Origin of the sequence: Actinomadura harenae, from assembly GCF_003696215.1 — a bacterium.
Lineage (GTDB): Bacteria > Actinomycetota > Actinomycetes > Streptosporangiales > Streptosporangiaceae > Spirillospora > Spirillospora harenae.
Genome location: NZ_RFFG01000015.1, coordinates 1 through 55,190 on the forward strand (window position 1 = coordinate 1; position 55,190 = coordinate 55,190).

Sequence of the window (55,190 nt, forward strand, 5' to 3'; positions counted from 1 at the left end):
GGTGGCGGTGGCCGTGGCGGCCGCGGCGGCCGTGGCGGCCAGGGCGGCGGCGGCGACCGCGCGCCCCGTCAGCAGCAGAACACCGAGCAGCAGGCCCCCGCCTCCGAGGCTGCTCCGACTGGTGAGGGGAGCTGAACTCGATGCTGATCCCTCGTAAGGTCAAGCACCGCAAGCAGCACCACCCGAAGCGCCGGGGAATGGCCAAGGGCGGTACGAAGGTTACGTTCGGTGAGTACGGCATCCAGGCCGTCGAGCCCGCGTACGTGACCAACCGGCAGATCGAGGCCGCGCGTATCGCCATGACCCGCCACATCAAGCGTGGTGGCAAGGTCTGGATCAACATCTTCCCGGACCGCCCGCTGACCAAGAAGCCCGCCGAGACCCGCATGGGTTCCGGTAAGGGCTCGGTCGAGTGGTGGGTGGCCAACGTGAAGCCGGGCCGCGTGATGTTCGAGCTCTCCTACCCGAACGAGCAGGTCGCTCGGGAGGCGCTCACCCGCGCGATCCACAAGCTGCCCATGAAGTGCAAGATCGTGAAGCGAGAGGTGGGTGAGTCCTGATGGCCAAGGGTCTTACCGCCGATGACCTGCGGACCGAGCCTGAGGACGTGCTGGTCACCAAGCTCAAGGAAGCCAAGGAGGAGCTTTTCAACCTCCGCTTCCAGGCCGCCACCGGGCAGCTTGAGAGCCACGGGCGGCTGCGCACGGTGAAGCGCGAGATCGCCCGCATTTACACCGTTATGCGCGAGCGTGAGCTCGGCATCGTCACGGTTGCCGACGACGCCGCGGAGGGCGAGAAGTAATGGCTGAGCAGACCGAAGAGCGCGGCATCACCCGCAAGGTGCTCGAGGGCCTGGTGGTCTCCGACAAGATGGACAAGACCGTCGTCGTGTCCGTCGAGGACCGCGTCAAGCACCCGAAGTACCACAAGGTCATCCGCCGCACGAAGAACTACAAGGCGCACGACGAGGCCAACGAGTGTGGCATCGGCGACCGCGTCCGCCTGATGGAGACCCGCCCGCTGTCGGCGACCAAGCGCTGGCGCGTGGTGGAGATTCTCGAGAAGGCCAAGTAACCAGGGAGCTCCGCCCCGTCCGGGGCGCCTCCCGACAGACTTCCCGTGGGCGGGCCCTCCTTGAGAGGGCCCGCGTTCGGGAGGAGACCAGTGAAGGTTCCGCCAGGCTCCACGGACGAGGCTCCGTGGAGAACCGGTGTGACGAAATGGAGTTGACGTGATCCAGCAGGAGTCGCGACTCAAGGTCGCCGACAACACGGGTGCGAAGGAGATCCTTTGCATCCGCGTTCTCGGTGGCTCGGGTCGGCGCTACGCGGGAGTCGGCGACATCATTGTCGCGACGGTGAAGGACGCCCTTCCCGGCGCGGGCGTGAAGAAGGGTGACGTCGTCAAGGCGGTCGTCGTGCGTACCCGCAAGGAGCGCCGGCGCCCGGACGGCTCCTACATCCGCTTCGACGAGAACGCGGCCGTCCTGATCAAGGACGGCGGCGACCCGCGTGGCACCCGCATCTTCGGCCCGGTCGGCCGTGAACTGCGCGAGAAGAAGTTCATGCGCATCATCTCGCTCGCGCCGGAGGTGCTGTGATGAAGATCAAGAAGGGTGACGAAATCGTCGTCATCGCCGGCAAGGACAAGGGTGCGACCGGCAAGGTCATCCGTGTCATTCCGGGTGAGGAGCGCGTCGTCGTCGAGGGCGTCAACCTCATCACGAAGAACATCAAGGCCGACGCGCAGCGAGCCGGCAAGGAGAGCGGCCGCGTGACCGTCGAGGCGCCGCTCCACGTGAGCAACGTGGCCCTGGCCGAGGACGGCAAGCCCGTCCGGGTCGGCTACCGCGTCAACGAGGACGGCACCAAGGTCCGGATCTCGCGCCGTAGCGGCAAGGAGATCTGAGATGACCGAGACCGTTACCGAGCGTCCCGTGCCGCAGCCGCGCCTGAAGCTCCGCTACCGCGACGAGATCGTCAAGGGCATGCAGGAGCAGTTCGGCTACAGCAACATCATGCTGGTGCCGGGCCTGACGAAGATCGTCGTCAACATGGGTGTCGGCGACGCCGCCAAGGACGCCAAGCTGATCGAGGGCGCCGTCCGCGATCTGGCCGCGATCACCGGCCAGAAGCCGGCCGTGAACCGGGCCAAGAAGTCCATCGCGCAGTTCAAGCTGCGTGAGGGCATGCCGATCGGCGCGCACGTCACGATGCGCGGCGACCGCATGTGGGAGTTCCTGGACCGGCTGCTCGCCACCGCGCTGCCCCGTATCCGTGACTTCCGTGGCCTGTCGCCGAAGCAGTTCGACGGCAACGGGAACTACACCTTCGGTCTGACCGAGCAGGTCATGTTCCACGAGGTTGACCCGGACAAGATCGACCGTGTCCGTGGCATGGACATCACCGTGGTGACCACCGCTAAGACCGATGACGAGGGCCGGGCGCTGCTGAAGCTCCTGGGCTTCCCGTTCAAGGAGAACTGAGCATGGCGAAGAAGAGCCTGATCGCCAAGGCGGCTCGGAAGCCCAAGTTCGGCGTGCGCGCGTACACCCGCTGCTCGCGCTGCGGCCGTCCGCGCTCCGTGTACCGCAAGTTCGGCCTGTGCCGCGTCTGCTTCCGCGAGATGGCGCACCGGGGCGAGCTGCCGGGCATCACGAAGTCGAGCTGGTAAACAGCCCGGCCTGTAATAACCACCGGGCACCTGACGAAGGTGCCCATGACCGCGCCAAAGGTCCATCCGTCCCGCCCGCCCGGCGGGCCGGGCGGATGGAAACCGTGGCGAGGGAGGGCCAGTAGGCCATGACGATGACCGACCCGATCGCAGACATGCTGACGCGTCTGCGGAACGCTAACTCGGCGTACCACGACTCGGTGTCGATGCCGTACTCGAAGATCAAGGCGCACATCGCCGAGATCCTCCAGCAGGAGGGCTACATCTCGGGCTGGAGCGTCGAGGACGCCGAGGTGGGCAAGAAGCTCGTGATCGAGCTGAAGTTCGGCCCCACCCGCGAGCGTTCGATCGCCGGCATCAAGCGCGTTTCCAAGCCCGGTCTCCGGGTTTACGCGAAGAAGGACAACCTGCCCAAGGTCCTGGGCGGCCTGGGCGTCGCGATCATCTCGACGTCCTCCGGCCTCATGACCGACCGGCAGGCGGGCAAGCGCGGCGTGGGCGGCGAAGTCCTCGCCTACGTCTGGTAGAGGGGAGGATTCGAAGAATGTCTCGCATTGGACGTCTCCCCATCACCGTGCCCGGCGGGGTCGAGGTGAAGGTCGACGGTCGTGACGTCTCGGTCAAGGGCCCGAAGGGCTCCCTGACCCTGGCGGTCGCCGAGCCGATCGAGGTCGCGCTGGAGGACGGTCAGCTGACCGTGACCCGGCCGAACGACATCAACACGGTTCGCGCGCTGCACGGCCTGACGCGGTCGCTGATCAACAACATGGTGGTCGGCGTCACCGAGGGGTACAAGAAGACCCTGGTCATCCAGGGCGTCGGTTACCGCGTGGTGGCCAAGGGCAAGAACCTCGAGTTCTCGCTCGGTTACAGCCACCCGATCACGGTCGAGCCGCCGGAGGGCATCACCTTCACGGTCGAGAAGCCGACCCAGCTGGTCGTCGAGGGCATCGACAAGCAGAAGGTCGGCGAGGTCGCCGCCAACATTCGTAAGCTGCGGAAGCCCGACCCGTACAAGGGCAAGGGCGTGCGTTACGAGGGCGAGCAGATCCGCCGCAAGGTCGGAAAGGCTGGTAAGTAGTCATGGCAGGCACGAAGCACCTGGCCGGCAAGGCCACGTCGAAGCGTGCGCTGGCCCGCAAGCGGCGGCACCTGCGGGTCCGCAAGAAGGTCGTCGGCACCGCCGAGCGTCCTCGCCTTGTCGTGACGCGCTCCAACCAGCACATGTTCGCCCAGGTCATCGACGACGCCAAGGGCCACACCGTGGCGTGGGCGTCGACGATGGAGGCCGACCTGCGCGCTTCCGACGGCGACAAGACGGCGAAGTCCCGCAAGGTCGGCGAGCTCCTCGCCGAGCGCGCGCAGGCCGCCGGGGTCACCGCTGTGGTCTTCGACCGTGGCGGCAACAAGTACCACGGTCGCGTCGCCGCCGTCGCGGACGGCGCTCGTGAGGGGGGCCTGAAGCTCTGATGGCTCTCATGACCAACGAGAAGAGGAACCACTGATGGCAGCGCAGAGGCGTGGTGGCGGTCAGGGTGGCGACCGTCGCGACGGCCGCCGCGATGACCGTCGCGGTGGCGCCGACAAGGGCCAGTCGTACATCGAGAAGGTCGTGGCGATCAACCGTGTCGCCAAGGTCGTCAAGGGTGGACGGCGCTTCAGCTTCACCGCCCTGGTGATCGTCGGTGACGGCAACGGCACCGTCGGCGTCGGCTACGGCAAGGCCAAGGAGGTGCCCGCGGCGATCGCCAAGGGTGTCGAAGAGGCCAAGAAGCACTTCTTCAAGGTGCCGCGGATCCAGGGCACCATCCCTCACACCGTCCAGGGTGAGGCCGCCGCGGGCGTCGTCCTGCTGCGTCCGGCGTCCCCCGGTACCGGTGTGATCGCGGGTGGCCCGGTGCGCGCCGTCCTGGAGTGCGCCGGAATCCACGACGTGCTGAGCAAGTCGCTCGGCACCGACAACGCGATCAACATCGTCCACGCCACCGTGGACGGTCTGAAGCAGCTCAAGCGTCCCGAGGAGATCGCCGCCAAGCGTGGCCTTCCGATCGAGGACGTCGCGCCGGCCGCCATGCTGCGGGCGCGGGCCGCGGGATCCGAAGCCCGGTCGGAGGCCACCGCCTCATGAGCCAGGTGAAGATCACGCAGACCAAGTCTGTGATCAGCGAGAAGCAGAACCAGCGTGACACGCTGCGGACGCTGGGCCTCAAGAAGATCGGCCAGTCGGTCGTCCGTGAGGACACCCAGCAGGTCCGCGGCATGATCCGGACGGTGGCCCACCTGGTCGCCGTCGAGGAGGTCGACTGACATGGCCGACGCCACCGAGGGCACCCCGCTCAAGGTGCACGACCTGCGTCCGGCCCCTGGCGCCAACCGCCCCAAGACCCGCAAGGGTCGCGGCGAGGCGTCCAAGGGCAAGACCGCCGGCCGCGGCACCAAGGGCACCAAGGCCCGTAACACCGTTCCGGTCGGGTTCGAGGGCGGTCAGATGCCCCTGATCCGCCGGATTCCGAAGCTCAAGGGCTTCAAGAACCCGAACCGGGTCGAGTTCCAGGTCGTGAACCTGGACAAGCTCTCCGCCCTCTACCCCGAGGGTGGCGAAGTGACCGCCGAGGACCTGGCGGCCAAGGGCGCGGTGCGCTCCGGCCGTCCGGTGAAGATCCTCGGCACCGGTGAGATCTCCGTCGCCGTCCAGGTGAAGGTGCACGCCTTCTCCGGCGCGGCGAAGGAGAAGATCACGGCCGCCGGCGGAACCGCCGAGCAGCTCTGAGATCGACACCCGTGAGACCGGGGCCAGTGTCCACCACGTGTCCGGGCCGGTGGGCCCGCCGCGGGGGGACCGGCCCCGGTCTCATCTGCTGTTAGAGTCTCCCCGGCGGCGGTGGTCGGCGTTTTTGCGCCTGACCCCCCGCCGTCGTTGCCCATGGGCTGATATTCCGCAATTCCCGCAGGAGGAATGGTGCTGACCGCGTTCGCTCGGGCCTTCAGAACGCCCGATCTGCGTAAAAAGCTGCTGTTCACGCTCTTCATGATCGTGGTGTTCCGGATCGGTCAGAACCTGCCGACCCCGAACGTGAACGTGGAGGTGCTCAAGCAGACGGCTGACGCGGCCAAGAAGTCCAACCAGCTGTACGGCTTGGTGGATCTGTTCTCCGGCGGCGCGTTGCTGAAGCTGTCGGTGTTCGCGCTGGGCATCATGCCCTACATCACCGCGTCGATCATTCTGCAGTTGCTGACGGTGGTGATTCCCCGGTTGGAGGCCCTGAAGAAGGAGGGCCAGGCCGGGACGACGAAGATCACGCAGTACACGCGGTACCTGACGGTGGGTCTGGCGATCCTGCAGGGCACCGGTGTGGTGGCGATGGCCGCGACGGGGAGCCTGTTCCAGGGGACCGGCGGCAACGACGACATCCTGTACAAGACGGGGATCTTCCCGGTCATCACGATGGTGATCTGCATGGTGGCCGGCACGTCGGTGATCATGTGGCTGGGTGAGCTGGTGACCGACCGCGGTGTCGGCAACGGCATGTCGATCCTGATCTTCACGCAGGTCGTGGCGGTGTTCCCGTCGCAGTTCTGGTCGATCTACAAGGCCAAGGGCGGGTTCGTCTTCACGCTGGTGATCGTGGTGGGTCTGGCGATCATGGCCGGTGTGGTGTTCGTGGAGCAGGCGCAGCGGCGGATCCCGGTGCAGTACGCCAAGCGGATGGTCGGGCGCCGGATGTACGGCGGGACCTCGACCTACATCCCGCTGAAGGTCAACCAGGCCGGCATCATCCCGGTCATCTTCGCCTCGTCGCTGCTGTACCTGCCGGCACTGGCCAGCCAGCTGTGGCCGAACGCCAAGTGGCTGCAGAAGATCCAGCCCTACCTGCACCAGGACAACCCCTGGCACATGGGCATCTTCTTCGTGTTCATCATCTTCTTCACGTACTTCTACGTCGCGATCACCTTCAACCCCACTGAGGTCGCCGACAACATGAAGAAGTATGGTGGGTTCATCCCAGGTATCCGTCCAGGCCGGCCGACCGCCGAGTATCTGGACTACGTGCTGACCCGGATCACCACTCCGGGCGCGCTCTACCTGGGGCTCGTCGCGCTGATTCCCATGGTGGCGTTCGCTCTGCTGAACGCCACGCAGAACTTCCCCTTCGGCGGGACGAGCATCCTGATCGTCGTCGGCGTCGGACTGGATACCGTGAAGCAGATCGAATCTCAGCTCCAGCAGCGCAACTACGAAGGCTTCCTGCGGTAGATGCGTATCGTTCTTGTGGGCCCCCCGGGAGCGGGCAAGGGGACTCAGGCCCAGTTCATCGCGTCGCACCTGTCGATCCCGAAAATCTCGACGGGTGACATCTTCCGAGCCAACATCACCGAGCGCACCGAGCTCGGCACGCTGGCCAAGCAGTACATGGACCGGGGCGACCTGGTACCCGACGAGGTCACCATCAGCATGGTGCGCGACCGGCTCCAGCACGAGGACGCCGTCGACGGCTTCCTGCTGGACGGGTTCCCCCGCAACGTGCCGCAGGCCGAGACCCTGAAGAAGATGCTCGCCGAGTGGGACACCCGGCTGGACGTCGTCCTCGAACTGGTCGTCGACGAGGACGAGGTCGTCCGGCGGCTGTCCGGCCGGCGCCAGTGCCCGCAGTGCGAGCGCATCTGGCACGTCGACTTCGACGACAAGCGGGACGGCATCTGCGACGACTGCGGCGGGACGCTGTACCAGCGCGACGACGACCGCGAGGAGGTCGTCCGGCACCGGCTGGAGGTCTACGCGGAACAGACCGCGCCCCTCGTCCAGTTCTATTCTGATGAGGGAATCCTGCGCGGCATCGACGCGACCGGACCGGTCGAGGACGTCACCCGGCGGGCCCTGGACGCGCTGCGTCCGTTCGAGAAGTAGATCGCCGGGTAGGCGGGAGTCGGGTCACCCCCGGGGCCCGGCCGCCCCTGGGGGAGTTGTGACAGTGTTCAAGCGGCGCAGGCCCGCCATCCAGATCAAGACGCCCGAGCAGATCGAGCTGATGCGCGCGGCCGGCCTCCTGGTCGGCCGCACGCTGCAGCTGCTGCGCGAGTCGGTGAAGCCCGGCATCTCCACGCTGGACCTCGACCGGATCGCCGAGCAGCACATCCGGGACAACGGCGGCATCCCGTCCTTCAAGGGCTACCACGGGTTCACCGGCACGATCTGCGCCTCGGTCAACGAGGAGATCGTCCACGGCATCCCGCGGCCGGACAAGACGCTGCGCGACGGCGACATCATCTCGATCGACTGCGGCGCGATCGTCGAGGGCTGGCACGGCGACTCGGCGATCACAGTCCCGGTGGGGGAGATCACTCCCGAGCTGACGAAGCTGCTCGAGGTGACCGAGGCCTCCATGTGGCACGGCCTCGCCGCCGGTGTCGTCGGGGCGCGCCTGACCGACATGTCCCACGCGATCGAGACCCACATCCGCTCCGAGGGCCGGTACGGCATCGTCGAGGGCTACGGCGGGCACGGCATCGGCACCGAGATGCACATGGACCCGCTGATCCCGAACCACGGCGCCCCCGGGCACGGGCCGGTGCTCGAGGCGGGCATGTGCTTCGCCGTCGAGCCGATGGTCAACCTCGGCACCAAGGACACCGACGAGCTCGAGGACGGCTGGACCGTGATCACCACGGACGCCAAGGCGTCGGCGCACTTCGAGCACACCTTCGCCGTCACGCCCGAGGGCCCGCGCGTGCTGACCGCGCTGGACGAGGGCCGGGAGTGGTTCGCCAAGCTCGGCCTGTGACCCCGCACCGGGCCGCTCCTGCCGGGGTGGTTCCAGGGTCCGGGGGAAGGTGAACCTGTCTCCCTTGAGAGCACCGGGATTCACCGGGCACTCTGGGAGGTAGCGGTGGATCGTCTCTCCTCCGCTCCGAACGACGCGTGAAGGGGTCGCCATGGCGCCCAATCCTGATATCCGAGCCTCGGACGCCGACCGGGACCGGGTCGCCGCGAGCCTGCGCGAGCACACCGCGGACGGCCGGCTCACCATGGGCGAACTCGAGGAGCGCCTGGAGGCGACCTACGAGGCCAAGACCATGGGCGAGCTGGAGCGGGTGACCGCCGACCTCCCCGAGGCCGACCTGCACAACCGGCCGATTCCGGCCTACCAGCGCACGACCGCGGCGCCCCCGGCGAGGAGCGGGGCGGTCTGGTACGGGACGCGGGCCATGTGGAGCGCCTGGGCGGTCGTCGTCGGGCTGAACATCGCCATCTGGGCGATCGTCGCGATCTCCTCCCCGGTCACCCCGTATCCGTGGTGGCTCTGGGTGGCCGGTCCGTGGGGCGTGATGCTCCTGGCCAGGAGCATCTTCGGGAACGGCGGCAGACGCTAGTTCCCTGATGAGGTGATCGAACAGACGAAGAGGCCCGCCGGGACACCCGGCGGGCCTCTTCGTCTGTTCGCGGGTGTCTAGTCGACCTCCATCAGGGGGCGGTAGTTGCCCGTGGGGACGAAGTGGGTGACGGCCGACTCGCCCTCGATCCGGTGGATCGCGAAGCCCGCGGGCTCGCCGGTGAGCGCGGCGCGTCCGGGGCGGGTGAGGTCGAGGAACAGCTGCCGGTAGGTGCTGGACGTCGTGGTGCAGACCGTCCCGGCGAGGGAGCCGACGGTGCTGCGGTGCACGTGGCCGCCGATCACCCGGACGACCTGGCGGTGCCGCTTGAGGATCTCCGCGAGGCCCTCGGTGCCGGTCATGCTCATGTCGTCGATGAACCGGATGCCGATCGGATACGGCGGGTGGTGCATGGCGATCACGGTCGGGACGCCCGGGCGCTCGGCGAGCGTCGCGTCCAGCCAGGCGAGCCGCTCGACGTCGAGCTCACCGGCCGCGGAGCCGGGGATCGTGGTGTCGCAGCAGACCAGGCGGGTTCCGGCGACGTCCACGGCGTACTGGACGGGCGCGCCCGGGCCGCCGCTGTCGGCCACGGCCGGATGGTCGCGGAAAGCGTGCCGTAGCGCGTCCCGGTCGTCGTGGTTGCCGGGCAGCGGGTAGACGGCCATCGGCAGCGGGGACAGCAGCGCGTGCAGCCTGGCGTACTCGGCCGGACGGCCGCCGTCGGCCAGGTCGCCGGTCAGGACGACCGCGTCCGGGCGGGCGGGCAGCGCCAGCAGGCTGGACACCGCGGCGCGCAGCGAGCGGACCGGCCCCGAGCCGTCGTCCACCTCGCCGTCCCGGCCGACCGCCAGATGGATGTCGCTGAGCTGCGCAATGATCGCCATTGATCCTCCCCCTCCTCCAAGCGAACCACGGACCGGACCGGTTCGCACGCCTGGCCGCGCCCGCCCGCGGCGTCCTCGCCGGGGGAGCGCTGACCGGAACTTTGTGCCCGGTTGACCGGCTGGCCGGGGCCGCCGGGCACTAAACGATCATCGGTTCCGTCCGACCCCGGGACCGGCGGGGGAGACCATGCCCTTCCAGCGGCCCGGCAGGCGTGCGGCGCCGGCCCGTGTCCTGTTCCCGACCGTGCCGCTCCTGACCGTGCCGCTCTTGACCGTGCTCGTCACGGCGCCGGCCGCGCGGGCGGACGACGGGGTGACGCTGAAGCCGAGGAAGGGACACCTTCGGGCAGGGCGGACGCTCACGATCATAGCCCCGCCGAACTGCGCCGATCCCGAGGCGCGTTCTAATGCGTTCCCGCACGAGACCGTTCGGCTGGCGGGCGGATCGGGGCCGGGGAGCGGGCCTTCCGGGTCGGTGCGGATCGCCCCTGGCACCGCGTCCGGCAGCTACGGACTCATGGTGACGTGCGCGGGGACCGGGCCGGGCCTGGGCGACGACAGGCTCCTCTACGCTCAGGTGGACGTGCTGCCGCCTCTCCCCGGACGCGAACATCACCCCGGCGGGCCTCGTCACACAGGGCATGCGAGCCCCCTGTCCGAGCAGTCCCCGTCTCAGTCGCCGTCTCAGTCCCCCTCGCGGTCCCCGTCCGCTGTGGACCGGTCGTCCCCGTCGCTCCCCGTATCCCCGGCCGTGCCCACGCCCCGGGATTCCGCGTTGAACGTGCTCGGCGTGACGCCCACGCCGCTCGGTCCGGCGACCGGGGGAGGGTGGATGGCGTCCCATGACGGGCGGATCCCCGTCGCGCGGCCGACGGGACTTGCCGTGGGGCTGGGGTCCGCGCTGCTCGTGGGGGCCCTCGGCGGGCTCTGGTGGGCGCTGCGGCGGCGGAGGAGGCCGGATGCCTAGGCCGTGTCCCCGGCGGCGCCGGCGGCGGGCACGCTGCGTTCTGGCGGCCGCGCTCGGGGTGTCCCAGGCGGTCTCGGGCTGCGCGCTCGGACGCCATGACCACGCGAGGACCGTGCTGCCCGAGATCGTCCCGCCGAGGAGGGCGGGGGCCCCGGCGCCGCTGGGCGCGGGCCTGGCGCACGCCGTCCCGACCCGGTTGCTGATCCCGCGGATCGGCGTGTCCGCCCCGCTCGGACGTGTCGGACGCGGCCCCTCCGGCGGGATCCAGGCGCCGCCGATGTCCGACCCGGACCGCGCGGGCTGGTTCGCGTCCGGGACGAGCCCGGGAGAACCGGGCGCCGCGCTGCTGCTCGGCCACCGGGACACCGCGTCCGGCCCGGCGGTCTTCGCGCACCTGGCGGAGCTGCGCCCGGGGGACATCATCGGCGTCGCCCGGACGGACGGCACGGTCGCGGTGTTCCGCATGACCCGCGCCGAGCAGGTGCCGAAGCGGCGGTTCCCCGAGGGGCGGGTGCTGATGGCCGGCGCCGTCCCCGAACTGAGGCTGATCACCTGCGCCGGACGGTACGACCATGCCAGGCGCGCCTATGACGACAATCTCATCGTCTACGCGACGTTCGCGGCCGCCTACCGGACCGCCGACCTGGCCTCGATGCCCGGAACCTGACGGCCCGGACCCCGCCGGGACGGCTCAGGCCACGTGCGTGAGGACGGCGCTGAGCGCGGACGTGACGGCCTCCGGGGCGGGCGCGATGTCCGGCACCACGTCGCGGAGCGCGAGCCAGCCGTTGATGGCCTGGGTGGTGGGACGGGCCTCGCGGAGCTGCGGGTCCTCGATGTCGTACCAGGCGGCGATCTTGGACCAGCGCCAGAGCCGGTGCCCGCCGGTGGACATCTCCGAGGCCGGGAAGCCGCCCTGCCCCCGCGCGCCCGTGATCGACAGCCGCACCGACTCCACCGAGCGCCGCACGCGCTCGGCGATGTCGCGGATCGTCAGCAGCGGGTCGGCCTCGACCTGCCGGACGTGCAGGCCGGGGGCCGCGTCCTCCAGGTGGCCGACGACCTGCATGACCGCCTCGGCGAGCGTCGTCGCGTGCCAGGTGGCGGTGGCGTTCCCGGGCCGTGTGGCGTGCTGGGGCTCGGTGATGATCGAGACCGTGACCTGACCGTGGGTCCGGTCGAACAGGGGATCCAGCTCCTCCTCGTAGAGGGGACGGCTGAGGATCAGCGCGAAGTCATAGCTCGGCATCCGTCCTCCCCTGGTCGTTCGTCCTCCTGGAAAGGTACAACGCGCGAGCGCTGTATGCTTGTGTCGGGAGCAGTATCCGGTGCCGGGTCGTGGGATGATTTCGCGTTTCACCGTCCGGTGACGTACACTCCTGTGTCGGTCCGTGTTCGGCCGCCGTGAATCCCTGCCTTGACGCTCGTGTGCGTCCGGGCCTGGGGTGCGGCCGGGTTCTCCACCTCGTCATCGATCATCAGATCTTCCTGACGTGGACGGAGTCGTCGCGGGCCGCGTCCAATGAGCCGATCAGCGAAGCGCGGAGGACATGCCTAAGAAGGAAGGTGCCATCGAGATCGAGGGCACCGTCATCGAGTCCCTCCCGAACGCCATGTTCCGGGTAGAGCTGGACAACGGGCACAAGGTGCTCGCCCACATCAGCGGCAAGATGCGGATGCACTACATCCGGATCCTGCCGGACGACCGCGTCGTCGTGGAGCTGAGCCCCTACGACCTCACGCGCGGTCGGATCGTCTACCGCTACAAGTAATCACTGGGGTTGCCTTCCGCGTGTCCGCGCCGGGACCGCTCGTTCCGGCAGGAGCGTGGCACGCGGGTGACCCTGATCTATAGGAGACCCAGTGAAGGTCAAGCCGAGCGTCAAGAAGATCTGCAACAAGTGCCGCGTCATCCGCCGGCACGGCCGGGTCATGGTCATCTGCTCCGACCCGCGCCACAAGCAGCGTCAGGGCTGACGCCCTACAACTGATCCACGCATCGCAGCCTTCGCACGTGGTCGCCGTACGGTTCCGGTCGAGCAAGATCGGGTCGTGCGGCACCGTCGTGTGAAGGGGCCACCCCCGGACGGAGGCCGGGGCCGCCACCCGAACGAGTGTCGGGTGTGTGCGGACGCGATGCGCCTAACACCTCCGCCAACGAAGGGAACCGCCAGAGATGGCACGCCTCCTCGGCGTCGACCTCCCGCGCGACAAGCGCGTGGAGATCGCTCTCACCTACATCTTCGGCATCGGTCGCACCCGGGCCCTGGAGACGCTGGAGAACACCGGTGTCTCCGGAGACACCCGCGTCCACCAGCTCACCGACGACGACCTGGTGAAGCTGCGCGACTGGATGGAAGCCAACTACAAGACCGAGGGTGACCTCCGTCGCGAGATCCAGGCTGACATCCGCCGCAAGATCGAGATCGGCTGCTACCAGGGCATTCGGCACCGCCGCGGTCTGCCCGTGCACGGTCAGCGGACGCAGACGAACGCGCGTACCCGCAAGGGCAAGAAGAAGACCGTGGCCGGCAAGAAGAAGGCCGGCAAGAAGTAGTAGTCCGTCGGGACTCATCCGTCCCGGACGGATCGACGACCTCAAAGGAAGAGAGCAGAGATGCCTCCCAAGAGCCGTGTCGGCGCGAAGAAGGTGCGCCGCAAGGAAAAGAAGAACGTCGCTCACGGGCACGCCCACATCAAGAGCACGTTCAACAACACCATCGTCTCGATCACCGACCCCAACGGGAACGTGATCTCCTGGGCCTCGTCCGGCCACGTCGGCTTCAAGGGCTCCCGTAAGTCCACCCCGTTCGCCGCGCAGCAGGCCGCCGAGGCCGCCGCCCGGCGCGCGATGGAGCACGGGATGCGCAAGGTCGACGTGTTCGTCAAGGGTCCGGGCTCGGGCCGTGAGACCGCGATCCGCTCCCTCCAGGCCACCGGCCTCGAGGTGGGTTCGATCCAGGACGTCACGCCCGTTCCGCACAACGGCTGCCGCCCGCCCAAGCGTCGCCGGGTCTGAGCACCGTAGGGGAGATCACAGAACAATGGCTCGTTACACCGGTGCGGACTGCAAGCTCTGCCGCCGCGAGAAGATGAAGCTGTTCCTCAAGGGCAGCAAGTGCGAGGGCCCGAAGTGCCCGATCGAGATCCGTCCCTACCCGCCGGGTGAGCACGGCCGCGGTCGTCCGAAGGAGACCGAGTACCTGCTCCAGCTTCGTGAGAAGCAGAAGGCGAAGCGGATCTACGGCGTCCTCGAGCGCCAGTTCTCGAACTACTACGTCGAGGCCAACCGCCAGCAGGGCAAGACGGGTGACAACCTGCTCTCGCTGCTGGAGCGCCGCCTGGACAACGTCGTGTACCGCGCGGGCTTCTCCAAGTCCCGCGACATGGCGCGCCAGCTGATCCGGCACGGTCACATCCGGGTCAACGGCAAGAAGGTCGACATCCCGAGCTTCCTCGTCTCCGAGGCCGACATCGTGGACGTCAAGACCAAGTCCCTCGAGATGACGCCGTTCCAGGTCGCCAAGGCCGAGGTCGGCGAGCGTCAGGTCCCGGCCTGGCTGGGCGTGGACGGCGAGCGCATGCGCATCTTCGTCCACTCGCTGCCGGTCCGCCAGCAGATCGAGGCTCCCGTCCAGGAGCAGCTGATCGTCGAGCTCTACTCCAAGTAGGGGCTCACCCGGGCCCTCACCGGCCCACCGGGCTCCTCGCGAGCCCACCGGGCCCCGCCCGGAGGCGGGGCCCGCGCGGCTTCGCCTCCGGGCGGGGCCGACGGGTCTCCGCCTCACGGCGGGGACCGGCGGGTCCCGTCCTCGCGGCGGGCGCCCGTCCGTTTCGCCGTCCGTCCGCGCCCGGGTCGTCAGGTCCAGGCGTGGCCGGACGGCGGACAGGGAAGAACTCCACTGCGGTCGTCATATAGCGGGCACCGCGGAAAGAAGGAACACCCATGCTCATCGCTCAGCGTCCCACTCTCACCGAGGAGCAGGTCGACGAGTACCGGTCGCGGTTCACCATCGAGCCGCTGGAGCCGGGCTTCGGCTACACGATCGGCAACTCGCTCCGCCGCACCCTGCTGTCGTCCATCCCCGGAGCCGCTGTCACCAGCATCCGGATCGAGGGCGTCCTGCACGAGTTCTCCACCGTTCCGGGGGTGAAGGAGGACGTCACCGACATCATCCTGAACCTCAAGGAGCTCGTCGTCTCGTCCGAGCACGACGAGCCGGTGGTCATGTACCTGCGCAAGCAGGGCCCCGGCGAGGTCACCGCGGCCGACATCGCGCCGCCGGCGGGCGTGGAGGTCCACAACCCGGACCTGCACATCGCCACGCTGAACAACAAGGCCAAGCTGGAGATGGAGCTGACGGTCGAGCGCGGCCGCGGCTACGTCTCGGCCGCCCAGAACAAGCAGCCGGGCCAGGAGATCGGCCGTATCCCGATCGACTCCATCTACTCGCCCGTGCTGAAGGTCACCTACAAGGTCGAGGCGACCCGAGTCGAGCAGCGCACCGACTTCGACCGCCTCATCCTGGACGTGGAGACCAAGGCGGCGATGCTGCCGCGCGACGCGGTCGCCTCCGCCGGAAAGACCCTCGTCGAGCTGTTCGGCCTGGCCCGTGAGCTCAACGTCGAGGCCGAGGGCATCGACATGGGCCCGTCCCCGACGGACGCCGCGCTCGCCGCGGACCTGGCCCTGCCGATCGAGGAGCTGAACCTCACGGTCCGCTCCTACAACTGCCTCAAGCGCGAGGGCATCCACTCCGTGGGCGAGCTGGTGGCCCGCAGCGAGCAGGACCTCCTGGACATCCGCAACTTCGGTGCGAAGTCCATCGAGGAGGTCAAGCAGAAGCTCAACGACATGGGCCTCTCGCTGAAGGACTCCCCGCCCGGGTTCGACCCGTCCGCCGCCGCCGACAACTACGGCGACGACGACGGTGGCTACGCCGAGACCGAGCAGTACTGATCCCGGCATACCGTTAACACGTCCGAATGACCCGCCGCCGGTACCTCGTACGGCCGGCGCGGAGATTTGCCACCGGTTCCTGAACCGGCCGGTGCAACGAAGGGAACACGACCATGCCTCAGCCCACCAAGGGCGCCCGTCTGGGCGGCAGCGCGGCTCACCAGAAGCTGCTTCTGGCGAACCTGGCGACCTCGCTGTTCGAGCACGGCCGCATCACCACCACCGAGGCCAAGGCCCGCCGCCTGCGCCCGCTGGCGGAGAAGCTGATCACCAAGGCCAAGAAGGGCGACCTGCATAACCGTCGCCTCGCGGCCAAGACGATCCGCGACAAGGGCGTCCTGCACGTCCTGTTCACCGAGATCGCTCCGGCCATGGCCGAGCGTCCCGGCGGCTACACCCGGATCACCAAGCTCGGCCCGCGCAAGGGCGACAACGCCCCCATGGCGGTCATCGAGCTGGTGACCGAGCCGGTGTCGGGCGCGTCCCGTCCGGCCGCCGCCGCTCCGGCGGAGGCTCCGGCCGAGGCCGTGGCCGAGGAGAGCGCGGAGTAAGACCCCTCCGGGGATCTTTCTCGCTCGACATGTGAGGGCCCGCCGTCCCCCTACGGGACGGCGGGCCTGATCTTTGAGAGACTGGATCACATGGTCAGGGGGGCGATGATGCAGTGGGGCACGCCACGGGGCGGGAACGGCCCGGCACCGGCCGTCCGCTCCGGTGGGACAGGTGACAACGGTTGGGACGCGCTTTGGCCGACGGAACCGACAAGGCCGACGGACACGACATGGCCGACGGACACGACAAGGAACCCCCGGCACCCATGACCGCTCTCGTACGACTGCGGCTCGACATCGGCTACGACGGATCGGACTTCGCGGGCTGGGCCCGTCAGCCCGGCCAGCGCACCGTCCAGGGCGTGATCGAGGACGCCCTCGCCCGCGTCCTGCGCCTCGACCCGCCGCCGGTGCTCACCGTCGCGGGACGCACCGACGCGGGCGTCCACGCGCGCGGCCAGGTCGCGCACGTGGTGGTGCCGGTCGCCGCGTACTCGGCGATCAACGGCACGCTGCCGCGCCGCCTCGCCGGCCTGCTACCGCCGGACGTGCGGGTCTGGCGCGTCACCACCGCCCCGGAGGGCTTCGACGCGCGCTTCTCCGCGCTCGCCCGCCGCTACGCCTACCGCGTCTGCGACGACCCCGTGGGCGTGGACCCCCTGCGCCGCCACGACGTCCTGTGGCACCCGCGTCCGCTCGACGTCGACCGGATGAACGCCGCCACCCGCCTGATGCTCGGCGAGCACGACTTCGCCGCGTTCTGCCGCAAGCGCGAGGGCGCGACGACCATCCGCGAGCTCCAGGTCTTCGAGTGGAACCGCGAGGACAGGCATCTCGCCGTGGCCACGGTGAAGGCCGACGCGTTCTGCCACTCCATGGTCCGCGCGCTGGTCGGCGCGATGCTGGTCGTCGGCGACGGGCGGCGCTCGATCGAGTGGCCCGCCGAGGTCCTGGGCGCCCGGGTCCGCGACTCCGCCGTGAACGTCGCCCCGGCCCACGGCCTCTCGCTGGAGGAGATCGCCTACCCGGACGACGCGGACCTCGCCCTCCGCGCCCAGCAGACCCGCCGGGTGCGGACACTGTCCGGCTAGCGGCCGTTCCCGCTTCACCGTTGACGCGCCCGGTGCCGTTCGGCACCGGGCGCGTTCGTTCTCAGCGCGTTCGTTCTCGGCGGGGTCAGCCTCGGGCGCGGGTGTCCAGGGCCTTGGTGCCGTAGTCGAGGAACTCCTGCGCGAGGCCCTTGATCTGGGTGTCCTCGGGCGTGATGCGGGTTCCGTCGGTGTAGGTCGCGTACGCATAGGCGACGTAGCGGCCTCGAACGGTGGCGGCGGCATAACCGCCCGTGCCGTCGATGTCGGGGGCGTGTGGACCGGTCAGGCCGCGGAACCACTCGTACTTGCCCGGGTTCCCCGCGCGGCTCACCCGCAGGGCGGCCTCGTGGTTCGGCAGGACGGCGACGCCGCTGGTGACGGCGAACTTCTTGTTGTCGCTGACGAACGTCACCCGGACGACGGCACGGCAGCCGTCGTGCGCGAGCGCCTCGGCCATCGAACCGCGCGCGGTCAGGCCGCACTGGTGGTTGACCGACGAGCGGTCGCGCTGGAAGGCGCGCCCGCCCAGCTCGATCGTCGGGCTCGGGAACACCTCGGTCAGCGCGAGCGGCCTGGTGTCGGTCTTGTCGCTGTTGATGTCCACAGGGTGGTGGACGGGCCCGCTCGGCGACGGTGAGGCCGACCGTCCGGGCGCGGAGGGCTTGTCCCCGGCCTTGGACTTGGGCTTTCCGCCGTCGCTCCCGGAGGCCATCCCGGCCACGGCGATGCCGCAGACCGCGACGATCGCCGCCGCGATGCCGCCGCCGATCAGCAGCCGCTTCCGGTTCAGCGGGTTCGCGTTGGGGCCGTTACCCAGCGGGCCGCGCGGGAACGGCTGCGGGCCGGTGGTGCCGTCGTTCGGGGCGTCAGGGCCGGGGAACGGGCGCCTGGGCGCTCCGAAGGCGGTCGAGCCGGACGCGTCCGGGGGAGGCGGCGCCGGGGTGGTGGCGTTCTGCGGAGGCGTCGGGGGTGCCGCGGCGGCCGCCTGGGGGACGGGCTGGGGCGTCGGCGGGACGACCGGCATGTCGACCGCCGTGGCCCGGCCGTTCGGCCTGGGCGGCTGCTGTTTGGCGGCGTCCGGCCTGGGGGCGTTCTTGACGACCTTCTCGCTGGGAGGAAGGACGACGCCCGGGGGCGGTTCCACTCCTGGCGGGAGGATCGCATCAGGAGTGAGGACGGGGCCGGACGCCCTGCTGTCGGTGTTGGCCTTCGGTGCCGCGTGGGCGACCAGGGGCGCGTTCAGGGGCATCACGGCGGACGATGCGTCCGTGCCCTGGGCGGCGCCTCCGGCCACGGGCAGCGGCCCGGTGCCCGTCGCGGATCCGGAGGGGGTTTCGCCGATGGTGGGCAGCGGTCCTGTGGTGCCCGATCGTGCCGGTCCCGGGACAGGAAGCGGGCCCGTGGCGCCGGAGCGCGCAGGGCCTGGAAGCGGGCCCGTGGTGCCGGGGCTGACCGGGCCGGGGGACGGTGGTCGGGGGCCGGTGCCGGTCGGGGGGTGGACGGGGGTGCCGTCCGGGGCGGTGTTCCGCGGCGGACCGGTCCGGGGGCGGGGGACGGCCCGGCGCGAGTCCACGCCGGGGGCGCCCGGGCCGGCGACGAGCCGGTCGTCGGGCGCGGGGACCGCGGGAGGCGCGGTGTCGGCGGCGGGGCCCGCGGAGGCCCCGACCGTGGCGGGTTCGTCGGGTTCCGGCCCGTCCGAGTCGGTGGACTCGGCGGCCCACCAGGGGGCCTGGAGGCGGAACGGGGTCGGGATGCGCAGTTCGCCGTCCGCGCGCGCCGGTTCGTCGTGGCCGAAGCTCGGCGGCGCGGGGACGGAGGGGGCGGGGTCCGCGGCCGCGTCGGCGGGACGGATCTCGTCAGGTTCAGGCATGGGGGTCCAGGGTCCTCGTGCCGATCAGCTCCGGAGGGGCTTGCCTTCGGTCTCCCGGTAGTGCAGCGCCACGCCGAGGCCGCTGCCCTTGATCACCTGCTGTCCGAAGTCGGAGACGTCCGTGTGCGCGCTGTCGGCGATCTTCTTGCCGTCCGGGCGCTGCACCCAGGTCATGACCAGGTAGTGGCCCCGCGCCTCGGCGGTGCCGAGGGCGAGCCCGGTGCCGATCTTTCTGGTGTTGCCGGCGCCCGGCAACGGCTTCAGGTAGGCGTCCTTGGCGGCCGCCGCCCGCACCGCCGCCTTGGCCGCGGTCTCGGTCTTGAGGTTGAAAACTCCGACGGTGCCGATGAGCTTGCCGTCGCCGCGCGTGTAGGTGGCGCGGAGCACCTGGGAGCAGCCGCCCTTCTTCACTGTCGAGGTCAGGGCCGTGCCGCCGACCGCACCCGTGCAGGTCTTGGCGGCGTTCCAGCCGGTCCGCTTGAACTTCTCGCCCGCGCCCGAGAAGGACGACTTGCCGAAGACCTCGCTCAGGGTCAGCGGGCTGGGGTCGGTGGCCCGGGTCTTGAGCTTGACCGGGCTGAGGGTCTGGGAGGGGGAGGCGGACGGCGTGGACGACGACTTCGGGGCGGGCTTGTTCGCCGCCGAGGTCTTGTTCGCCTTCGGCTTGGAGTCGCCCTTGAACATGGACGCCGCGGCGACGCCCCCGCCGATGAGGACGACGCCCGCCACGGCCGCGCCGCCGATGATCAGCGGCAGCTTGCCCTTCTTCTTCCGCTCGCCGGGAGGCGGTCCGGCCACGTGCTGGTCGGGACCGCCACCGAAGCCGTCACCGCCGGGGCCGCCGAAGCCGCCGGGGCCACGGTCGTCCGGGCCGCCCGGACCGCCGCCGAAGCCGCCGCCCTCGGCGAAGCCGTGCTGCTGCGGGTCACCGAAGCCCTGCTGCGGGTCGCCGAAGCCCTGCTGAGGAGCGCCGAAACCCTGCTGGGGGCCGCCGAAGGCGTTGTGGTCGCCCTGGGCGGCTCCGCCGAAGCCCTGCGGGACGTCGTCGAATCCCTGGTAGGAGCCGCCGAACGGGGGCTGACCGCCGAGCGCGGCGGTCCCGTTCGGGTCGCCGAGCGCGGCCGTGCCGTTCGGGTCGCCGGGGCCGGACGCGGCGCGCGGCGGCTCGTGCGCCAGGCCGCCCGGGGGCGCGCCGAAGGAACCGGGGGCGAGCCGGTTCTGGTCGTCGTCCCACGAGACCGGCGCGGGATCCGCGCCGCCGGGACCGTGGGGCTGTCGCGGCGGCTGCTCCGAAGGCCAGCCGCCGTTTTTGCCTGTGTCACCGGGGTAACCCATGGCTGGACCCTACCGTTCTCCGCTCAGGTGTCTGGACTCATCGGCACAGCCACCATGACATGGGGGCGAACCGGACGTCGCCGGTTTCGGGAACCTCGCACGGCGTCCGGGGACGGTCATCTCCAGCCGAAGTCCTGCGTCCAGAGGGGGCCGCCGGGGCCGTTCGCGCGGCCGACGCCGATGGCCTTCAAGCCGCAGTTCAGGATGTTGGCGCGGTGCCCGGGGCTGTTCATCCAGCCCTTCATGACCGAGGCGGCGTCCGCGTATCCCTTGGCGATGTTCTCGGCGCCCGGCTGGGAGTAGCCCTGGCGCTCGATCCGGTCCCAGGGGCTGTCGCCGTTCTGGGAGTCGTGGCTGAAGTAGTCGTGCGCGGCCATGTCCTGCGAGTGCAGGCGGGCGGCGCGGGTGAGGCGCGCGTCCAGCCGCAGGGGGGAGCATCCCGCCTTCGCGCGCTCCTGGTTGGTGATCTTGAAGACGGCCGCCTCGGACGAGGTCGCGCCGGCTCCACCACCACCGCCACCGGAGCCGCCGTTCCCACCGGTTCCGGATCCCGACCCGGAACCGCCCCCGCTGCCGGACTTGCCGGGGGACGAGCCCGACCCGCCGCCGGAGGTTCCGCCCGGCTTGGCGGCCGTCGGCTTGGAGGTGGGCTTCTTCGCGGTCGGCTTCGCCTTGGGCGTCCTGCTGGGGGTCTTGGACGGCGTCCTGGACGGGCCGCCAGTGGGCGAGACGTCCGGCTGGGCGCCGTCCTGGCCGCCGGTCGCGCCGTCCGGGGCGGACGCCGCCGTCGGCTTGCGCTTGCCGTCGTCCGACGTGAGTTGGCTCACGGCGACGCCCGCGCCGACGACCAGGGCCATCGCCCCGGCCGCACCCGCGATCATCAGGGGCGCCCGCCGCTTGCGGTTGGGCCCGCCGCCGGGAGGGCTGCTCCAGAAGTCGCGTCCTCCAGGACCGCCCGGTCCGCCCGGTCCGCCCGGTCCGCCGGGGCCCTCAGGGCCGGAGGGGACGTACGGGGTGCGTCCGATGGGGGAGTAGGCGAGCTGGTCGCCCTCCTGGGGGACGTAGGCGCCGGGAGCGTCCGCCGGGTGGGAACCGTGGACCCGCGCGGCCTCGGCGTCGGAGGGGCGGTGCCGCTCGTGCTCCAGCGGCCGAGGGCCCGCGGGCGGGGCGAAACGGTCCGGATGCACGCCTTCGGGCGGTCCGAGGCGGTAGGGGTCGGACGAGGCGAAGGCCCCGTTGCCCGAAGCGGGACCTGCGGGGGCGGCGTCACCAGGGACGGGGCCACCAGGGAATGTTCCACCGGGGACGGGGCCACCTGGGAATGTTCCACCCGGGGTGGGGCCGCTGGACGCGTGGCGTCCGGGGGCGTCCCGGTGGGGATCGCCCGCCCGGGGATCTCGGGGACGGGAGGGGCGGGAGGCGCGGCGGGGAGGGCGCATCGAGAGCTCCTGGGGCCGGGCCGGCGCGCTGCCGGCGAGGGGACCGGACGCGCCGCACCTTATCCATATATGGGGCATTGGTGGTCGATCCCCCTCCCGGACGGCCTCCGGATGATCACCGGGGATCTTCAGGGGATCTTCGGGAGGTTCGGGGACCCGTCCGGGGCATGGGGCGGGATGGTGCATACTGGAGGATGGCCGGGAAAGTAGCCGTCGGCAGCTGACGCACGAGCACTGAGCACAGCGTGAGCACCGTGTAGCGGCCTCGCTTTGACCCGTGCCCGCGTGGCTCGATATGCTGCCCAGTCGCTGTATTGCGTGCCCGACCTCATTGGGCGGGTGGCGATCGCAACCGCGCGGCACGCCCGTCCCGCGATCCGCGGGGGCCGGGCGAGATCAACCGCCAGTCGACTAGGAAACGAAGGTCTACGACCGTGCGCACGTACACCCCAAAGCCCTCTGACGTTCAGCGTCAGTGGCATGTCATCGACGCGACCGACGTCGTGCTGGGCCGGCTCGCGAGCCAGACCGCGCAGCTGCTCCGGGGTAAGCACAAGCCGATCTACGCGCCGCACCTCGACACCGGTGACTTCGTCATCATCATCAACGCCGACAAGGTGGCGCTGTCGGGCAACAAGCTCCAGAACAAGCGCGCCTACCGGCACTCGGGCTACCCGGGCGGCCTCCGCTCGATGTCCTACGCGGACCTGCTCGAGAAGCACCCGGCGAAGGCCGTCGAGAAGGCGATCAAGGGCATGCTGCCCAAGAACACCCTCGGCCGCCAGATGCTCGGCAAGGTGAAGGTCTACGCCGGACCGGAGCACCCGCACGCCGCGCAGAAGCCGGTTCCGTTCGAGATCAAGCAGATCGCGCAGTAACACCCCGTACCGCGCCGTCAGGCGCGGTGGCCGACACAGTGGCCGCCGGGGCACCCGCGCGACGCGGGCCAGCCGCCCTGGCTAGAAGACTTCCTGAGGAGAAAAGTGTCCGAGACCGGCATTGAGACGCCCGCCGAGGGCGTCGAGTACGACTCGTACGAGGACGCGCCGTCCGAGTACTCGACGGAGACCCCCGAGGCCGAGGCCGGCTTCCTGGGTCAGCCCGTCGCCACCGGCCCCGCGGCCGGCACCGGCCGCCGCAAGGAGGCCATCGCGCGCGTCCGCATCGTCCCGGGCTCGGGCAAGTGGACCATCAACGGCCGCACCCTGGACCAGTACTTCCCGAACAAGGTCCACCAGCAGATCGTGAACTCCCCGTTCGTGCTGCTGGGTCTGGAGAACCAGTTCGACGTGATCTGCCGGGTCAACGGCGGTGGCACCACCGGCCAGGCCGGCGCCCTGCTCCTGGGCATCTCCCGGGCGCTCCAGTTCTCCAACATCGAGCACCGTCCGGCGCTGAAGAAGGCCGGATTCCTCACCCGTGACGCGCGGGCGACCGAGCGCAAGAAGGCCGGTCTCAAGAAGGCCCGCAAGGCGCCGCAGTACAGCAAGCGCTAAGCGTTCCGATCGAGCCGCCGCGTTCCGTGTGGCACGCCGCCGTCCCCCCATCGCGCGGGGGCGGGCGGCGTCCGCGGGCGCGGCGGCTCGTTCGCATTTCACGGGGACGGTCGGGGCGCGCTCGGCTTGCCGGGCGCGCTCGCCATCGCGGACTACATTGAGCGTGCCGGCGCGCGGGGCCGGGGGATTCCGCGCCCGGTCGAGCTAGGAGTTGATCGTGGGTCGTCTGTTCGGAACCGACGGAGTGCGCGGGCTCGCCAACCGCGATCTCACCGCGTCGCTCGCCATGGACCTGTCGGTCGCGGCGGCGAGGGTCCTCGGCGAGGCCGGGGCGTTCGCCGGGCACCGCCCGGTCGCGGTGGTGGGCCGCGACCCGCGCGCCTCGGGCGAGTTCCTCGAGGCCGCCGTCGTCGCCGGTCTCGCCGGCGCCGGGGTGGACGTGCTGCGGCTCGGCGTCCTGCCGACCCCGGCCGTGGCGCACCTCACCCACGCGCTGGACGCCGACCTCGGCGTGATGCTGTCGGCCTCGCACAACCCCGCCCCCGACAACGGGATCAAGTTCTTCGACCGCAGCGGCTTCAAGCTCGCCGACGACATCGAGGACCGGATCGAGGCGACCCTCGGCCAGGACTGGGAGCCCCCGACCGGCGCGGGCGTCGGACGCGTCCGGGAGGCGCACGGGGCGGTCGAGCAGTACGTCGCGCACCTGCTGAGCACGCTGCCGGTGTCGCTGGACGGCCTGAAGGTCGTGGTGGACTGCGCGAACGGCGCGTCCTGCGAGGTGGCGCCCGAGGCGCTGCGCCGCGCCGGGGCCGAGGTGATCACCATCGGGACCGCGCCGGACGGCCTCAACATCAACGCCGGTGTCGGTTCCACGCACCTGGACGCGCTGAAGACCGCCGTCCGCGAGCACGGAGCGGACGCGGGCATCGCCAACGACGGCGACGCCGACCGCTGCCTGGCCGTCACCGCCGGCGGCGAGGAGGTCGACGGCGACCAGATCATGGCGATCCTGGCGCTGGACCTGCGCGAGGCCGGGCGCCTCGCCGACGACACCGTCGTCGCGACCGTGATGTCGAACCTGGGCTTCAAGCTGGCCATGCGCGAGGCGGGGCTGACGGTCGTGGAGACCGCCGTCGGCGACCGCTACGTCCTGGAGGCGATGAAGGAGAGCGGGTTCAACTTCGGCGGCGAGCAGTCCGGCCACGTGATCATGCTGGACCACGCCACCACCGGCGACGGCGTCCTGACCGGGCTGCACCTGCTCGCCGCGATGGCCCGGCTGGGCCGTCCGCTGGACGAGCTGGCCAAGGTCATGACCCGGCTGCCGCAGGTGCTGATCAACGTCCGGGACGTGGACAAGGCCCGCGCGGGGTCGTCGCCCGAACTGGCGGCGGCGATCGCCGAGGCGGAGGCCGGTCTGGGCGCGTCCGGGCGGGTGCTGATCCGGCCGAGCGGCACCGAGCCGATGGTCCGCGTCATGGTCGAGGCCGCGTCCGAGGAGCAGGCCCGCGCCGTGGCCGAGCGTCTCGCCGAGGTCGTCCGCAGCGCCCTCGGTCGGTAGCGGCCTCGGGCGGTAGGGCCTTCGGGCGGTAGCGGCCCGCCAGGGAGATCAGAGTTCCGGGCCCGCGCGAGCGTTCGCGCGGGCCTCACCTAGGCTGGCTTCATGACCACCCAGCCTGACGAGAACAAGCCCGGCGACCAGCCCGAAGAGGAGCGGCGGCGGGACGAGGCGCGGCCGCGCGTCCGGACGGAGCGCGGGATCGGCGCCCGTGCCGTCGGCGCCGAGGTCACCGGCGCGTCCGCGACCGGCGCGCGCCTCAGCCCGCTGAACGGCCTGGGCACCCTGGCCCTCGGCAGCGCCGCCGTCGGCGCGCTGGCCATCGGCGCCCTCGCGATCGGTCGCCTGGCGATCAAGCGCGCCGTGATCCAGCACCTGGAGGCCGGTGTCGTCGAGATCGCCCACCTCAAGGTCGGCCGCTTCGAGATCACCGAGAGCTGAGCCGTCCGGGCCTGGTGACCGAGGGAAGGCGCAGGTACGGGACGATGTGACGTGTGTTGCATCTGAGATCGATCGTCCCGGCCGACCGGACGGACGCGGTGTGCTCGGCGCTCGCCGAGCACGTGGGCGTCACGAACGTGGTGGTGGTGCCGGGCGCGGCCCGCAGTCCCGAAGGGGACCTGGTCACGGCGGACGTGGCGCGGGAGGCCGCCAACGAGGTCCTGGGGGCGCTGCGCGGGCTCGGCGTCGACCGGGACGGCTCGATCGCCGTCGAGAAGATCGACCTGTCCCTGTCGCGCGTCGCGGACGAGGCGGAGCGGCGGGCGCCCGGCGCGTCCGACGACGCCGTCGTCTGGGACGAGCTGAACCGGCAGACCGCCGAGGGCGCCGAGCTGACCTGGGCGTACCTGGCCTTCCTCACGCTCGCCACGATGCTCGCCGGGATCGCGGCGATCACGGACTCGGCGATCCTGGTGGTCGGCGCGATGGTGCTCGGCCCGGAGTTCGCCTCGGTGGCCGCGATCTGTTACGGCGTGATCACCCGGAACTGGGGGCGGATCCGGGGAGCCGTCTGGACGCTGACCGTCGGGTTCGCCTTCGCCATCGCGGTCACCTACCTGTGCGCCCTGGCCGGCCGGTGGACCGGCGTGATCAACATCAGCGCGCTGCCGGCCGACCGTCCGGCCACGGCGTTCATCTACAGCCCGGACCGCTGGTCGTTCATCGTCGCGGTGCTCGCGGGCGCCGCCGGGGTGCTGTCCATGACGGCGGGCAAGTCGTCCGCGCTGGTCGGGGTGTTCATCTCGGTCACGACCGTCCCGGCGGCGGGGAACCTCGCGGTCGCGCTCGCACTGAAGCACGGGAGCCAGATCGGCGGCTCGATCCTCCAGCTCGTGGTCAACATCGCCGGGATGCTCGTGGCGGGCACTCTTACCCTCCTCCTCCAGCGTTTCGTGTGGACCTGGGTGCTACGCCGTTCGGCCGGATCGGCCGAACGGCCTACTCCCCACGGGTGACGACGAACACACCGAATGCCGCTAAGTTCTGGGTATGCCGCCGATCATCGCGACCCGGGGCCTCTCCATGAGGTTTCCGAGGGTGACCGCGCTCGACGATCTGACGCTCGCGGCGCCGCCGGGTGTGGTCGGTCTGGTGGGCGCCAACGGGGCCGGGAAGTCGACCCTCATCAAGATCCTGCTGGGCCTGCTGCCGCCGTCCTCCGGCGGAGCGGAGGTGCTCGGCCTGGACATCGCGAGGCAGGGCGACGAGATCCGCCGCCTCGTGGGGTTCATGCCCGAGTACGAGTGCCTCCCGCCGGACGTGTCGGCGACCGAGTTCGTCGTCCACATGGCGCGGATGTGCGGGCTGCCGCCCACGGCCGCCCGCGAGCGCGCCGCCGACACGCTGCGCCACGTCGGGCTGTACGAGGAGCGCTACCGGCCGATCGGGGGCTACTCCACCGGCATGCGGCAGCGCGTCAAGCTGGCCCAGGCGCTGGTCCACGACCCGCGCCTGGTGTTCCTGGACGAGCCGACCAACGGCCTCGACCCCGCCGGGCGCGACGAGATGCTCGGCCTGATCCGCCGGATCGGGCACGAGTTCGGGATCAGCGTCCTGGTCACCTCGCACCTGCTCGGTGAGCTGGAGCGGATCTGTGACCACGTGGTCGTGATCGATGGCGGCAGGCTGCTGCGGTCGCAGGCCGTCGAGGCCTACACCGAGGCCAGCGGCGTGCTGGTCGTCGAGGTGGACGAGGGACGCGACGACCTCGGCCGGTGGCTGCACGAGCGCGGCGCCGCCGTCCACCCCGAGGGACGCCAGTTGATGATCGACATCGGCGACGAGACCGTCTACGACCTGGTCCGGGACGGCTCGGCGGAGCTCGGGCTGCGGCTCGTCCGGATGGAGCAGCGCCGCCACCACATCGAAGAGCTCTTCGCGACCGCCCCGCACTCGGCCCCGGTCGCCGTCGAGCCCGGCGCGTTCGGGGGGCCCGGCGCGTCCGGCGAGGAGCTGAGGGGAGGCGCCCGGTGAACGTCAGCACCATCCACGACATCGGCTATCGGCACTACGAGGGCAAGCGGCTCGGCCGCGCCTACGTGACCCGGTCGATCTTCGTGCACAACCTGCGCGCCGCCTACGGGCTCGGACGCCCGGCCCGTGCCAAGGTCATGCCGTTCGTGCTCGCGGGGATCATGCTGCTGCCCGCCGTCGGTGACATCGCGGTCGTCGCGATCGCCAAGCGGCCCGAGGCGCTGTTCCCGTACACGCGCTACCAGTTCATGCTCCAGCTGATCATCTCGATCTTCGTGGCGACCCAGGCGCCGGTGCTGGCGTCCCGGGAGATCCGCTTCCACACCGTCCCGCTGTACTTCTCGCGGCCGGTCGTGCACCTGGACCTCGTCCTCGCCAAGCTCGCGGCGTTCACGACCGCGCTGTTCGCGCTCACCGCGATCCCGATCACCGTCCTGTACGTCGGCGGCCTGGTCACCCAGGTGCCGGACTCGGGCACCCAGCTGCTGCACTACCTCGGCGGGCTCCTCGCCTGCCTGCTGCTGTCGCTCGTCCTGGGCGCCATCGGGCTGCTCGTCGCCGCGTTCACGCCGCGACGCGGGTTCGGCGTCGCCGCCGTGATCGCGGTGCTGCTGGTCTCCAGTGTCCTGGTCTCGGTCGTGCAGGAGATCACCCAGCACGCCGGGCACTGGACGCTGTCCGGCTGGCTCGGCCTGCTCACCCCCTACAGCCTGGTGGACGCCGTGGCGTACCGGCTGCTCGGCGGGAAGCTGCCGGACATCGCCGTGCCCGGCGTCGGCGGCGGGTTCGCCGCCCTGGGAGTGTGCGCCGTGATCGTGGCCGGCGCGGTCGTCGTCCTGTACTCGCGGTTCCGGAAGGCGGGCCTGTCGTGACCGAGATCAGGCTGCGGGACGTGTCCCGCTGGTACGGCAACGTGGTGGCCGTCAACGGCGTCACCATGACCGTCGGCCCCGGCGTGACCGGGCTGCTCGGACCGAACGGCGCGGGCAAGTCCACGCTGATCCACATGATGGGCGGGTTCCTGTCGCCGTCCTCCGGCACGGTCACCCTGGACGACGAGCCCATCTGGCAGAACCCGCCGATCTACACCCGGCTCGGCCTGGTGCCCGAGCGCGAGAGCGCCTACGACTTCCTGACCGGCAAGCAGTTCATCCTGGCCATGGCCAAACTGCACAAGCTGGCCGAACCGGGCAGGGCGGCCGCCCGCGCGATCGCCGAGGTCGAGATGGACGGCGCCGCCGACCGGACGATCGGCACCTACTCCAAGGGCATGAAGCAGCGGATCAAGATGGCGTCCGCGCTGGTCCACGACCCGCCCGTGTTGCTGCTGGACGAGCCGTTCAACGGCATGGACCCGCGCCAGCGGCTCCACCTGATGGACCTCATCCGCCGGATGGCCGCCGAGGGCCGGACGATCCTGTTCTCCTCGCACATCCTGGAGGAGGTCGAGCGGCTCGCCGGGCACATCGAGGTGATCATCGCGGGCCGGCACGCCGCGTCCGGGGACTTCCGCGAGATCCGGCGGCTGATGACCGACCGTCCGCACCGGTTCCGGGTCCGCTCGGGCGACGACCGCGCGCTCGCCGCCGCGATCATCGCCGACGGCTCGGCCCGCGGCGTCGAACTGACCCCGGAGGGCCTCGCGATCGAGGCGTCCGACTACGGGCGGTTCACCTGGCTGCTGCCCCGGCTCGCCAAGGACGCGGGCGTCCGGCTCTGGGAGGTCGTCCCGGCCGACGAGTCCCTGGAATCCGTCTTCTCCTACCTGGTGGCCCGATGAACTCCACGATCGCGATGATCACGTTCCGGTCGATGCTCGGCCGGCGGCGGGCGCTGCTGCTGTTCGTGCTGCCGGGCGTCCTGCTGATCCTGTCGCTGGTGCTGCGGCTGACCGACACCAACGACCTGGACGTCGACACGTCCGTCCTGCAGAAGTTCGCGCTCGGCGCCGTGCTCCCGCTGCTGGCGCTGATCGCGGGCACCGGCGTGATCGGCCCGGAGATCGACGACGGGCAGATCATGTACATCCTGACCAAGCCGATCCCGCGCCAGGTCGTCGTCCTGACGAAGCTGGTCGTGGCGATCGTCCTGGTCACGCTGTTCGCGGCCGTCCCGACCCTGCTGGCGGGGCTGATCCTCGGCGCCCCGGCGGGCCTCACCCCGGCGTTCGCCGTCGGCGTCCTGGTCGGGGGCGTGGCCTACGCCTCGGTCTTCGTGGCCCTCGGCGTCATGAGCCGCAACGCCGTGACGATCGGCCTCCTGTACGCCCTGGTCTGGGAGGGCCTGTTCGGCAACTTCGCGCCCGGCGCGAAGAAGGCGTCCATCCTCCAGTGGGCCCTGTCGGTCACCGACTCGCTCACCGACGCGTCCACGGTCCACAGCGCCGTGGGCCTGACCACAGCGCTCGTCCTGCTGGTCATCGTGACGCTGGGCGCCACCGCCCTCGCCACCGTCCGCCTCCGCTCCCTGACCGTCGCCAGCGCCGAGTAACCCCGAATCGTGACCTAAAGGATCTTCACGCCTCACGGCCGATCTACGACAATTGCCGTTCTTCTCGGTGAGACGTCGTCGTGGGACGGCGGGAGGGCGGCGGAGTGGCGGCGTCACCACGGCGGCCGGGCACGGTCCTGCTCGGCCTGCGGGCCCTGCTGGGCGTGGTCCTGCTGTTCGGCTTCTACGTGCTGGTCGTGATGCTCCTGGTGCTGGTCCTCGGCACCATGGTGGCCCTCGCGGTGCTGTTCCACGCCGTGTTCCGCCAGAGCGGGAACTACTTCCTCTGGCTCATGCTCGGCGTCTCCGGGGGCGGAGCGTCGCTGATGCGGGGCGCGTTCGGCCGGATGCGCTCGAACCGAGACGCCCTGCCGGACGGCATCAGGGTCACCGAGGCCGACCAGCCGCGCCTGTGGGCGGAGGTGCGGGAGCTGGCGGACGAGGTGCGCGCGCCCGTGCCCGGCATGATCCTCATCATCCCGGAGGCCAACGCCGCGGTTCACCAGCGGGTGCGGATGTTCGGCCTGGTCCGGGGCCGGGTCACCCTGGCGATCGGCGCGGCGCTGCTCTCGACGCTCGACCGGGCGGAGCTGCGCGCCGTCCTGGCGCACGAGTTCGGCCACGTCTCCGGCGGCGACATGAGGCTCGGTCCGCTGGTGTACCGGTCGCAGCACCGGCTGGAGCGGACGGTCGCCGCCCTGCGGGCCAGCGAGAAGAAGCTGGACACTCATCTCGCCCGGGTGATCGGTGTCTACCTGCGGCTCTGCCTGCGGGTCACGCTCGCGGTCTCGCGCGCCCAGGAACGGGCCGCCGACCTCTCCGCCGCACGTGTCGCGGGGCCGGAGGCGACCGCCTCCGCGCTGACCGCCACCGTCGAGATGACGCGGCTCTACGGGGAGTTCATGGGTCGCTTCGTCCTCCCCTTGTGGAAGGCGGGCCGCTACCCGACCGACCTCTACGGCGGGCTGCGCGCCTTCGCGGCCGACCCGGCCCGCCAGGAGGAGATCGAGAAGTTTCGCGAGGAGCTCCTCACCGAACCCACCGGCCGCTGGGACAGCCACCCGGGCCACGGAGAACGCCTGGCCCTGCTCGCGGCGTCCCCCGCGGGCCCGCCGCCCGGCGCCGCCATGACCGGGACCGCTCGTGACCTGCTGGATCGCCCGGACGACCTGGAACGGGTCATCTCGATGGTGTTCGCGCGCCTGGCGACGGGACTGGACGACCCCGTGCCGGTCGACTGGGACGGCGCCGCCGAGGTGTACGTCCGGGAGATCACGAGGTCGAGCGCCGCACTGGCCGACGCGGGGATCCGGGTGGGCGGCCGCTGGGACGTGCCCGGTTTCGACCAGGCCCTCGAACTGCTCGCGGCGGGTCGCGGGGCCGAACTGGTCTCCGGATCGGCCGCCCGGTCCGTTCCTGGAGGCGAACCGGACCCCGAGGCCGTGCGCCGGCTGCGTGGAGCGGTGGCCGTCGCGTTCACGGCGGTCTTGGCCGCCGAGCACGGCGGTGTTTGGAAGACGTCCTGGACGGCGGGCGCCCGGCTCGAGTGGTCCGGCACGCCGGTGGCCGAGCTCGTCGACCTGGTCATGGACGGTCCGGACGGTGTCGCCGCCGTCCGCGCCGAACTCGGCCGTCCGGCCGTGGACCTGACCCCCGTCCCGCCGCTGGAGGAGCCCGTCCATGCCGGTTGACCTCGTCCCGCCCGTCCTCGTCCCGCCCGTCCTCGACCCGACCTTCGGCGATCCGCGGGCGCGGGAGCTCGCGGCGGCGACGGCTCAGGGAGACACCGCCCTGCTGCGCCGTGTCGCCGCCGAGGACGGCGACGCCGACCGCCGGTCGTTCCTGCTCGGCGTGGCCGTGGACCACCCGGGACGGCCTGACTGGATGGCCCGCTGGCCCGAGGACGAACCCGACGAGCCGCTCGCCCACCTCACCCGGGGAGTCCACGGCATCGCGTGGGCCTGGGAAGCGCGAGGCACCGCACGGGCGGAGAGCACCGGTTCCGACCGGTTCCACGAGTTCTCCCAACGCCTCGCCCAGGCCGAACGGGACCTGCTGCGCGCCGCCGAACTCGCACCGGACGACCCGGAACCCTGGGCGTACCTGGTCACCACGGCTCGCGGCCTCCAGCACGGCACCGGGGAACTCTGCCGCCGGTTCGCCGAGGTGGTCGCCCGGTGCCCCTGGCACTACCGGGCGCACGCGATGATGCTCCAGGGCGTCGCGCCCAAGTGGAGCGGCTCGACCAGGCTGATGTTCAACTTCGCCCGCGACCGCGCCGCCGCGGCGCCCGAGGGCTCACCTCTGGTCGCCCTGGTCGTGGAGGCCCATACCGAGGCATGGCTGGACGACCCCGCCCCCGAGTCCGGCCATTTCGCGGACCCGGCCGTCCGGGGTGAACTGCGGGCCGTCGCCGCGCGCCTGCGCCAGGCGCCGGACGCTCCGATGACTCCGGCTTTGGCGCGCGCCCGCAACCTCCTGGCCTTCGGCTTCTCCCAGGGGAACGAGCCGGATTCCGCGGCCGAGCAGTTCGCGGCGATCGGCCCCCACGTCACCGAGAGCCCCTGGCACTACCTGCCCAGAGACATCGTCGAGAGCTTCACCGAGGCGCGGAACCGCGCCGTGAAGCCCTGAAACCCGCCTGACCGGCCGGTTCCCGGGGCAGGCGGTCAGAAGCGGCGGAGGCGGACTCGGTCGATGGCGTGGTCGCGGCTCTTGTGGAGGACGAGGGTGGCGCGGGCCCGGGTCGGGATGATGTTCTCGACGAGGTTGGGCTCGTTGATCGCGCCCCAGACGCCGATCGCGAAGTCCTCGGCCTGCTGCTCGCTGAGCTTGGCGTACTCGCGGAAGTAGGAGCGGGGGTCGGTGAAGGCCGTCCGGCGGAGGGCGAGGAGGCGGTCGATGTACCAGCGCCGGTTGTCCTCGACCTTGGCGTCCACGTAGATCGAGAAGTCGAAGTAGTCGGAGACGCCCAGGCTGCCCGCGGGGGGCGCCTGGAGGACGTTCAGGCCCTCGACGATCAGGATGTCCGGACGTTCCACCGTCTGCCGGGCCTTCGGCACGATGTCGTACTCGAGGTGCGAGTAGATCGGAATGTCCACCCGCGACTCGCCCGACTTCACCGACTGGACGAATCTGACCAGCGCGCGCCGGTCGTAGGACTCCGGGAAGCCCTTGCGCTCCATCAGGCCGCGTTCCGCCAGCACCGCGTTCGGGTACAGGAAGTTGTCGGTCGTGACGAGTTCCACACGGGGGTGGTCGGGCCAGCGCGCCAGCAGCGTCCGCAGCAGCCGGGACGTCGTGGACTTGCCCACCGCCACCGAGCCCGCCACGCCGATGACGAACGGGGTCGGCTGGACGGTCTCGCCGAGGAACCCGCTGACCGTGTCCCGGGTGCCGCCGCGTCCCAGGAAGAACAGGTTGAGCAGACGGGACAGCGGCAGGTAGACCTCTTCGACCTCGGTGATGTCTATGGGGTCCCGGACGCCGCGCAGCTCGTCCAGCTCGTCCTGGGTGAGGGGGAGCGGGGTGGAGGCTCGAAGCGCCCGCCACTGCGCGCGGTTCAGTTCGACGTAAGGGCTGGGCACGCGCCAACGGTACTGGCCCGGGGGGTGCGGCCCGCCACGCAGGGCTGGTCTAGTCCGGTCGGCCGGTCCTGGAGGAAGACCCAATAGGCTGGCCGCCATGTGCGGAATCGTGGGTTACGTCGGCGGCAGGCCGGCACTGGACGTCGTGGTCGAGGGGCTGGCGAGGCTCGAGTACCGCGGCTACGACTCGGCCGGGGTGGCCGTGCTCGCGGACGGGGGCCTCGCCACCGCCAAGCGCGCGGGCAAGCTGGTCAACCTCCGCGAGGCACTGGCCGAGGAGCCGCTCCCGGCGGGGACGCTCGGCATGGGCCACACCCGGTGGGCCACGCACGGCGCGCCGAACGACCGCAACGCGCACCCGCACACCGACTGCGCGGGCGACGTCGCGGTGATCCACAACGGGATCATCGAGAACTTCGCGGCGCTCCGGAGCGAGCTGGAGGAGGGCGGCCACAAGCTGCGCTCCGACACCGACACCGAGGCCGTCGCGCACCTGCTGGAGGACGAGCTCAAGGTCACGGGCGACCTCGCCGAGGCGATGCGCCGCGTGTGCCGCCGCCTGGAGGGCGCGTTCACCCTGGTCGCGGTGCACGCCGGCGACGACGACCTGGTGGTCGGCGCCCGCCGCAACTCGCCGCTGGTCGTGGGCGTCGGCGACGGCGAGAACTTCCTCGCCAGCGACGTCTCCGCGTTCATCGCGCACACCCGGGACGCCATCGAGCTCGGCCAGGACCAGGTCGTCGAGCTGCGCAAGTCCGGCGTGACGGTCACCGACTTCCAGGGCCGTCCGGCGGAGACCAAGGCCTACCACGTGGACTGGGACGTCTCGGCCGCCGAGAAGGGCGGCTACGACTACTTCATGCTGAAGGAGATCGCCGAGCAGCCGCGCGCGGTCGCCGACACCCTCCTCGGCCGGATCGGCGCCGACGGCCGCCTCACCCTGGACGAGATGCGCATCTCCGACCGGGAGCTGCGCGAGGTCGACAAGATCATCATCGTGGCCTGCGGCACGTCCTACCACGCGGGCCTGATCGCCAAGTACGCCATCGAGCACTGGGCCGGGCTGCCCTGCGAGGTGGAGCTGGCCAGCGAGTTCCGCTACCGCGACCCGATCCTGTCCCGGTCCACGCTGGTGATCGCCATCTCCCAGTCGGGCGAGACGATGGACGCGCTGATGGCCGTCCGGCACGCCCGCGAGCAGCACGCCAAGCTCCTCGGCATCTGCAACGTCAACGGCTCGACGCTGCCCCGCGAGTGCGACGGCGTCCTCTACACGCACGCGGGCCCGGAGATCGCGGTCGCCTCGACCAAGGCGTTCCTGACCCAGCTCGTCGCCGTCTACCTCATCGCCCTCTACATCGCCCAGGTGCGCGGCACCAAGTTCGGCGACGAGGTCTTCGCGATGATCCAGCTCCTGGCGCAGATGCCGGAGAAGGTGGACGAGGTCCTCGGCACGATGGAGCCCGTCCGCGAGCTGGCCCGGTCCCTGGCGGGCGAGAAGTCCGTCCTGTTCCTCGGCCGCCACGTCGGCTTCCCGGTCGCCCTCGAGGGCGCCCTGAAGCTGAAGGAACTGGCCTACATGCACGCCGAGGGCTTCGCCGCCGGCGAGCTCAAGCACGGCCCGATCGCCCTGATCGAGCCGGGCCTGCCGGTCATCGTCGTCGTCCCGCCGCGTTCCCGCGACGTCCTGCACGACAAGATCGTCTCCAACATCCAGGAGATCCGCGCCCGCGGCGCCCGCACGATCGTCATCGCGGAGGAGGGCGACACCTCCGTCGAGCCGTACGCCGACACCCTGATCGGCGTCCCGGCCGTCCCGACCCTGTTCCAGCCGCTGGTCACGACCGTCCCGCTCCAGGTCTTCGCCTGCGAGCTCGCCACCGCCAAGGGCCACGACGTCGACCAGCCCCGCAACCTCGCCAAGTCCGTCACCGTCGAGTAGGGCGGAGGGGCTTGGAGAACGGGCGGTGGGACGGGAGACGGCCGTCCCACCGCCGGGTTCTCCGGGTGTCTCAGCGCGGCATGTCCAGCTCGCCGCGGCGGATGCCGGTCAGGACGGATCGCCACTCGCCCGGTGAGAGGCGCAGGACGGGGCCGTCGTCGCCGATGTGCGAGTCCCGGGCGCCGACGACGCCGGCGGGCAGGGCGCCGATCTCGACGCATCCTCCGTTGGCTCCGCAGCGGGAGCCCTTCCGCCAGACGACGTCTCCGGGCATGGCGGGTTCCATCGAGCTCATGTGATGCCTTCCTATCGTGACCGCGGCTCCGCGCGGGGACGGGCTACCAGCGGTCCGCGAGCGCGGAGACCAGGTCCCGCGTCTCCGCCGCGCCCAGCGCGACCTCCGACAGGCCCTCGAAGGCGAGCCGGTACATGAAGGCGACCTTCTCGTCGGTGATCTGGTTGTCGGTGAGGGCCTCGGTGTAGACCACGTCGGGGAAGACGATGTCCCCGACCGGGTCGTACTCCATGAGCTGGAAGGACCCCTCCATGATCGGATGGGGAACGCCCAGCTCGATGACGCGCAGGGTCACGTGCGGCAGGGCGCCGGCGACGAGCAGGTGGCGCAGCTGGGCGCGCATGACCGCGGCGTCGCCGACGAGCCGGCGGAGCACGGACTCGTCCAGCAGCAGGGTGTATTCGACGGGCTTGCTCGAGCGGTGCAGGAGCCGCTGGCGGCGCAGGCGGACCTCGATCCGCCGTTCGAGCTCGCGCGGCGGGACGGTGTCGTACAGCCGGGTCCCGGACATCACCTGCTGCGCGTACTCCTCCGTTTGCAGCAGGCCGGGGACCAGATAGGTCTCCCACTGGACGATCCGGGTCGCCTCGTCCTCCATCGCGATGAACTGCGTGTATCCGCCGGGCAGCTCCCGGTACTCCTCCCACCAGCCCTTCGCCGCGGCGTCGTGGGCCAGCGTCATGAGCTCGGTCCGGTGGTCGGGGTCGATCTGGTACAGCCGGGTGAGCAGCTCGACGTCGCGGATCTTGGTGCTGGTCCGCGCGTTCTCGATCCGGCTGACCTTGGCGGTCGACCAGCTCAGCCGGGCGGCGACGTCGTCGCCGGTGAAGCCGCTCTGTTCGCGCAACCGGCGGAGTTCGGCCGCCAGTCGGCGCTGCCGGACGGTCGGCCCTCGGAAGGGGCTCATGGCACCCGCTGAACCGCGAGACGTCGTCATGTCTCCGGTCGCCTCCCGACCAGCGCGAGTTACTCAGCGAAGTGTGCCCTATGCAATGTGCGTTCTCCGGCGGGACACGTCAATCGCTGGAGGCTCTTACTGGCTTTGCATTCAGGTGGATCTTCCTGGTCGTCAAGGGGTGAAACTTTCACCGAAACGTGCGTAGCTTCACCATTGACTCGTCAGGGCGCACCCGTCAAGGCACGGGTCGCATGGCACTCTGGGGGAAATGATCGCGGAAAGGGGACCGGGTGAGATACGCGCATGAGGTCGGTGACGTGCGGGCCGCCGAGGGCGCGCTGATGGCGCGGTTGCCCGAGGGGACGCTGATGCGGCGGGCGGCGGCGGGGCTGGCGCGGGTGTGCGCCGGGCTGCTCGGACGCGTGTACGGCGCGGACGTCGTGGTGCTCGCCGGGTCCGGGGACAACGGCGGGGACGCGCTGTACGCGGGTGCCCGGCTGGCCCGGCGCGGGGCGCGGGTGCGGGCCGTGGCGGCCGGGTCCCGGCTCCACCAGGAGGGACTCGCCGACCTGCGGGCCGCGGGCGGACGGCTGATCGACCTCGCGGACGCCGGGGCGGCGGTCGCCGCGGCCGATCTGGTGATCGACGGGCTGACCGGGATCGGCGGGTCCGGGGCGCTCCGGGAGCCGCACGCGACGCTGGCGCTGGCCGCGTCCGGGGCGGGCGGGATCGTGGTGGCCTGTGACGTGCCGAGCGGCGTGGACGCGTCGTCCGGGCAGGTGGAGGGCGCGGCCGTCCGGGCGGACGTGACCGTCACGTTCGGGACGCTCAAGCCGGGCCTGCTGATCGATCCGGGGGCGTCGTACTGCGGGGTCGTCGAGCTGGTCGACATCGGTCTCGGCCCCTACCTGGACGATCCGGACGTCGTCTCCCCGGCCGCCGAGGACGTCCGTCCGCCCGTCCCGGGCCCCGAGTCGGACAAGTACCGGCGCGGTGTCGTCGGCATTCTCGCAGGTGGAGAGGCTTTCACCGGGGCCGCGGTGCTGTCGGTGGGCGGGGCCGTGCGCGGGGGAGCCGGGATGGTCCGGTTCGCGTCCGTGCGGCCCGCCGTCGAGCTGGTGCGGCAGCGCTGGCCGGAGGCCGTGACCACGGTGATCGAGCCCGGTGAGAAGGCACTGGACGGCATCGGACGGGTCCAGGCGTGGGTGGCCGGGCCCGGCCTCGGCACCGGCGAGGACGCCGAGGGCCTGCTCCAGGCCGTCCTGTCGACCGAGCTGCCCGTGCTCGTGGACGCCGACGGGCTGACCGTCCTGGCGCGGCGGCGCGACCTGCTGGCCAGGGACGCGCCGACCCTGCTGACGCCGCACGCGGGCGAGCTGGCCCGGCTCCTGGACGCCGACCGGGGGGAGATCGAGGCGCGGCGACTGGAGTTCGTCCGGCGGGCCGCGGCCGAGCTGGACGCGACGGTGCTGCTCAAGGGCTCGACGACGGTGATCGCCGAGCCGGGCCGCCCGGTCCGGGTGAACCCGACCGGGACGTCGTGGCTGGCGACGGCGGGCACCGGGGACGTCCTGTCCGGGCTGACCGGGGCGCTGCTGGCGGGTGGGCTGTCCGCGCTGGACGCCGCCACGGCGGGCGCCTATCTGCACGGGCTCGCGGCGCGCCTGGCCGCCGGGGGCGCCTCGCCGGACGCCGGGGAGGCCCCGATCGGCGCGTTCGACGTGATCACCGCGCTGCCCGCCGCCTTCCGAACCCTCCCATGGTGACGCGAACCACACGAATCACTCGGGCGTCCAAGGTGGGGGGAGGCGGGGCCGAGGCATCCGCCCACGGCGGGCACACTGGGTGACTATGAGCGATCCTGCGCAGGCACGCATCGACCTGGACGCGATCAGCGGCAACGTGGCCGTGATGCGCGAGCTGTCGGGCGGGGCCGAGGTGATGGCGATGGTCAAGGCCGAGGCGTACGGTCACGGGCTCGTCCCGGCGGCCCGCGCGGCCCTGGCCGGCGGCGCGACCTGGCTGGGCGTGGCCAAGCTCGACGAGGGCCTGCGGCTCCGCGACGCCGAGGTGCGCGGCGTCCCCGTGCTGGTCGGCCTGGGCGTGCCGGGCGAGGACTACACCCGCGCCGTCACCGAGGAGCTCGACCTCGCGGTCGGCGCGCGCTGGCTGCTGGACGAGCTCACGACCGCCGCCGAGCGCGCGGGACGGCCCGTCCGCGTCCACCTGAAGGCCGACACGGGCATGTCGCGCGGCGGCGCCACGCCCGAGGACTGGCCGTCCCTGGTCGAGGCGGCCCTCGCCGCCGAGGCGACCGGCCTGGTGAACGTCGTCGGCCTGATGTCGCACTTCGCCTGCTCGGACGAGCTCGACCACGCGTCCGTCCCGCGGCAGCTCGCGACCTTCACCGACATGGTCGAGGCGGCGGAGAAGGCCGGGGTGCGGCCCGAGGTCCGGCACCTGGCGAACTCGGCCGCCGCGCTCACCCTGCCGGACTCCCGGTTCGACCTGGTCAGGCCCGGGATCGCGACGTACGGGCTGAGCCCGGTGCCGTCCCTCGGCTCGTTCGGGCTGCGCCCGGCGATGACGCTGACGGCCTCGACGGCCCTGGTCAAGCGGGTTCCGGCGGGCAGCGGCGTGTCCTACGGGCACATCTACACGACCGACCGCGAGACGACGCTGGCGGTCGTCCCGGCCGGCTACGGCGACGGCATCCCGCGGCACGGCTCGAACCTGATCGAGGTCCTGGCGGGCGGCAAGCGCCGCACGATCGCCGGACGCGTCTGCATGGACCAGTTCGTGATCGACGTCGGCGACGACGCGCTCGCGGCGGGCGACGAGGTCGTCCTGTTCGGTCCGGGCGACCGAGGCGAGCCGACCGCGCAGGACTGGGCGGACGCCCTGGACACCATCTCCTATGAGATCGTCACTCGTATCGGCGTCCGGGTACCGCGCGTGTACGAGGGCGGCCCAGAGGCCGGCTAGGCGACGGGGACAGGCGACGGGGAATGGACGCGAAGCACAAGCGCAGGATGGGCGTGGCCGGGGCCGTGGCGGGCCTCGGAGCGGCCGGGGTCGGAGCGGCGGTCGGTATCCGGCACCTGGCGGTCGGCCGGGTCAGGCTGCGTCCCGACCCGGACGCCGCCGAGCCGTTCGGCGGCCTGCGCGGACGCCTGCTGGCGGTGACCGCGGCCGACGGCGTGCCGCTGCACGTGGAGGTCGACGGCCCGGACGACGCGCCGCTGACCGTCGTGTTCTGCCACGGCTACACGCTCAACCAGGACGTCTGGCACTACCAGCGGCGCGACCTGGCCGCCAAGACGGCGGGCGGCGACCGGCTGCGCATGGTCTTCTGGGACCAGCGCAGCCACGGCCGGTCCGGACGCGGCGGGTCCGGCAGCGCGACGATCGACCAGACCGGCGACGACCTCTACGAGGTGCTCCGCGCGACGGTCCGCCCCGGCGCGCCGGTGATCCTGGCCGGGCACTCGATGGGCGGCATGTCGATCATGGCGCTGGCCGAGCGGCACCCCGAGCTGTTCGAGGACGCCCCAGACGCAGACGCCGCCCCCGCCGCCGACTCCGACGCCGACCCCGATGTCGGCGCCGTGTGCCGGGTCCGCGGCGTCATGCTGGTCAACACCTCCGGCGGTGATCTCGCCGAGATGACGCTGGGGCTGCCGTCGCCCCTGGTGAAGGTCGTCCGGCCGATCGCGCCGAGTGCCCTGCGCGGCCTCGGCCGGCAGGCTTGGATGGTGGACCGGGCCCGCGGACTCGGCGCGGACGTGGCGTTCGTCGTCACCCGGCACATGGCGTTCGCCGACAAGCGGGTCAGCCCCACCGTGGTCGACTTCCTGGAGCAGATGATCAGGGCCACCCCGATCGACGTGATCGCCGAGTACTACCCGGCGCTGATGGCGCACGACAAGGCGGCGGCGCTGGCGACCCTCGGGCGCGTCCCGGTGCTGGTCCTCGCGGGCGGCCGGGACCGGCTGACCCCCGCCGAGCACGGCCGCCGGATCGCCGAGGCGCTGCCGGACGCCGAGCTCGTCGAGGTGGACGAGGCGGGCCACGTGCTGCCGCTGGAGTACCCGGGCGTGGTGACCGGCTCGCTGCGCCGCCTGGTCGACCGCGTCCTTCCGGGGCCGGAGGAACACGGCGCATGACGAGCGAGGGGGAGCCGATCATGATCGAGGTGCCGACGTCCGAGGACATGCGGGCGCTGGGCGTCCGGCTGGCCGGGCTGCTGCGCGCGGGGGACCTGCTGGTGCTGACCGGCGACCTGGGCGCGGGCAAGACGACGCTGACCCAGGGCATCGGCGAGGGGCTGAAGATCCGCGGGCCGGTGACCTCGCCGACGTTCGTGATCGCGCGCGTCCACCCGTCGCTGGCGGGCGGCCCGTCCCTGGTGCACGTGGACGCCTACCGGCTGGGCGGTTTCGCCGAACTGGACGACCTCGACCTGGACGCGTCGCTCGACGAGTCCGTGACGATCGTCGAATGGGGCGAGGGACTCGCCGAGGGACTCGCGGACGACCGTTTGGAGATCACCATTTCGCGCGGGCCCGCCGGCGCGTCCGAACAGCGCGCAGTAAAGATCATCGGAGTGGGCGGCCGCTGGTCCGCCGCACTCGATGATCTTGCCTGACCCTCCCGGGCGCGAATTCGGGTAAGTGGAAGGCGACCGTCACGCCGTTCCATGTCGTACTCTTTGCCGGACGAAACCCGACATTTTGGATTACTGATCGGGAGTGGATCCGGTGAGTGGCAACCATGGCGGCGGTGGTCACCGCGGCTCGCGCAGCGGGGAGTACCGCTCGTTCAGCGGCGAGCCCCGCCCGGGCGGAAACGGCACCCGCCCCGGCACCCGCCCCGGCACCCCCACCGGACGCCCCGACGAGTACTCGGGACGCTCAGGCGACTACGGCGGACGCTCCGGCGAGTACGCGGGCCGCTCGGGCGAATACAGCGCTCGCTCGGGCGAGTATGCCGGCCGTCCGGGCGAGTACGCGGGACGCTCGGGCGAGTATCGGCCCCGGAGCGGCGAATACCGGACGCGGAGCGGCGAGTACCGGACGCGGAGCGGGACGCACCGGATCGTCAAGGAACGCAGGCGCGGCAGGCGGCTCATGGCCGTGCTGCTCGGGGTCGCGGCCGGGGCAGGGGCCTGCGCGCTCGCCGCGTTCGTGATCATCAGCGGGCTCGGCGGCCACGACCGGGGCTCGGCCGGGCAGGTCGTCGGGAGCACCGCGCGGACCCCTGCGGCGAAGGCCGAGAAGACCGCCGTGCCGGACGCCTGCACCCTCCTCGACTCCAAGATCGCCGACCGGCTCGCGCCGCGCGCCGAGCGCGGGCCGGCCGACAACTACGCCTCCAACGACCGCCAGAACCAGTGCGTCTGGGGCGTCTACAGCGGCAAGGACCAGCGGCAGCTCAGCGTCGAGATGCGCGCGATCGCCGGGACGCAGGCGCAGAGCCCGACCGACGCCGCCCGCGCCGCGTTCGTGTCCGAGCGGACCGCCGACGAGTCCGGCAAGGCGCTCCTCGGCGGCCAGCGGATCACCGACAAGACCCGGGTGACCGGGCTCGGGGACGAGGCGTACGTCGTCTACAGCGTCGACGAGGACCAGGGCTCGGGGGCGGCCGTCGCCAACGTCCGCCTCGCGAACGTGCTGGTCACCGTCCACTACTCCGGCTCGGACGGCAGCGACGCGCTCGCCACGGGCGACGCGCTCACCGGCGTCCGGGACGCCGCCCGCAGCGTCGTCGAAGCCCTCGACCAGGGCTGAGACCCCCGCCGACCCCCGCCGCCCCCCCGCCGGCCCTCGCCCGGGCGGGAATCATCCTGACCACGGGCCGCACTCGACTACGCTTACAGTCCGTGCTGGTCCTGGCTTTCGACACCGCAACCGCCGCCGTCACCGTCGCGCTGACCGAGTGGACGCCGGGGGGCGTCGCACGTCCCCGCGCGGCCGCCGAGGCGACCTACGCGCGCAAGCACACCGAGGTGCTGACCCCGGAGATCGCGCGGGTCCTCGGCGAGGCGGGCGCCACGCCCGCCGACCTGTCCGCGATCGTCGTGGGCGTCGGCCCCGGCCCCTACACGGGCCTGCGCGTCGGCCTGGTCACGGCGCACGCCATGGGGAAGGCGCTCGGCGTGCCCGTCCACGGCGTCTGCACCCTGGACGCGATCGCCTGGGAGTCCCGCCGCGAGGAGCCGTTCGCCGTCGCCACCGACGCCCGCCGCCGCGAGGTGTACTGGGCGCGCTACGACTCCTACGGACGCCGCGTGACCGAGCCCGCCGTGGGCCCCGCCGCCGACGTCCGCGCGGACGTGCCGGACCTCCCGGTCATCGGTGAGGGCGCGGGCCTCTACGCCGACGTCCTCAGCGACGACGGGGGCCCGCTGGTGCCGTCCGCGGTCGCCCTGGCCGAGCTCGCCGTCGAGCGCCTCTCCGGGCGTCCCGGCCCCGCCCTGCTCCCGCCCGAGCCGCTCTACCTGCGCCGTCCCGACGCCAAGGAGCCCGGTCCCCGCAAGAAGGTCACGGAGTCCGGCCCCCGCAAGAAGGTGACGCGGTGAGCGTCACGCTGCGCGGGATGACCGGGGACGACCTGGCCGCCGTCCACGCGCTCGAGCAGGCCCTGTTCCCCGAGGACGCGTGGAGCGAGCGGATGCTCCGCGAGGAGCTGGCCGACCAGCCCCGCACCCGGCACTACGTCGTCGCCGAGGACGGCACGGAGATCATCGGCTACGCCGGGCTCGCCGCCGCGGCCGACCAGGCCGACGTGCAGACCATCGGCGTCCGGGAGGACCGGCGCGGCTCCGGCGTCGGAGCCGCGCTGCTCACCGAGCTGCTGGACGAGGCGTCCCGGCGCGGCAGCGCCCAGGTGTTCCTGGAGGTCCGCGCCGACAACGACCCGGCGCGGCGGCTCTACGAGCGGTTCGGATTCGTCCGCGTGGGGCTGCGCAGGCGCTACTACCAGCCGTCCGGCGTGGACGCGGTCGTCATGTGCCGCGAGACGCGCCCGAAGAGGAACCCGGTCGGCTTCACCAGGGAGGAAGCATGATCCGCGACTCCGAGCCGCTGGTGCTCGGGATCGAGACGTCCTGCGACGAGACCGGCGTCGGGATCGTCCGGGGGCACACGCTGCTGGCCGACTCGATCGCCTCCAGCGTCGAGCAGCACGCCCGGTTCGGCGGGGTGGTGCCCGAGGTCGCCTCGCGCGCGCACCTGGAGGCGATGACCCCGACCGTCGAGCGGGCGCTCGAGGAGGCCGGGGTCTCCTTCGGCGACATCGACGCGTTCGCGGTGACGGCCGGTCCGGGGCTGCCGGGCGCGCTGATGGTCGGCGTCGCGGCCGCCAAGGCGTACGCCCTGTCGCTCGGCAAGCCGCTGTACGGCGTGAACCACCTCGCCGCGCACGTCTGCGTCGACCAGCTCGAACACGGCCCGCTGCCGAAGCCGTGCGTGGCGATGCTGGTGTCCGGCGGGCACTCGTCGCTGCTGCTCGTCCCGGACGTGGCGTCCGACGTGCGGTCCCTCGGCTCCACCGTGGACGACGCGGCGGGCGAGGCGTTCGACAAGGTCGCCCGGGTGCTGGACCTCGGCTTCCCCGGCGGCCCGGTGATCGACCGGATGGCCCGCGAGGGCGACCCGGCGGCGATCGCGTTCCCGCGCGGCAAGTACGCCGACGGCACCTACGACTTCTCGTTCTCCGGCCTGAAGACGGCCGTGGCGCGCTGGGTCGAGGCGAAGGAGCGGGCCGGGGAGCCGGTTCCGGTCGCCGACGTCGCCGCGTCCTTCCAGGAGGCCGTGGTGGACGTGCTGACCCACAAGGCGCTCAAGGTCTGCAAGGACAACGGCGTCAAGGACCTGCTGATCGGCGGCGGCGTCGCCGCGAACTCGCGGCTGCGCGCGCTCGCGCAGGAGCGCTGCGACCGCGCCGGGGTCCGGCTGCGGGTGCCGCGGCCGAAGCTGTGCACCGACAACGGCGCGATGGTCGCCGCGCTCGGCTCCGAGCTGGTCGCGAACGGCCTCGCGCCGTCCGACCTGGGGCTGCCCGCCGACTCCAGCCTCCCGATCGACACCGTCATGCTCTAGGTCCGGAACCCTTAGAGCAGGGTCTCCAGGTAGGTCTCGGCCCGGATCGCGTCCCGCTCGGACAGGACGCGGCCGGGCTCCTCGGGCGGCAGGTCGAGCACGCACGCCAGGTCCCAGTACGGGTCCTGGTCGTGTCCGCCCGCGACCTGGTCGAAGCAGTCCCGGAAGCGGTCGGCGACGGCCACGCCGTAGCGCAGCGCGAGCCGCAGCCGCATCTGCCCGACGTCCACGCCGACCGGCCCGGACGACGCGTCCGACCAGTCCACGACGCCGGTGAGCCTGCCCCGCGACCAGAGGGTGTTGTCCGGGTGGTAGTCGCGGTGGACGAACCGGGACGGCGCGTCCGGCACGGGCCCGGACGCCACCTCACGCGCCCGCTCCCACAGCTCCGGACGCGTCGCGTGCTTCGGCGGACGCCGCAGGTCGGCCCGGTGCCGCGGGACGTACGGCGGCATCGACGCCGCGCCGCGCAGCGCGTGCACCGGCAGCAGCGCCGCGGCCAGCTGGATCAGCACCTCCGGCAGGTCGTCCGGGACGGGACGGGGCGGATGCCCGGGCAGCCGGGCGAGCAGCAGCGCGGGTGCGTCGCAGTAGGCGCCCGCCGGATCGGCGGCGACCAGCGTCGGCGTCGGGATCTCACAGGCGGCGAGCAGCGTCAGCGCGGCGATCTCCCGCTCGGGCGAGAACTCCCCGTCGGCGAAGGCCGCGCCCGGCCCGTCGGACGCGAGCGGGTCGCGGGGCAGCCAGCGGCGCAGCACCAGCCGGTGCTCGCTGCCCGAGCCGCTCTCCACGACCAGCGCGTGGTTGGCGTGCGCGATGCCGCCCGGCAGCGGCCTGATCGCGCGGATCTCGGCGTCCCGCCCGAAGCACTCGCGCACCCAGCGCGCGGTGGCCGGGCTCGGCGGTGCGCCGACGTACGGGGTGAGGGCCGGGGCGAGGGCCGGGGAGCGGGTCACGAGATCCATGAAAACGGATTCCGTCATGTATCGAGGGTGATTTGGCGAAGGCGGAACGTGAGGACGCGCACGTCGTGAGGGCGGGGCGTCGCCGTGCGGACCGTCCGGCCCCACGTGCGGCACGCCCCGCCCCCGGCGACGTCGCTCCTCAGTCCTTGCCCCCGTCGCGGCGCGGGCGCAGCAGTGCCTCGGCCAGCGCGAGCATGGTCTCCTCCAGCGTGGACAGCCGCTTGAGGACGTCCTCGTGCACCGCCGTCATCTGCTTGGTGACGTCGACGTGCACGTCGTCGACCTTGCGGCCGACCTCCTCCTGGACGTCCTCGAACCGGCGTCCCAGGACCTCCTGGACGGACTCGGCGCGGCGCGTGACCTCGTCCTGGACGCCCTCGACGCGGCGGGAGAACTCCTCCTGGACGCCGCCGACCCGCCGGGACACGTCCTCGTGGATCGAGTCGACCTGCTTGGTGACGTCCTCGTGGATGTCGTCGATCCGTTTGGACACGTCGTCGTGCACCCCGCTGACCTGCCGTGACACCTCGTTGTGGACCGACTCGACCTGCTTGGTGACGTCGGTGTGGACCGACTCGACCCGGCGGGACACGATGTCGACCTGGGTGGTGAACTCCAGGAGCGCGCTGTCGACCTTGCGGGTGACCTCCTCGTGGATGCCCTCGATCCGGTTGCGGACGTCCTCGTGCACGTCCTCGAACCGGCGGGAGAACTCGTCCATCCGCTTGGCCACGTCGCTGTAGGCCGTCCGGGCGATCTGCGACATGGTCGCCTTCACCTCGTCCCGGTCCGGGCGGGCGCGCAGCTCCTCGATCAGCGGGTCCACCGCGTCGGCGAGGTGCTTCTCCAGCGCGTCGAACCGGTCGCTGTGGTCGACCACCGGACGCTGCACCAGGTCGGCGACCTTGCGGTGCAGCTCGCCGATCTCCAGCGTGGCGGGCAGCCGCCCGATCCGCTCGTTGACGCCGTCGATCCGGTCGTCCACGCCCTCGAACCGGCCGTCCAGGCCCTCGAGCTTGCCGGACAGGCCCGCGAGCCGGCCGTCGAGCCCGCCCAGACGCCCGTCCAAGCCGTCCAGCCGTCCGCCGACGCCCTCGACCCGTCCGTTGACGGCCTCCAGGCCCTGCTCGACACGCTCGGCCATCTCGCCGAGGGACTGGTCGACCCGGCTGGTCACGCCGTTGATCGAGTGCTCCAGCCGCTCCGCCCGGTGCCCCATCTCGGCCAGGGACTTGTCCAGCCGGTTGAAGCGGACGGACGCGGCCTCCATGCTTCCTTGCAGCTTGTCGAGGCGCTTGGCCATCTCCTCCATGCGCTGCGTCGCCTGGCGGGTCGCGTCGGCGATGCCCTGGGCGGAGTCGATCACGGACTGCATGCGGGTGAGGCCCTCGTCGACGTTCTCGGCGACCACGCCGACGTCGGCCCACAGCGCGGGGAGCTCGGCGACGGGCTTGATCCGCTCGCCGACGGCCTCGATGTGCTCCGCGAGACCCTCGGCCCACTCCGGAGGCTTGCTGGACAGGTCGTCGACCTGCCCGCGGACGCTGTCGAGCTGCCCGGTGAGGCCGCTGAGCTCGCGCTCGCGCACCTCACGGAGCAGCCACTCCATCCCCTCCAGGCGCTGCCGGATCTCGTCGAGGACCTGCCCCTGTGAGCGCTGCTCGTAGACATGGTCCTGCGCCGCACGGGCGAGCAACTCCCGCATCCGGTCCGAGACCGGTTGACCCCCCGTCTGCAGGAAGTTGTGATTCGTTTCCACCCGATGCTCCTTCGTGTGCCGACGCGACGAATTGGCGCAACGGCAGTGATTTCTGAACGCCTCACTGTAGTGCGTGCCGGGGGCGGCGATATGCACTAGCAAGGAAAATTACGAGTTCTGTGGAATGGGCTTTGTCGCCCCACTGGAGAGTTAGGTCACCGATCATCCCGGCCGGGGTTTTCTCCCCGGTTCGGTCAAGGTTCCGCCACTTGCGGCGGCGCCGTCCCCGGTACGAACGGACAAGCCGTCCGGGTGCGGACCCGCCGGGGTGCGGGACAAGTCCGCACAAGTCGCCGAACACCCTCGTCCCGGTCGGGGCGAAGACGGTCGGCCGGCGGGCCGCGCACTCGTCCGGCGAGATACCGTCACGTGCGTGGCCGACCATTCCAGGATGGCATTTCAGAGCGGCTTCGAAGGCGTTCGCGACGCGCCGATTAGGTATTCCGTCAAATGACCTTGGCGGGCGCGCTGCAATCGTTGGCCAACGTGATGCCGGAATGCGCGCACTATTTGCGTGATCGTGGCGCGCCGCGCGGTGCGGCTTGGCCGCCGGAAGCGATGTGAAGATCTTCGGGCTGGATCGCCCCGCCGGCCCCGCGCGCCCCGCCCCGCGAGGCTAGGCCGAAGGAGGCGGGGCAGGGTCAGGGGCCAGGCCGGGGGGCGGGCCAGGGGCGGGGGCAGGCCGGGGGTGAGGCTGAGCCAGGGGTGGGGCTGGGGCTGGGGTGGGGCTAGGCCGGGTGGGCGAGGACGGCGACCGGGTCGTCTCCGACGCGGGTCAGCACGAGGACGACCTCGCCGGTGCCCGAGCCCGCCGGGCGGCGGCCGCCGAACCCGAGGTCGCGGCGCAGCCGCTCGACGTCCCCGGCGAAGCCGCGCTTCTTGATCGTCAGGATCCCGGTGCCGCGCCGCCGCAGCTCCGCCCTGAGCCGCTTGACCGAGAACGGCATGACGTCCTCGATCTCGTAGGACGCCCCGAAGGGGGTCTTCGTCAGGGTGTCGGACGTGATGTACGCGATACGCGGGTCGACCAGGCCGCCGCCGACCATCGCCGCGACCTCCGCGACCAGATGCGCCCGGATGACCGCGCCGTCCGGCTCGTACAGGTACCGTCCCCAGCCCCGGACGTCCGGCTCCCCGAGCCCCTCGTCCGGGACCAGCGTCACGATCTCCGCGCCCCCGGCGGCGTCGGTGGGCGCGGTCGCGTAGGCGGAGCCCAGGGCGGACGGGATGAGGGTCGCGCGGCGGCGGACGGTCCCGGCGAGGTCGCCGAGCCAGAGGGCGGCCTCCTTCACGTCCCCGCCGACCGAGATCCACTCGGCCTCCGCGCCGTCCGGGACGGCCTCGTGCGGGATGCCCGGAGCGACCTTCACACAGGCCGCCGGGACGCTTTCGGCCATCCCCAGGACGACGTCCAGCGGCGGCTCGTACGCGCGCGGGTCGAAGACCCGTCCACGCGCGGTCCGGCGACCCGGGTCGGCGAAGACCGCCCCGTACCCGGACGGATCGACCGCCGTCCCGTCGCCCGCCCGGACGGACGCCGTCCCCTCCACCCCGAAGGCCGCGAGGTTGGCCCGAGCCACTTCAGCTGTAAGCGGATCCAGCTCGACCCCGTCGCCCGGCACCCCGGCCATGGCGCGCGCGACGAGATCGGCCCCGATCCCGCAACCGACTTCCAACGTGCGGTGAATCTTTGGCAAACCCGCGAAGCGGCGGGCGCGGTAGGAGGCCACGCCCGCGCGCGTTGACTGCTCCAGTCCGGCCGGAGTGAAGAACATGCGGGACGCGTCGTCCCCGAACTTGGCGCGCCCCCGGTCCCGCAGGCGGAGCTGCGTCAGCGCGGCGTTGACCAGGTCCGCCGGGTACCGCCCGCGCAGCCGCGTGGCCGTCGCGAGCAGGCCCGCCTCGGTCAGGTCCGCGCCGTCCGCCTCGGCGAGCAGGTCCCGGCCGAGCGGTGTCAGCAGGTCGCGGAACGCCTCGGTGTCCATAGCCTGGACGGTAGCGCCCGCGCGGAAGCACCCGTGCGCCGCGCCCGGCCCCGAGCAGGCGGGACGGCCCGGTCAGGGAGCCGTGGCACCCGTGCCGCGGACCTGTCGCTGGAGTGGGGTCGGCGCGGTTCGTGTTGACGGCTTACCGGGTCGGGCATAGTCTCCATGACTGGCACTCTCAGTGTGAGAGTGCCAAACAGCGACAAGGTCGGTCTGGCACCCGCGACGACAGGCCGGTCCAGGGTCGCCTCTCTGTCATCTGTGCTGGTCGGCCCATGAGGCCGGCCGAGGACCAATCGAAGGGGAGGTCTGATCGTGACGACCGCCACCAAGGTTGCTCTCAAGCCGCTTGAGGACCGCATCGTCGTCCAGCCGCTTGAGGCCGAGACCACCACCGCGTCGGGTCTGGTCATTCCGGACACCGCCAAGGAGAAGCCGCAGGAGGGCACCGTCCTCGCGGTCGGCCCGGGCCGTGTCGACGACAAGGGCCAGCGCGTCGAGCTCGACGTGAAGGTCGGCGACGTCGTGCTGTACAGCAAGTACGGCGGCACCGAGGTCAAGTACAACAACGAGGAGTACCTCGTGCTCTCGGCTCGCGACGTTCTCGCGATCATCGAGAAGTAATCACCGAGACGTGATGCACCCGCCCCGTCCGGCCGCCGTTGGCGGGCGGTCGGGGCGGCGCGCGTGATAGAGGAGATAACCGCATGGCGAAGATCCTGGAATTCGACGAGGACGCTCGCCGGGCTCTTGAGCGCGGCGTCAACGCTCTCGCGGACGCCGTCAAGGTGACGATCGGCCCGCGCGGCCGCAACGTCGTCATCGACAAGAAGTTCGGCGCGCCGACCATCACCAACGACGGCGTCACCATCGCCCGCGAGGTGGAGCTCGAGGACCCGTACGAGAACCTCGGGGCCCAGCTCGCCAAGGAAGTGGCGACCAAGACCAACGACATCGCCGGTGACGGCACCACCACCGCGACCGTGCTCGCCCAGGCGCTCGTGCGCGAGGGCCTGCGCAACGTCGCGGCCGGCGCGTCCCCGCTGTCGCTGAAGCGCGGCATGGACCTGGCCGCCCAGTACGTGTCCGACAAGCTCCTCAAGACCGCCCGCGAGGTGGAGGAGAAGGGCGAGATCGCGCACGTCGCGACCATCTCCGCGCAGGACGCCAAGATCGGCGAGCTGATCGCCGAGGCGTTCGAGAAGGTCGGCAAGGACGGCGTCATCACCGTCGAGGAGGCCCACACCATGGGCCTCGAGCTGGAGTTCACCGAGGGCCTCCAGTTCGACAAGGGCTACCTGTCGCCGCACATGGTCACCGACCCCGAGCGCATGGAGGCCGTCCTCGAGGACGCCTACGTGCTCATCGTGGACGGCAAGATCGGCAACGTGCAGGAGTTCCTGCCGCTGGCGGAGAAGGTCGCGCAGACCAAGAAGCCGCTGCTGGTCGTGGCCGAGGACGTCGAGGGCGAGGCCCTGGCGCTGCTGGTCGCCAACAAGATCCGCGGCACCTTCCTGTCCGTCGCGGTCAAGGCGCCCGGCTTCGGCGACCGCCGCAAGGCGATGCTCGGCGACATGGCCGTCCTGACCGGTGGCCAGGTCGTGTCCGAGGCGCTCGGCCTCAAGCTCGACACCATCGGCATCGAGGACCTGGGCCGCGCCCGCCGCATCACGGTGGACAAGGACGCCACCACCATCGTGGACGGCGAGGGCAGCGCGCAGGAGATCTCCGACCGGGTCAACCAGATCAAGGTCGAGATCGAGAACTCCGACTCCGACTGGGACCGCGAGAAGCTCCAGGAGCGTCTGGCCAAGCTGTCCGGCGGCGTGTGCGTCCTGCGCGTCGGCGCCGCGACCGAGGTCGAGCTCAAGGAGAAGAAGCACCGCCTGGAGGACGCCATCTCGGCGACCCGCGCGGCCATCGAGGAGGGCATCGTCTCCGGCGGTGGCTCCGCCCTGGTGCACGTCGCCAAGGAGGGCTTCGAGGACCTCGGGCTCACCGGCGACGAGGCCACCGGCGCCGAGGCGCTGCGCCGCTCGCTCGTCGAGCCGCTGCGCTGGATCTCCGAGAACGCGGGCCAGGAGGGCTACGTCGTGGTCTCCAAGGTCCAGGAGCTCGAGGCCGGCCACGGCTTCAACGCCGCCACCGGTGTCTACGGCGACCTGATCGCCGAGGGCGTCATCGACCCGGTCAAGGTCACCCGCTCCGCCGTCACCAACGCCGCGTCCATCGCGGGCATGCTGCTCACCACCGAGGTCCTCGTCGTCGAGAAGCCCGAGGACGAGGAGCCCGCCGCCGGTGGTCACGGCCACGGGCACGGTCACGGTCACTGAGTTCGTTCGAGCCTCCGGCTCCGAGGGCGCGCCTGGCGGCCCGCCCTCGGCCCGGCGACTCGTGCGAGTGCGGCATCGCTTCGCGACCGACCGGCGGGGGCTCGCCTGCGGCGTCGCCCCGGCCGGTCGGTATCGCACTCGCGTGCGCATGCAGGTCCCCGTCCTCGGACGGGGACCTTGTGCGTTTCCGGGCGGCATTCGATGGCGGGAGCGGCGCGGTCCGGTCCCGCCCACGCCCCGTTGAGTTCGGTTTGGCGGATGATGCGGTGATCGTGCCGATTCGTGTGCGGCTTCACGCGCGGTCTCCCGTGCGGTTTCCCGTGCGCGCGAAAGGCTCACGGGACGGGGTCGGCTGACCGCGTTTCGTGGTATTCGGGCGGCTCGTCCGAGCACTGTGACCATTCCGTTGCCGTGGACAGTGGAGACAGGTCCGGGCCCGCTGGGCATCATGCTCTACGTGACCGAGGGATGCTTCGCCGGGACGACGACCGCGCGCGCTACCGAACCCTCGGGGGGTCCGGCTCCGCCGGAGCCCGCTGACGGCGGGCACGAGGGGCGGCTGCTGCGCTCCGTCCCGGGCCGCGTGCCGCGCCCGGCCGGTCCGCCGGACGGGGACCTGCGGGAGCTGACCAGCCTCGCCGTGCAGGGGGATCCGGCCGCGATCGAGGTGCTGATCGCCGAGGTGCGGCCGATGGTCGTCCGGTACTGCCGGGCCCGGCTCGGCCGGGTGTCGGGGCAGTACCACATCGCCGACGACGTGGCGCAGGAGGTCTGCATCGCGGTGCTGTCCGCGCTGCCGCGCTACCGCGACATGGGACGTCCGTTCGCCTCGTTCGTGTTCGGCATCGCCGCGCACAAGATCGCCGACGCGCTGCGCAGCGCGGTCCGCGCCGCCGTCCCGACCGAGGACCTGCCGGACGGTCCGGACGAGGGGCCCGGCCCGGAGGAGACGGTCGTCCGCTACATCGAGGCGCAGCGGGCCCGCGACCTGCTCACACGGCTGCCCGACCACCAGCGCGAGCTGGTGCTGCTGCGGGTGGTCGCGGGGCTGTCGGCGGAGGAGACCGGTAATGTGCTCGGCATGTCCGCGGGGGCCGTCCGGGTCGCCCAGCACCGCGCCCTCGCCCGGCTGCGGGCGATGGCACGAGAGGAGTCGATCGCTTGACGGAACGGAGCCGTGGCGCCCCGGATCCGACCGAGCCCCCCTGCCGGACCGAGTCCCCCTGCCACATCGAGTCCTCTTGCCGGACCGGGTCCCCCTGCCTGGACGACGCCCCCGTCGGCTCGGCCGACCTGTCCACGCTGTATCGCACCGACGCGCTGATCGAGGCCCTCGCGGCCCGCGTCCTCCCCGGGTCTTCCCTGCCTCTGGTCTCGGATCCGCCACCGGCCTCGGACGCGTCCCGCCGTCCGCGCCCGGTGGCCGGGCCCGACCCCGTGCCGGGCCTGCTGGCCGCGCTGATCGCCGACGTGGACGAAGGGCTGCCGGCGCTGTCCGCCGCCCGCCCGCGTCTTCACCGGACCTTCGAGACCGCGACCCGCCACGGCGCGGACGCCGTGTCCACCGAGGTCGTGTCCGCCGGGGCCGTGACGGCCGGCGAGAGCGTGCCCGGCTCGAACTCCGGCTCGGACGGATCGTCCCGGCGGAACGGCGACGGGGACGTGCCCGAGCAGCAGGGGAGCGGGCCGTCGCGGCGGGGGCCACGGACGATCGTGGCACTCGGCGTCGTGGGCGCGGTGCTGGCCACGACCGGTGTCGCGGCCGCGGGAGGCGGGCTCGCCGGGAGCCCGACGGCCTCGTCCGCGGCCCGGATCGCCGGGAGGCCCGCGCCGTCCGGGCAGGTCAAGGCCGGTGGGGACGGCACGTCGTCCGCCAAGCCGCAGCCGCCCGCCGGACGTCGTGCGCCGCGCGCGCACGAGGAGAAGCACCGGGCCGGACGGTCCGGGGCGTCCGACAAAGGGACGGCGAAGAAGCGCGGCCCTTCGGACGAGGAGCGGCTCAGGAACCGGCTGGACGAACTGTTGAAGGACCGTCCGCCGCGGCATCCTCCGACGCGTTCCGACGCGGCCGACCGGTTGCGGCGCCGCCTGGAGGAGATCCGGCGGCGCGTCGAGCAGCGGATCGGGCGGTCACGGCCCTGATGGGTGGCCCGTCCACGCCCCTGACGGGCGGGCGGAGCCCAGGGGTCAGGAGTTGCCCTCTTCGCTGTCGATCACTCCGTCGACGTAGCCGCGGGCGTACTCCCAGCTGACGTAGTCGACGGGGTCGGGGGCGAGGGCGGGCTCGTGCACGCGCGGCAGGCCCTCGTCGAGCAGGTGGCGCAGGTTGCCGTGCAGCAGATCCCAGTCGATGTAGTGGATCTTGCCGCAGTCGCCGCAGTCCACGGTCAGGCCGCGGACGCCGAGCGGCTCCAGCAGGGCACGGAAGACCTCAAGGTCGGCGAGGTCGGCGAGCACGTCCTCGCGCTCCGCCACACTGAGCGGGGCGACGTCCTCCCCGGGGTCGCCGAGCGAGGCGGCCGGATCCTCCGGGTCGCCGGCGAACGGGTCGAGCGGGGCATCGTCGTGCACGACTCCACGCTACTGCGCCTCCCCGGCCGAGGTGCACCCCCCGGTCTCCTCTGTGCGCGAACGGGCACCGCGCGTGGGCCCCGGGACGGGTGGGAAGGGGCGGCCGCACGGGGGAATGCGCAGGCGGTCCGGGTCGTTGCACACCGTAATCGGGGAGCGGTGGACGTGTCGTGAAAACCACGCTCGGCGTGCCGGGAACGGTCCGGGCGGCAGGGCGGCACCGCCTACCATGGAAGGCACACCGCCGTGACCTCGTGTGACACCGTCGACCTGGTCGGATACCGCGCAAGGAGCCGTGATGAACCCCGCAGCAGAGCCCGCCAAGTTCCTCCCGACGGGCCTGACCTTCGACGATGTCCTCCTGCTTCCGGGGTATTCGGACATGCAACCGGGTGAGGCCGACACCACCACCCGGCTGACCCGCGACATCTCGCTGCGCATCCCGCTGGTGTCGGCCGCGATGGACACCGTCACCGAGGCGCGCACCGCGGTCGCGATGGCCCGCCAGGGCGGCATCGGCGTGCTCCACCGCAACATGCCGATCGAGGAGCAGGCGACCGAGGCGGACAAGGTCAAGCGGTCCGAGGCC

At 71.7% G+C, this 55,190-nt stretch carries 64 protein-coding genes (1 of these 64 running past the window's edge); 52 read left to right on the forward strand and 12 right to left on the reverse strand.

Annotated elements, in window-relative coordinates:
* Nucleotides 1-140: 140 nt before the first annotated feature.
* The 17 genes from rplP (at nt 141) to EBO15_RS10715 (ending at nt 9,042) form a co-directional block, all read left to right on the forward strand.
* Nucleotides 141-560: a 50S ribosomal protein L16 gene (rplP, locus tag EBO15_RS10635; RefSeq protein ID WP_122194180.1), complete on the forward strand. Its 420-nt coding sequence runs from the start codon at nt 141-143 to the stop codon at nt 558-560.
* On the forward strand, nt 560-802 hold the full coding sequence (gene rpmC, locus EBO15_RS10640) for a 50S ribosomal protein L29 (RefSeq protein ID WP_122194181.1): 243 nt from the start codon (nt 560-562) through the stop codon (nt 800-802). The genes rplP and rpmC overlap by 1 nt, the downstream gene beginning before the upstream one ends.
* Entirely contained in the window at nt 802-1,074 is a 273-nt protein-coding gene (gene rpsQ, locus EBO15_RS10645) for a 30S ribosomal protein S17 (RefSeq protein ID WP_122194182.1), read from the forward strand. Before rpmC ends, rpsQ begins: the two co-directional genes overlap by 1 nt.
* Before the next feature lie 157 nt (nt 1,075-1,231).
* Nucleotides 1,232-1,600, forward strand: coding sequence for a 50S ribosomal protein L14 (rplN, locus tag EBO15_RS10650; protein WP_021596728.1), 369 nt, complete (start codon nt 1,232-1,234; stop codon nt 1,598-1,600).
* Nucleotides 1,600-1,908, forward strand: a complete 309-nt coding sequence (rplX, locus tag EBO15_RS10655; protein ID WP_122194183.1) for a 50S ribosomal protein L24 — start codon at nt 1,600-1,602, stop codon at nt 1,906-1,908. The genes rplN and rplX overlap by 1 nt, the downstream gene beginning before the upstream one ends.
* Nucleotide 1,909: 1 nt before the next feature.
* Nucleotides 1,910-2,485 (forward strand): 50S ribosomal protein L5, encoded by a 576-nt coding sequence (rplE, locus tag EBO15_RS10660; RefSeq protein WP_026414313.1) that lies wholly within the window; start codon nt 1,910-1,912, stop codon nt 2,483-2,485.
* A gap of 2 nt (nt 2,486-2,487) precedes the next feature.
* Entirely contained in the window at nt 2,488-2,673 is a 186-nt protein-coding gene (locus EBO15_RS10665) for a type Z 30S ribosomal protein S14 (protein ID WP_018657585.1), read from the forward strand.
* A 128-nt stretch (nt 2,674-2,801) separates the two neighbouring features.
* A complete protein-coding gene (gene rpsH / locus EBO15_RS10670; protein WP_117360379.1) occupies nt 2,802-3,200 on the forward strand; it encodes a 30S ribosomal protein S8 in 399 nt (132 codons plus the stop codon).
* A 17-nt stretch (nt 3,201-3,217) separates the two neighbouring features.
* On the forward strand, nt 3,218-3,754 hold the full coding sequence (rplF, locus tag EBO15_RS10675) for a 50S ribosomal protein L6 (RefSeq protein WP_122194184.1): 537 nt from the start codon (nt 3,218-3,220) through the stop codon (nt 3,752-3,754).
* Between the two features lie 2 nt (nt 3,755-3,756).
* Nucleotides 3,757-4,143, forward strand: a complete 387-nt coding sequence (gene rplR / locus EBO15_RS10680; RefSeq protein ID WP_122194185.1) for a 50S ribosomal protein L18 — start codon at nt 3,757-3,759, stop codon at nt 4,141-4,143.
* Between the two features lie 31 nt (nt 4,144-4,174).
* The gene (gene rpsE, locus EBO15_RS10685; protein ID WP_122194186.1) at nt 4,175-4,801 is read left to right on the forward strand and encodes a 30S ribosomal protein S5; all 627 of its coding nucleotides are present in this window, start codon (nt 4,175-4,177) and stop codon (nt 4,799-4,801) included.
* Nucleotides 4,798-4,980, forward strand: coding sequence for a 50S ribosomal protein L30 (rpmD, locus tag EBO15_RS10690; protein WP_122194187.1), 183 nt, complete (start codon nt 4,798-4,800; stop codon nt 4,978-4,980). Before rpsE ends, rpmD begins: the two co-directional genes overlap by 4 nt.
* Nucleotide 4,981: 1 nt before the next feature.
* Nucleotides 4,982-5,443: a 50S ribosomal protein L15 gene (gene rplO, locus EBO15_RS10695; protein WP_122194188.1), complete on the forward strand. Its 462-nt coding sequence runs from the start codon at nt 4,982-4,984 to the stop codon at nt 5,441-5,443.
* A 189-nt stretch (nt 5,444-5,632) separates the two neighbouring features.
* Entirely contained in the window at nt 5,633-6,928 is a 1,296-nt protein-coding gene (gene secY / locus EBO15_RS10700) for a preprotein translocase subunit SecY (protein ID WP_122194280.1), read from the forward strand.
* Nucleotides 6,929-7,579 (forward strand): adenylate kinase, encoded by a 651-nt coding sequence (locus tag EBO15_RS10705; protein WP_122194189.1) that lies wholly within the window; start codon nt 6,929-6,931, stop codon nt 7,577-7,579.
* 64 nt (nt 7,580-7,643) lie between these two features.
* Entirely contained in the window at nt 7,644-8,453 is an 810-nt protein-coding gene (map, locus tag EBO15_RS10710; protein ID WP_122194190.1) for a type I methionyl aminopeptidase, read from the forward strand.
* A 151-nt stretch (nt 8,454-8,604) separates the two neighbouring features.
* Entirely contained in the window at nt 8,605-9,042 is a 438-nt protein-coding gene (locus EBO15_RS10715; protein WP_122194191.1) for a DUF1707 SHOCT-like domain-containing protein, read from the forward strand.
* A 77-nt stretch (nt 9,043-9,119) separates the two neighbouring features.
* On the opposite strand, the gene EBO15_RS10720 is transcribed toward EBO15_RS10715, so the two are convergent.
* Nucleotides 9,120-9,929, reverse strand: a complete 810-nt coding sequence (locus EBO15_RS10720) for a phosphodiesterase (protein ID WP_122194192.1) — start codon at nt 9,927-9,929, stop codon at nt 9,120-9,122.
* Nucleotides 9,930-10,761: 832 nt separating this feature from the next.
* Here EBO15_RS10720 and EBO15_RS46775 point away from each other — a divergent pair.
* Nucleotides 10,762-10,896 (forward strand): hypothetical protein, encoded by a 135-nt coding sequence (locus tag EBO15_RS46775; RefSeq protein WP_267898396.1) that lies wholly within the window; start codon nt 10,762-10,764, stop codon nt 10,894-10,896.
* Nucleotides 10,889-11,563, forward strand: coding sequence for a class F sortase (locus tag EBO15_RS10730; RefSeq protein ID WP_158628181.1), 675 nt, complete (start codon nt 10,889-10,891; stop codon nt 11,561-11,563). The genes EBO15_RS46775 and EBO15_RS10730 overlap by 8 nt, the downstream gene beginning before the upstream one ends.
* A 24-nt stretch (nt 11,564-11,587) precedes the next feature.
* Here EBO15_RS10730 and EBO15_RS10735 read toward each other — a convergent pair whose 3' ends face one another.
* The gene (locus EBO15_RS10735; protein WP_122194195.1) at nt 11,588-12,145 is read right to left on the reverse strand and encodes a hypothetical protein; all 558 of its coding nucleotides are present in this window, start codon (nt 12,143-12,145) and stop codon (nt 11,588-11,590) included.
* A gap of 301 nt (nt 12,146-12,446) precedes the next feature.
* On the opposite strand from EBO15_RS10735, the gene infA reads away from it, so the two are divergent.
* The 8 genes from infA to truA all read left to right on the forward strand — a co-directional run bounded on the left by infA (nt 12,447) and on the right by truA (nt 17,498).
* Nucleotides 12,447-12,668, forward strand: a complete 222-nt coding sequence (infA, locus tag EBO15_RS10740) for a translation initiation factor IF-1 (protein ID WP_018657567.1) — start codon at nt 12,447-12,449, stop codon at nt 12,666-12,668.
* A 91-nt stretch (nt 12,669-12,759) separates the two neighbouring features.
* On the forward strand, nt 12,760-12,873 hold the full coding sequence (rpmJ, locus tag EBO15_RS10745) for a 50S ribosomal protein L36 (protein ID WP_021596712.1): 114 nt from the start codon (nt 12,760-12,762) through the stop codon (nt 12,871-12,873).
* A 199-nt stretch (nt 12,874-13,072) separates the two neighbouring features.
* Nucleotides 13,073-13,453, forward strand: coding sequence for a 30S ribosomal protein S13 (rpsM, locus tag EBO15_RS10750; protein WP_122194196.1), 381 nt, complete (start codon nt 13,073-13,075; stop codon nt 13,451-13,453).
* Between the two features lie 60 nt (nt 13,454-13,513).
* A complete protein-coding gene (gene rpsK, locus EBO15_RS10755; protein WP_021596710.1) occupies nt 13,514-13,915 on the forward strand; it encodes a 30S ribosomal protein S11 in 402 nt (133 codons plus the stop codon).
* A 25-nt stretch (nt 13,916-13,940) separates the two neighbouring features.
* A complete protein-coding gene (rpsD, locus tag EBO15_RS10760) occupies nt 13,941-14,567 on the forward strand; it encodes a 30S ribosomal protein S4 (RefSeq protein ID WP_122194197.1) in 627 nt (208 codons plus the stop codon).
* Between the two features lie 275 nt (nt 14,568-14,842).
* Nucleotides 14,843-15,856 (forward strand): DNA-directed RNA polymerase subunit alpha, encoded by a 1,014-nt coding sequence (locus EBO15_RS10765; protein WP_026415301.1) that lies wholly within the window; start codon nt 14,843-14,845, stop codon nt 15,854-15,856.
* Nucleotides 15,857-15,969: 113 nt separating this feature from the next.
* Entirely contained in the window at nt 15,970-16,407 is a 438-nt protein-coding gene (gene rplQ / locus EBO15_RS10770; protein WP_122194198.1) for a 50S ribosomal protein L17, read from the forward strand.
* A gap of 266 nt (nt 16,408-16,673) precedes the next feature.
* A complete protein-coding gene (gene truA, locus EBO15_RS10775; protein WP_199744455.1) occupies nt 16,674-17,498 on the forward strand; it encodes a tRNA pseudouridine(38-40) synthase TruA in 825 nt (274 codons plus the stop codon).
* An 85-nt stretch (nt 17,499-17,583) separates the two neighbouring features.
* Here truA and EBO15_RS10780 read toward each other — a convergent pair whose 3' ends face one another.
* The 3 genes from EBO15_RS10780 to EBO15_RS10790 all read right to left on the reverse strand — a co-directional run bounded on the left by EBO15_RS10780 (nt 17,584) and on the right by EBO15_RS10790 (nt 21,890).
* Nucleotides 17,584-19,368, reverse strand: coding sequence for a hypothetical protein (locus tag EBO15_RS10780; protein WP_122194199.1), 1,785 nt, complete (start codon nt 19,366-19,368; stop codon nt 17,584-17,586).
* Between the two features lie 24 nt (nt 19,369-19,392).
* Entirely contained in the window at nt 19,393-20,703 is a 1,311-nt protein-coding gene (locus tag EBO15_RS10785) for a hypothetical protein (protein ID WP_122194200.1), read from the reverse strand.
* A gap of 116 nt (nt 20,704-20,819) precedes the next feature.
* Entirely contained in the window at nt 20,820-21,890 is a 1,071-nt protein-coding gene (locus EBO15_RS10790; protein ID WP_122194201.1) for a CAP domain-containing protein, read from the reverse strand.
* 686 nt (nt 21,891-22,576) lie between these two features.
* Here EBO15_RS10790 and rplM point away from each other — a divergent pair.
* The 11 genes from rplM (at nt 22,577) to EBO15_RS10845 (ending at nt 32,798) form a co-directional block, all read left to right on the forward strand.
* Nucleotides 22,577-23,020 carry a 50S ribosomal protein L13 gene (rplM, locus tag EBO15_RS10795; RefSeq protein ID WP_122194202.1) on the forward strand — a complete coding sequence of 148 codons (444 nt, stop codon included), beginning with the start codon at nt 22,577-22,579 and terminating at the stop codon, nt 23,018-23,020.
* 105 nt (nt 23,021-23,125) lie between these two features.
* A complete protein-coding gene (gene rpsI / locus EBO15_RS10800) occupies nt 23,126-23,638 on the forward strand; it encodes a 30S ribosomal protein S9 (protein WP_199744456.1) in 513 nt (170 codons plus the stop codon).
* 217 nt (nt 23,639-23,855) lie between these two features.
* Nucleotides 23,856-25,202, forward strand: coding sequence for a phosphoglucosamine mutase (gene glmM, locus EBO15_RS10805; RefSeq protein WP_122194283.1), 1,347 nt, complete (start codon nt 23,856-23,858; stop codon nt 25,200-25,202).
* Between the two features lie 102 nt (nt 25,203-25,304).
* Nucleotides 25,305-25,640 (forward strand): hypothetical protein, encoded by a 336-nt coding sequence (locus EBO15_RS10810; RefSeq protein ID WP_199744457.1) that lies wholly within the window; start codon nt 25,305-25,307, stop codon nt 25,638-25,640.
* Between the two features lie 53 nt (nt 25,641-25,693).
* Entirely contained in the window at nt 25,694-26,656 is a 963-nt protein-coding gene (locus EBO15_RS10815; RefSeq protein ID WP_122194203.1) for a DUF389 domain-containing protein, read from the forward strand.
* Between the two features lie 82 nt (nt 26,657-26,738).
* Nucleotides 26,739-27,674: an ABC transporter ATP-binding protein gene (locus EBO15_RS10820; protein ID WP_456047865.1), complete on the forward strand. Its 936-nt coding sequence runs from the start codon at nt 26,739-26,741 to the stop codon at nt 27,672-27,674.
* Nucleotides 27,671-28,546, forward strand: coding sequence for an ABC transporter permease (locus EBO15_RS10825; protein WP_122194205.1), 876 nt, complete (start codon nt 27,671-27,673; stop codon nt 28,544-28,546). The genes EBO15_RS10820 and EBO15_RS10825 overlap by 4 nt, the downstream gene beginning before the upstream one ends.
* Nucleotides 28,543-29,454, forward strand: coding sequence for an ABC transporter ATP-binding protein (locus EBO15_RS10830; protein ID WP_122194206.1), 912 nt, complete (start codon nt 28,543-28,545; stop codon nt 29,452-29,454). The genes EBO15_RS10825 and EBO15_RS10830 overlap by 4 nt, the downstream gene beginning before the upstream one ends.
* Nucleotides 29,451-30,164, forward strand: a complete 714-nt coding sequence (locus tag EBO15_RS10835) for an ABC transporter permease (protein WP_122194207.1) — start codon at nt 29,451-29,453, stop codon at nt 30,162-30,164. The genes EBO15_RS10830 and EBO15_RS10835 overlap by 4 nt, the downstream gene beginning before the upstream one ends.
* 104 nt (nt 30,165-30,268) lie before the next feature.
* Entirely contained in the window at nt 30,269-31,855 is a 1,587-nt protein-coding gene (locus EBO15_RS10840; protein WP_122194208.1) for a M48 family metallopeptidase, read from the forward strand.
* Nucleotides 31,845-32,798, forward strand: coding sequence for a hypothetical protein (locus EBO15_RS10845; RefSeq protein WP_122194209.1), 954 nt, complete (start codon nt 31,845-31,847; stop codon nt 32,796-32,798). The genes EBO15_RS10840 and EBO15_RS10845 overlap by 11 nt, the downstream gene beginning before the upstream one ends.
* Before the next feature lie 35 nt (nt 32,799-32,833).
* On the opposite strand, the gene coaA is transcribed toward EBO15_RS10845, so the two are convergent.
* On the reverse strand, nt 32,834-33,751 hold the full coding sequence (coaA, locus tag EBO15_RS10850; RefSeq protein WP_233616106.1) for a type I pantothenate kinase: 918 nt from the start codon (nt 33,749-33,751) through the stop codon (nt 32,834-32,836).
* Between the two features lie 97 nt (nt 33,752-33,848).
* Here coaA and glmS point away from each other — a divergent pair, with 97 nt between their 5' ends.
* Nucleotides 33,849-35,693, forward strand: a complete 1,845-nt coding sequence (glmS, locus tag EBO15_RS10855; RefSeq protein WP_122194211.1) for a glutamine--fructose-6-phosphate transaminase (isomerizing) — start codon at nt 33,849-33,851, stop codon at nt 35,691-35,693.
* Between the two features lie 70 nt (nt 35,694-35,763).
* Here glmS and EBO15_RS10860 read toward each other — a convergent pair whose 3' ends face one another.
* Entirely contained in the window at nt 35,764-35,988 is a 225-nt protein-coding gene (locus EBO15_RS10860) for a DUF397 domain-containing protein (RefSeq protein WP_233616107.1), read from the reverse strand.
* Between the two features lie 43 nt (nt 35,989-36,031).
* Entirely contained in the window at nt 36,032-36,895 is an 864-nt protein-coding gene (locus EBO15_RS10865; RefSeq protein ID WP_122194212.1) for a helix-turn-helix domain-containing protein, read from the reverse strand.
* A gap of 281 nt (nt 36,896-37,176) precedes the next feature.
* Here EBO15_RS10865 and EBO15_RS10870 point away from each other — a divergent pair, with 281 nt between their 5' ends.
* The 8 genes from EBO15_RS10870 to tsaD all read left to right on the forward strand — a co-directional run bounded on the left by EBO15_RS10870 (nt 37,177) and on the right by tsaD (nt 44,988).
* Nucleotides 37,177-38,652 (forward strand): NAD(P)H-hydrate dehydratase, encoded by a 1,476-nt coding sequence (locus EBO15_RS10870; protein ID WP_122194213.1) that lies wholly within the window; start codon nt 37,177-37,179, stop codon nt 38,650-38,652.
* Between the two features lie 85 nt (nt 38,653-38,737).
* Nucleotides 38,738-39,871, forward strand: coding sequence for an alanine racemase (gene alr, locus EBO15_RS10875; RefSeq protein ID WP_122194214.1), 1,134 nt, complete (start codon nt 38,738-38,740; stop codon nt 39,869-39,871).
* Nucleotides 39,872-39,894: 23 nt separating this feature from the next.
* Entirely contained in the window at nt 39,895-41,052 is a 1,158-nt protein-coding gene (locus tag EBO15_RS10880; RefSeq protein ID WP_122194215.1) for an alpha/beta fold hydrolase, read from the forward strand.
* Nucleotides 41,049-41,534 (forward strand): tRNA (adenosine(37)-N6)-threonylcarbamoyltransferase complex ATPase subunit type 1 TsaE, encoded by a 486-nt coding sequence (tsaE, locus tag EBO15_RS10885; RefSeq protein ID WP_233616108.1) that lies wholly within the window; start codon nt 41,049-41,051, stop codon nt 41,532-41,534. The genes EBO15_RS10880 and tsaE overlap by 4 nt, the downstream gene beginning before the upstream one ends.
* A 112-nt stretch (nt 41,535-41,646) precedes the next feature.
* Nucleotides 41,647-42,675, forward strand: coding sequence for a hypothetical protein (locus EBO15_RS10890; protein ID WP_147481448.1), 1,029 nt, complete (start codon nt 41,647-41,649; stop codon nt 42,673-42,675).
* Nucleotides 42,676-42,767: 92 nt separating this feature from the next.
* Nucleotides 42,768-43,466, forward strand: a complete 699-nt coding sequence (tsaB, locus tag EBO15_RS10895; RefSeq protein ID WP_122194217.1) for a tRNA (adenosine(37)-N6)-threonylcarbamoyltransferase complex dimerization subunit type 1 TsaB — start codon at nt 42,768-42,770, stop codon at nt 43,464-43,466.
* Entirely contained in the window at nt 43,463-43,954 is a 492-nt protein-coding gene (gene rimI, locus EBO15_RS10900; protein WP_325051892.1) for a ribosomal protein S18-alanine N-acetyltransferase, read from the forward strand. Before tsaB ends, rimI begins: the two co-directional genes overlap by 4 nt.
* Nucleotides 43,951-44,988: a tRNA (adenosine(37)-N6)-threonylcarbamoyltransferase complex transferase subunit TsaD gene (gene tsaD, locus EBO15_RS10905; RefSeq protein ID WP_122194218.1), complete on the forward strand. Its 1,038-nt coding sequence runs from the start codon at nt 43,951-43,953 to the stop codon at nt 44,986-44,988. Before rimI ends, tsaD begins: the two co-directional genes overlap by 4 nt.
* 11 nt (nt 44,989-44,999) lie before the next feature.
* Here the strand turns inward: tsaD and EBO15_RS10910 are convergent, their stop codons facing one another.
* The 3 genes from EBO15_RS10910 to EBO15_RS10920 form a co-directional block, all read right to left on the reverse strand.
* Nucleotides 45,000-45,971, reverse strand: coding sequence for a phosphotransferase family protein (locus EBO15_RS10910; protein WP_233616109.1), 972 nt, complete (start codon nt 45,969-45,971; stop codon nt 45,000-45,002).
* Nucleotides 45,972-46,092: 121 nt separating this feature from the next.
* On the reverse strand, nt 46,093-47,712 hold the full coding sequence (locus tag EBO15_RS10915; protein WP_122194220.1) for an apolipoprotein A1/A4/E domain-containing protein: 1,620 nt from the start codon (nt 47,710-47,712) through the stop codon (nt 46,093-46,095).
* A gap of 728 nt (nt 47,713-48,440) precedes the next feature.
* On the reverse strand, nt 48,441-49,697 hold the full coding sequence (locus EBO15_RS10920; protein WP_122194221.1) for a class I SAM-dependent methyltransferase: 1,257 nt from the start codon (nt 49,695-49,697) through the stop codon (nt 48,441-48,443).
* Nucleotides 49,698-50,012: 315 nt separating this feature from the next.
* Between EBO15_RS10920 and groES the strand changes: the two genes are divergently transcribed.
* From groES to EBO15_RS10940, 4 genes are all read left to right on the forward strand, one after another.
* Complete coding sequence (gene groES, locus EBO15_RS10925) at nt 50,013-50,321, forward strand: co-chaperone GroES (protein ID WP_034487853.1); 309 nt, start codon at nt 50,013-50,015, stop codon at nt 50,319-50,321.
* Nucleotides 50,322-50,404: 83 nt separating this feature from the next.
* Complete coding sequence (gene groL, locus EBO15_RS10930) at nt 50,405-52,030, forward strand: chaperonin GroEL (RefSeq protein ID WP_122194222.1); 1,626 nt, start codon at nt 50,405-50,407, stop codon at nt 52,028-52,030.
* Between the two features lie 562 nt (nt 52,031-52,592).
* Entirely contained in the window at nt 52,593-53,195 is a 603-nt protein-coding gene (locus EBO15_RS10935; RefSeq protein WP_325051894.1) for a sigma-70 family RNA polymerase sigma factor, read from the forward strand.
* Nucleotides 53,192-54,172: a hypothetical protein gene (locus tag EBO15_RS10940; protein WP_122194223.1), complete on the forward strand. Its 981-nt coding sequence runs from the start codon at nt 53,192-53,194 to the stop codon at nt 54,170-54,172. The genes EBO15_RS10935 and EBO15_RS10940 overlap by 4 nt, the downstream gene beginning before the upstream one ends.
* Before the next feature lie 45 nt (nt 54,173-54,217).
* Here EBO15_RS10940 and EBO15_RS10945 read toward each other — a convergent pair whose 3' ends face one another.
* The gene (locus EBO15_RS10945; RefSeq protein WP_026415270.1) at nt 54,218-54,601 is read right to left on the reverse strand and encodes a DUF5319 domain-containing protein; all 384 of its coding nucleotides are present in this window, start codon (nt 54,599-54,601) and stop codon (nt 54,218-54,220) included.
* Between the two features lie 298 nt (nt 54,602-54,899).
* On the opposite strand from EBO15_RS10945, the gene guaB reads away from it, so the two are divergent.
* Nucleotides 54,900-55,190, forward strand: the start of a protein-coding gene (gene guaB, locus EBO15_RS10950; RefSeq protein ID WP_122194224.1) for an IMP dehydrogenase. Its footprint extends 1,209 nt past the window's final position; 291 of the gene's 1,500 nt are visible here — the first part of the coding sequence; its start codon is at nt 54,900-54,902; its stop codon lies off the right edge, out of view.

Bases quoted from the DNA above. Each gene is read 5' to 3' on its own strand.
- rplQ (WP_122194198.1), top strand. From the start codon at position 15,970: ATGCCTCAGCCCACCAAGGGCGCCCGTCTGGGCGGCAGCGCGGCTCAC.
- rpsH (WP_117360379.1), top strand. From the start codon at position 2,802: ATGACGATGACCGACCCGATCGCAGACATGCTGACGCGTCTGCGGAAC.
- rpmD (WP_122194187.1), top strand. From the start codon at position 4,798: ATGAGCCAGGTGAAGATCACGCAGACCAAGTCTGTGATCAGCGAGAAG.
- rplO (WP_122194188.1), top strand. From the start codon at position 4,982: ATGGCCGACGCCACCGAGGGCACCCCGCTCAAGGTGCACGACCTGCGT.
- EBO15_RS10705 (WP_122194189.1), top strand. From the start codon at position 6,929: ATGCGTATCGTTCTTGTGGGCCCCCCGGGAGCGGGCAAGGGGACTCAG.
- EBO15_RS10865 (WP_122194212.1), bottom strand. From the start codon at position 36,895: ATGAGCCCCTTCCGAGGGCCGACCGTCCGGCAGCGCCGACTGGCGGCC.
- rpsQ (WP_122194182.1), top strand. From the start codon at position 802: ATGGCTGAGCAGACCGAAGAGCGCGGCATCACCCGCAAGGTGCTCGAG.
- EBO15_RS10780 (WP_122194199.1), bottom strand. From the start codon at position 19,368: ATGCCTGAACCTGACGAGATCCGTCCCGCCGACGCGGCCGCGGACCCC.
- EBO15_RS10720 (WP_122194192.1), bottom strand. From the start codon at position 9,929: ATGGCGATCATTGCGCAGCTCAGCGACATCCATCTGGCGGTCGGCCGG.
- rplP (WP_122194180.1), top strand. From the start codon at position 141: ATGCTGATCCCTCGTAAGGTCAAGCACCGCAAGCAGCACCACCCGAAG.
- EBO15_RS10910 (WP_233616109.1), bottom strand. From the start codon at position 45,971: ATGACGGAATCCGTTTTCATGGATCTCGTGACCCGCTCCCCGGCCCTC.
- EBO15_RS10860 (WP_233616107.1), bottom strand. From the start codon at position 35,988: ATGAGCTCGATGGAACCCGCCATGCCCGGAGACGTCGTCTGGCGGAAG.
- EBO15_RS10845 (WP_122194209.1), top strand. From the start codon at position 31,845: ATGCCGGTTGACCTCGTCCCGCCCGTCCTCGTCCCGCCCGTCCTCGAC.
- EBO15_RS10835 (WP_122194207.1), top strand. From the start codon at position 29,451: ATGAACTCCACGATCGCGATGATCACGTTCCGGTCGATGCTCGGCCGG.
- truA (WP_199744455.1), top strand. From the start codon at position 16,674: ATGACCGCTCTCGTACGACTGCGGCTCGACATCGGCTACGACGGATCG.
- tsaE (WP_233616108.1), top strand. From the start codon at position 41,049: ATGACGAGCGAGGGGGAGCCGATCATGATCGAGGTGCCGACGTCCGAG.
- alr (WP_122194214.1), top strand. From the start codon at position 38,738: ATGAGCGATCCTGCGCAGGCACGCATCGACCTGGACGCGATCAGCGGC.
- EBO15_RS10785 (WP_122194200.1), bottom strand. From the start codon at position 20,703: ATGGGTTACCCCGGTGACACAGGCAAAAACGGCGGCTGGCCTTCGGAG.
- EBO15_RS10665 (WP_018657585.1), top strand. From the start codon at position 2,488: ATGGCGAAGAAGAGCCTGATCGCCAAGGCGGCTCGGAAGCCCAAGTTC.
- EBO15_RS10730 (WP_158628181.1), top strand. From the start codon at position 10,889: ATGCCTAGGCCGTGTCCCCGGCGGCGCCGGCGGCGGGCACGCTGCGTT.
- EBO15_RS10735 (WP_122194195.1), bottom strand. From the start codon at position 12,145: ATGCCGAGCTATGACTTCGCGCTGATCCTCAGCCGTCCCCTCTACGAG.
- rplX (WP_122194183.1), top strand. From the start codon at position 1,600: ATGAAGATCAAGAAGGGTGACGAAATCGTCGTCATCGCCGGCAAGGAC.
- EBO15_RS10920 (WP_122194221.1), bottom strand. From the start codon at position 49,697: ATGGACACCGAGGCGTTCCGCGACCTGCTGACACCGCTCGGCCGGGAC.
- EBO15_RS10765 (WP_026415301.1), top strand. From the start codon at position 14,843: ATGCTCATCGCTCAGCGTCCCACTCTCACCGAGGAGCAGGTCGACGAG.
- rpmC (WP_122194181.1), top strand. From the start codon at position 560: ATGGCCAAGGGTCTTACCGCCGATGACCTGCGGACCGAGCCTGAGGAC.
- EBO15_RS46775 (WP_267898396.1), top strand. From the start codon at position 10,762: ATGGCGTCCCATGACGGGCGGATCCCCGTCGCGCGGCCGACGGGACTT.
- glmS (WP_122194211.1), top strand. From the start codon at position 33,849: ATGTGCGGAATCGTGGGTTACGTCGGCGGCAGGCCGGCACTGGACGTC.
- rplR (WP_122194185.1), top strand. From the start codon at position 3,757: ATGGCAGGCACGAAGCACCTGGCCGGCAAGGCCACGTCGAAGCGTGCG.
- EBO15_RS10810 (WP_199744457.1), top strand. From the start codon at position 25,305: ATGACCACCCAGCCTGACGAGAACAAGCCCGGCGACCAGCCCGAAGAG.
- EBO15_RS10715 (WP_122194191.1), top strand. From the start codon at position 8,605: ATGGCGCCCAATCCTGATATCCGAGCCTCGGACGCCGACCGGGACCGG.
- rplE (WP_026414313.1), top strand. From the start codon at position 1,910: ATGACCGAGACCGTTACCGAGCGTCCCGTGCCGCAGCCGCGCCTGAAG.
- rpsK (WP_021596710.1), top strand. From the start codon at position 13,514: ATGCCTCCCAAGAGCCGTGTCGGCGCGAAGAAGGTGCGCCGCAAGGAA.
- rplF (WP_122194184.1), top strand. From the start codon at position 3,218: ATGTCTCGCATTGGACGTCTCCCCATCACCGTGCCCGGCGGGGTCGAG.
- EBO15_RS10880 (WP_122194215.1), top strand. From the start codon at position 39,895: ATGGACGCGAAGCACAAGCGCAGGATGGGCGTGGCCGGGGCCGTGGCG.
- infA (WP_018657567.1), top strand. From the start codon at position 12,447: ATGCCTAAGAAGGAAGGTGCCATCGAGATCGAGGGCACCGTCATCGAG.
- rpsD (WP_122194197.1), top strand. From the start codon at position 13,941: ATGGCTCGTTACACCGGTGCGGACTGCAAGCTCTGCCGCCGCGAGAAG.
- groL (WP_122194222.1), top strand. From the start codon at position 50,405: ATGGCGAAGATCCTGGAATTCGACGAGGACGCTCGCCGGGCTCTTGAG.
- rpsM (WP_122194196.1), top strand. From the start codon at position 13,073: ATGGCACGCCTCCTCGGCGTCGACCTCCCGCGCGACAAGCGCGTGGAG.
- tsaD (WP_122194218.1), top strand. From the start codon at position 43,951: ATGATCCGCGACTCCGAGCCGCTGGTGCTCGGGATCGAGACGTCCTGC.